The organism is Klebsiella sp. R445 (assembly GCF_051131755.1).
In the GTDB taxonomy this organism is placed as follows: domain Bacteria; phylum Pseudomonadota; class Gammaproteobacteria; order Enterobacterales; family Enterobacteriaceae; genus Klebsiella; species Klebsiella lignicola.
In genome coordinates, this window is the sequence record NZ_CP180446.1 from 4870138 (window position 1) to 4927808 (window position 57671).

The 57671-nt window shown below is 57.2% G+C and carries 48 protein-coding genes and 1 riboswitch (2 of these 49 only partly in view); of the genes, 30 read left to right on the plus strand and 18 right to left on the minus strand.

Annotated elements, in window-relative coordinates; translation table 11 throughout:
* Positions 1–942: the 3' portion of a glycoside hydrolase family 1 protein gene (locus ACMYSN_RS22975; RefSeq protein ID WP_462496284.1), read on the plus strand. It extends 453 nt beyond the left edge of the window; the window shows 942 of its 1395 coding nt (coding positions 454–1395); its start codon lies off the left edge, out of view; it ends in the stop codon at positions 940–942.
* A gap of 45 nt (positions 943–987) precedes the next feature.
* Here ACMYSN_RS22975 and ACMYSN_RS22980 read toward each other — a convergent pair whose 3' ends face one another.
* Positions 988–1722: a class I SAM-dependent methyltransferase gene (locus tag ACMYSN_RS22980; RefSeq protein ID WP_462496285.1), complete on the minus strand. Its 735-nt coding sequence runs from the start codon at positions 1720–1722 to the stop codon at positions 988–990.
* A gap of 123 nt (positions 1723–1845) precedes the next feature.
* Between ACMYSN_RS22980 and mdtQ the strand changes: the two genes are divergently transcribed.
* On the plus strand, positions 1846–3294 hold the full coding sequence (gene mdtQ / locus ACMYSN_RS22985) for a multidrug resistance outer membrane protein MdtQ (protein WP_462496286.1): 1449 nt from the start codon (positions 1846–1848) through the stop codon (positions 3292–3294).
* Positions 3295–3348: 54 nt separating this feature from the next.
* Here the strand turns inward: mdtQ and ACMYSN_RS22990 are convergent, their stop codons facing one another.
* Positions 3349–3918, minus strand: a complete 570-nt coding sequence (locus ACMYSN_RS22990; protein WP_462496287.1) for a DedA family protein — start codon at positions 3916–3918, stop codon at positions 3349–3351.
* Positions 3919–4147: 229 nt separating this feature from the next.
* Here ACMYSN_RS22990 and ACMYSN_RS22995 point away from each other — a divergent pair, with 229 nt between their 5' ends.
* Complete coding sequence (locus ACMYSN_RS22995) at positions 4148–4735, plus strand: Yip1 family protein (RefSeq protein WP_123755133.1); 588 nt, start codon at positions 4148–4150, stop codon at positions 4733–4735.
* Between the two features lie 220 nt (positions 4736–4955).
* On the plus strand, positions 4956–5906 hold the full coding sequence (gene pbpG, locus ACMYSN_RS23000) for a D-alanyl-D-alanine endopeptidase (RefSeq protein ID WP_462496288.1): 951 nt from the start codon (positions 4956–4958) through the stop codon (positions 5904–5906).
* A 40-nt stretch (positions 5907–5946) separates the two neighbouring features.
* On the opposite strand, the gene ACMYSN_RS23005 is transcribed toward pbpG, so the two are convergent.
* Together ACMYSN_RS23005 and dld are read right to left on the minus strand one after the other, a co-directional pair.
* Positions 5947–6501 (minus strand): GNAT family N-acetyltransferase, encoded by a 555-nt coding sequence (locus tag ACMYSN_RS23005; RefSeq protein WP_434639758.1) that lies wholly within the window; start codon positions 6499–6501, stop codon positions 5947–5949.
* Between the two features lie 92 nt (positions 6502–6593).
* Positions 6594–8333: a D-lactate dehydrogenase gene (dld, locus tag ACMYSN_RS23010; protein ID WP_462496289.1), complete on the minus strand. Its 1740-nt coding sequence runs from the start codon at positions 8331–8333 to the stop codon at positions 6594–6596.
* Between the two features lie 193 nt (positions 8334–8526).
* Here dld and bglX point away from each other — a divergent pair, with 193 nt between their 5' ends.
* The 5 genes from bglX (at position 8527) to ACMYSN_RS23035 (ending at position 14708) form a co-directional block, all read left to right on the plus strand.
* Entirely contained in the window at positions 8527–10824 is a 2298-nt protein-coding gene (gene bglX, locus ACMYSN_RS23015) for a beta-glucosidase (RefSeq protein WP_462496290.1), read from the plus strand.
* A 140-nt stretch (positions 10825–10964) separates the two neighbouring features.
* Positions 10965–11882: an ABC transporter substrate-binding protein gene (gene osmF, locus ACMYSN_RS23020; protein WP_462496291.1), complete on the plus strand. Its 918-nt coding sequence runs from the start codon at positions 10965–10967 to the stop codon at positions 11880–11882.
* Between the two features lie 7 nt (positions 11883–11889).
* Positions 11890–13047: an ABC transporter permease gene (locus tag ACMYSN_RS23025; RefSeq protein WP_462496292.1), complete on the plus strand. Its 1158-nt coding sequence runs from the start codon at positions 11890–11892 to the stop codon at positions 13045–13047.
* Positions 13040–13987 (plus strand): ABC transporter ATP-binding protein, encoded by a 948-nt coding sequence (locus tag ACMYSN_RS23030; RefSeq protein ID WP_174507857.1) that lies wholly within the window; start codon positions 13040–13042, stop codon positions 13985–13987. The genes ACMYSN_RS23025 and ACMYSN_RS23030 overlap by 8 nt, the downstream gene beginning before the upstream one ends.
* Positions 13971–14708 (plus strand): ABC transporter permease, encoded by a 738-nt coding sequence (locus ACMYSN_RS23035; RefSeq protein WP_123755522.1) that lies wholly within the window; start codon positions 13971–13973, stop codon positions 14706–14708. Before ACMYSN_RS23030 ends, ACMYSN_RS23035 begins: the two co-directional genes overlap by 17 nt.
* Here ACMYSN_RS23035 and ACMYSN_RS23040 read toward each other — a convergent pair.
* Entirely contained in the window at positions 14683–14796 is a 114-nt protein-coding gene (locus tag ACMYSN_RS23040) for a protein YohO (protein ID WP_071844955.1), read from the minus strand. The two genes, ACMYSN_RS23035 and ACMYSN_RS23040, sit on opposite strands and share 26 nt — an antisense overlap.
* 59 nt (positions 14797–14855) lie before the next feature.
* Positions 14856–15587, minus strand: coding sequence for a MerR family transcriptional regulator (locus ACMYSN_RS23045; RefSeq protein ID WP_462496293.1), 732 nt, complete (start codon positions 15585–15587; stop codon positions 14856–14858).
* Positions 15588–15796: 209 nt separating this feature from the next.
* Between ACMYSN_RS23045 and ACMYSN_RS23050 the strand changes: the two genes are divergently transcribed.
* The 3 genes from ACMYSN_RS23050 to ACMYSN_RS23060 are packed head-to-tail and all read left to right on the plus strand — an operon-like array spanning position 15797 to position 18719.
* Positions 15797–17485, plus strand: coding sequence for a LytS/YhcK type 5TM receptor domain-containing protein (locus tag ACMYSN_RS23050; protein WP_462496294.1), 1689 nt, complete (start codon positions 15797–15799; stop codon positions 17483–17485).
* Positions 17479–18198 carry a two-component system response regulator YehT gene (gene btsR / locus ACMYSN_RS23055; protein WP_462496295.1) on the plus strand — a complete coding sequence of 240 codons (720 nt, stop codon included), beginning with the start codon at positions 17479–17481 and terminating at the stop codon, positions 18196–18198. Before ACMYSN_RS23050 ends, btsR begins: the two co-directional genes overlap by 7 nt.
* A 53-nt stretch (positions 18199–18251) precedes the next feature.
* Positions 18252–18719 (plus strand): YehS family protein, encoded by a 468-nt coding sequence (locus ACMYSN_RS23060; RefSeq protein WP_123755123.1) that lies wholly within the window; start codon positions 18252–18254, stop codon positions 18717–18719.
* 83 nt (positions 18720–18802) lie between these two features.
* Here the strand turns inward: ACMYSN_RS23060 and metG are convergent, their stop codons facing one another.
* A complete protein-coding gene (gene metG / locus ACMYSN_RS23065) occupies positions 18803–20839 on the minus strand; it encodes a methionine--tRNA ligase (protein ID WP_462498315.1) in 2037 nt (678 codons plus the stop codon).
* A 152-nt stretch (positions 20840–20991) separates the two neighbouring features.
* Here metG and apbC point away from each other — a divergent pair, with 152 nt between their 5' ends.
* Positions 20992–22101 carry an iron-sulfur cluster carrier protein ApbC gene (gene apbC, locus ACMYSN_RS23070; RefSeq protein ID WP_123755122.1) on the plus strand — a complete coding sequence of 370 codons (1110 nt, stop codon included), beginning with the start codon at positions 20992–20994 and terminating at the stop codon, positions 22099–22101.
* A gap of 102 nt (positions 22102–22203) precedes the next feature.
* Here the strand turns inward: apbC and ACMYSN_RS23075 are convergent, their stop codons facing one another.
* Positions 22204–22518, minus strand: coding sequence for an RcnB family protein (locus ACMYSN_RS23075; RefSeq protein WP_462496296.1), 315 nt, complete (start codon positions 22516–22518; stop codon positions 22204–22206).
* 187 nt (positions 22519–22705) lie between these two features.
* Between ACMYSN_RS23075 and ACMYSN_RS23080 the strand changes: the two genes are divergently transcribed.
* Positions 22706–23605 carry a LysR family transcriptional regulator gene (locus ACMYSN_RS23080; protein WP_462496297.1) on the plus strand — a complete coding sequence of 300 codons (900 nt, stop codon included), beginning with the start codon at positions 22706–22708 and terminating at the stop codon, positions 23603–23605.
* A gap of 34 nt (positions 23606–23639) precedes the next feature.
* On the opposite strand, the gene ACMYSN_RS23085 is transcribed toward ACMYSN_RS23080, so the two are convergent.
* Entirely contained in the window at positions 23640–24983 is a 1344-nt protein-coding gene (locus tag ACMYSN_RS23085; protein ID WP_187042532.1) for an NCS2 family permease, read from the minus strand.
* Between the two features lie 2 nt (positions 24984–24985).
* Positions 24986–26797, minus strand: a complete 1812-nt coding sequence (locus tag ACMYSN_RS23090; protein ID WP_462496298.1) for an adenine deaminase — start codon at positions 26795–26797, stop codon at positions 24986–24988.
* Positions 26798–26921: 124 nt separating this feature from the next.
* Here ACMYSN_RS23090 and ACMYSN_RS23095 point away from each other — a divergent pair, with 124 nt between their 5' ends.
* Entirely contained in the window at positions 26922–27863 is a 942-nt protein-coding gene (locus ACMYSN_RS23095) for a LysR family transcriptional regulator (RefSeq protein WP_462496299.1), read from the plus strand.
* A gap of 79 nt (positions 27864–27942) precedes the next feature.
* Here the strand turns inward: ACMYSN_RS23095 and ACMYSN_RS23100 are convergent, their stop codons facing one another.
* Positions 27943–29919 carry an alkyl/aryl-sulfatase gene (locus tag ACMYSN_RS23100; protein ID WP_462496300.1) on the minus strand — a complete coding sequence of 659 codons (1977 nt, stop codon included), beginning with the start codon at positions 29917–29919 and terminating at the stop codon, positions 27943–27945.
* A 215-nt stretch (positions 29920–30134) separates the two neighbouring features.
* On the opposite strand from ACMYSN_RS23100, the gene ACMYSN_RS23105 reads away from it, so the two are divergent.
* Positions 30135–30770, plus strand: coding sequence for a helix-turn-helix domain-containing protein (locus tag ACMYSN_RS23105; RefSeq protein ID WP_462498316.1), 636 nt, complete (start codon positions 30135–30137; stop codon positions 30768–30770).
* 59 nt (positions 30771–30829) lie between these two features.
* On the opposite strand, the gene ACMYSN_RS23110 is transcribed toward ACMYSN_RS23105, so the two are convergent.
* The 4 genes from ACMYSN_RS23110 to ACMYSN_RS23125 all read right to left on the minus strand — a co-directional run bounded on the left by ACMYSN_RS23110 (position 30830) and on the right by ACMYSN_RS23125 (position 36497).
* Positions 30830–32161 (minus strand): exo-beta-N-acetylmuramidase NamZ family protein, encoded by a 1332-nt coding sequence (locus ACMYSN_RS23110; RefSeq protein ID WP_462496301.1) that lies wholly within the window; start codon positions 32159–32161, stop codon positions 30830–30832.
* A 35-nt stretch (positions 32162–32196) separates the two neighbouring features.
* Complete coding sequence (locus ACMYSN_RS23115) at positions 32197–33282, minus strand: hypothetical protein (RefSeq protein WP_462496302.1); 1086 nt, start codon at positions 33280–33282, stop codon at positions 32197–32199.
* Between the two features lie 18 nt (positions 33283–33300).
* A complete protein-coding gene (locus ACMYSN_RS23120; protein WP_462496303.1) occupies positions 33301–35172 on the minus strand; it encodes a glycoside hydrolase family 3 protein in 1872 nt (623 codons plus the stop codon).
* Positions 35173–35636: 464 nt separating this feature from the next.
* Positions 35637–36497, minus strand: a complete 861-nt coding sequence (locus tag ACMYSN_RS23125; protein ID WP_462496304.1) for an SIS domain-containing protein — start codon at positions 36495–36497, stop codon at positions 35637–35639.
* Between the two features lie 227 nt (positions 36498–36724).
* Between ACMYSN_RS23125 and murQ the strand changes: the two genes are divergently transcribed.
* The 8 genes from murQ to fbaB all read left to right on the plus strand — a co-directional run bounded on the left by murQ (position 36725) and on the right by fbaB (position 46947).
* A complete protein-coding gene (murQ, locus tag ACMYSN_RS23130; RefSeq protein WP_462496305.1) occupies positions 36725–37633 on the plus strand; it encodes an N-acetylmuramic acid 6-phosphate etherase in 909 nt (302 codons plus the stop codon).
* A gap of 2 nt (positions 37634–37635) precedes the next feature.
* Positions 37636–39087, plus strand: a complete 1452-nt coding sequence (gene murP / locus ACMYSN_RS23135) for a PTS N-acetylmuramic acid transporter subunit IIBC (RefSeq protein WP_462496306.1) — start codon at positions 37636–37638, stop codon at positions 39085–39087.
* Between the two features lie 386 nt (positions 39088–39473).
* Positions 39474–40601, plus strand: coding sequence for a pectate lyase family protein (locus tag ACMYSN_RS23140; protein ID WP_462496307.1), 1128 nt, complete (start codon positions 39474–39476; stop codon positions 40599–40601).
* Positions 40602–40829: 228 nt separating this feature from the next.
* The gene (yncE, locus tag ACMYSN_RS23145; RefSeq protein WP_462496308.1) at positions 40830–41888 is read left to right on the plus strand and encodes a YncE family protein; all 1059 of its coding nucleotides are present in this window, start codon (positions 40830–40832) and stop codon (positions 41886–41888) included.
* 29 nt (positions 41889–41917) lie between these two features.
* Complete coding sequence (locus ACMYSN_RS23150) at positions 41918–43897, plus strand: TonB-dependent receptor domain-containing protein (protein ID WP_462498317.1); 1980 nt, start codon at positions 41918–41920, stop codon at positions 43895–43897.
* A 91-nt stretch (positions 43898–43988) separates the two neighbouring features.
* A riboswitch (TPP riboswitch) is annotated at positions 43989–44085 on the plus strand.
* A 34-nt stretch (positions 44086–44119) separates the two neighbouring features.
* Positions 44120–44896 (plus strand): hydroxyethylthiazole kinase, encoded by a 777-nt coding sequence (thiM, locus tag ACMYSN_RS23155; RefSeq protein WP_462496309.1) that lies wholly within the window; start codon positions 44120–44122, stop codon positions 44894–44896.
* Entirely contained in the window at positions 44893–45693 is an 801-nt protein-coding gene (gene thiD / locus ACMYSN_RS23160; protein WP_462496310.1) for a hydroxymethylpyrimidine/phosphomethylpyrimidine kinase, read from the plus strand. The genes thiM and thiD overlap by 4 nt, the downstream gene beginning before the upstream one ends.
* A gap of 201 nt (positions 45694–45894) precedes the next feature.
* Entirely contained in the window at positions 45895–46947 is a 1053-nt protein-coding gene (gene fbaB / locus ACMYSN_RS23165; protein WP_123755520.1) for a class I fructose-bisphosphate aldolase, read from the plus strand.
* 40 nt (positions 46948–46987) lie between these two features.
* Here fbaB and ACMYSN_RS23170 read toward each other — a convergent pair whose 3' ends face one another.
* On the minus strand, positions 46988–48595 hold the full coding sequence (locus ACMYSN_RS23170) for an FGGY-family carbohydrate kinase (protein ID WP_462496311.1): 1608 nt from the start codon (positions 48593–48595) through the stop codon (positions 46988–46990).
* 31 nt (positions 48596–48626) lie between these two features.
* Positions 48627–49376, minus strand: a complete 750-nt coding sequence (locus tag ACMYSN_RS23175; protein WP_174507887.1) for an SDR family oxidoreductase — start codon at positions 49374–49376, stop codon at positions 48627–48629.
* 269 nt (positions 49377–49645) lie between these two features.
* Between ACMYSN_RS23175 and ACMYSN_RS23180 the strand changes: the two genes are divergently transcribed.
* Complete coding sequence (locus tag ACMYSN_RS23180) at positions 49646–50656, plus strand: LacI family DNA-binding transcriptional regulator (RefSeq protein WP_462496312.1); 1011 nt, start codon at positions 49646–49648, stop codon at positions 50654–50656.
* Between the two features lie 10 nt (positions 50657–50666).
* Here ACMYSN_RS23180 and ACMYSN_RS23185 read toward each other — a convergent pair whose 3' ends face one another.
* Positions 50667–51608, minus strand: a complete 942-nt coding sequence (locus ACMYSN_RS23185; protein WP_123755101.1) for a sugar-binding transcriptional regulator — start codon at positions 51606–51608, stop codon at positions 50667–50669.
* Positions 51609–51816: 208 nt separating this feature from the next.
* On the opposite strand from ACMYSN_RS23185, the gene dalD reads away from it, so the two are divergent.
* From dalD to ACMYSN_RS23210, 5 genes are all read left to right on the plus strand, one after another.
* Positions 51817–53184, plus strand: coding sequence for a mannitol dehydrogenase family protein (gene dalD, locus ACMYSN_RS23190; protein WP_462496313.1), 1368 nt, complete (start codon positions 51817–51819; stop codon positions 53182–53184).
* 9 nt (positions 53185–53193) lie between these two features.
* Positions 53194–54657, plus strand: a complete 1464-nt coding sequence (xylB, locus tag ACMYSN_RS23195; protein WP_462496314.1) for a xylulokinase — start codon at positions 53194–53196, stop codon at positions 54655–54657.
* Between the two features lie 69 nt (positions 54658–54726).
* The gene (locus tag ACMYSN_RS23200) at positions 54727–56004 is read left to right on the plus strand and encodes an RbtT/DalT/CsbX family MFS transporter (protein WP_462496315.1); all 1278 of its coding nucleotides are present in this window, start codon (positions 54727–54729) and stop codon (positions 56002–56004) included.
* Positions 56005–56058: 54 nt separating this feature from the next.
* The gene (locus tag ACMYSN_RS23205) at positions 56059–56721 is read left to right on the plus strand and encodes an HAD family hydrolase (protein ID WP_462498318.1); all 663 of its coding nucleotides are present in this window, start codon (positions 56059–56061) and stop codon (positions 56719–56721) included.
* A 319-nt stretch (positions 56722–57040) separates the two neighbouring features.
* Positions 57041–57671 carry the 5' portion of a mandelate racemase family protein gene (locus tag ACMYSN_RS23210; protein WP_426617530.1) on the plus strand. The gene runs 524 nt beyond the window's last position, so only the first 631 of its 1155 coding nucleotides appear in the window; it begins with the start codon at positions 57041–57043; the stop codon falls past the right edge of the window.

A 57671-nucleotide genomic window follows, 5' to 3' on the forward strand; every position in this document is an offset into this window, starting at 1 on the left:
TACGCCCGCACGGTGTTTGCCCGTTACAAAGACCAGGTCAAACTGTGGCTGACCTTTAACGAAATCAATATGTCGCTCCATGCGCCGATGACCGGCGTCGGCCTGCCGGAAGGCAGCAGCAAGGAAGCGGTTTATCAGGCGATCCACCATCAGCTGGTGGCGAGCGCCCTGGCGGTCAAAGCCTGCCATGAGATTGTCCCCGAGGGCAAAATCGGCAATATGCTGCTCGGCGGCTTAATGTACCCGTTAAGCTGTAAGCCGGAGGATGTGTTTGAAACCTTGCAGCAGAACCGCAGCTGGCAGTTCTTCGGCGATGTGCAGTGCCGCGGAAGCTATCCGGGCTATATGCTGCGCTATTTCCGCGACCAGGGGATGACGATTAACATCACCGATGCCGACCGTGAGGCCCTGAAATCCACCGTGGATTTCATCTCCTTTAGCTACTACATGACCGGCTGCGTCACCGCCGACGAAGAGCTGAATAAGAAAGCGCGCGGCAATATTCTCAGCATGGTGCCGAACCCGCATCTCGCCAGCTCCGAATGGGGCTGGCAGATTGACCCGCTGGGCCTGCGGACGCTGCTGAACGTGCTGTGGGATCGCTATCAAAAGCCGCTGTTTATTGTGGAGAATGGCCTCGGCGCGAAAGACAAAGTTGAGGCGGACGGTTCGATTCAGGACGATTACCGCATCAGCTACCTCAACGACCATCTGGTGCAGGCGCGGGAAGCGATCGACGATGGCGTGGAGCTGCTGGGCTTTACCAGTTGGGGGCCTATCGACCTGGTGAGCGCCTCGAAAGCGGAGATGTCCAAGCGCTACGGCTTTATCTATGTCGATCGCGACGACCAGGGGAACGGCACCCTGGCGCGGAGCAAAAAGAACAGCTTCTACTGGTACAAAGAAGTGATTGGCAGTCACGGTGCTAGCTTAAAAGGCTAAGCCTCGCCATCCGTTGCGGCCCGGAACTCCCGGGCCGCCGGGTGTTTATGCTGGTTTACGGGCGCGCAGCAGGAAGATCATAGGTCGCTCCTGCTCTTCCTCCAGTTCCGGCTGAGCGGCGATTTGCTCCGCCGTCGGTCCCCATTCATCAAGATGTTCAATGACAAAACCGGCGGCGACCAGCAGGTTTATCCAGCTGGCCAGCTTACGATGCTGTTTCTTCACGCCGTCGGCAAACCAGTTGCTGATGCGCTCCCCCTCCTGCTGATAGTGGTTGACCGGCCAGTTCTTTTGACCGACGTCGTCCATCTGCCAGCCCTGGCGCAGCGGGGCGGTGTATATTGGGTGTTCGGCGGAGAACAGCAGCGTACCACCCGGCGTCAGGGCCTGGTAAATCGTGGCGAACAGAGGCGCGACGTCAGGAAGGTAGTGCAGCGCCAGCGAGCTGTAGACCAGTTCGCAGCTGCCGGCGGGCAGAGTGAGGGTCTGCAGATCTTCGCAGCGGTAATCAATGTCGCCCGCCGTGCCCATGTCGCGAGCGCGGTCAAGCATGCGGCTGGAAATATCGATCCCGGTAATCTGTGTGGCGCCTTGTTCACGCGCCCAGCGGCAAAACCAGCCGTAGCCACAGCCAAGATCCACCACTCGCAGGCCAGCTAAAGCGGGCAGCATCTGCTGAATGGCAGGCCATTCCGGCGCGCCGTCGAGCCCTTTTTTCGAGCGGTCGAGAGTGGCATATCCTGCAAAAAAATCAGGATCATCATAAATATTCTGACTCATAATCACTCCATGAATTATTTGTGTATTTTTAATTACCCTGGTTTTTAGTCACACGCTTTACTAAACGGGCCAGTTTCAATTAACTTATTATAACCAACCTTTTTTTGTAATCTGACCTGTCTAATGAATCTAACGTTGAGAAAAAGCGTGTTGGCCGGGATTCCCCTGGTCATCGCTCTGGCTGGCTGCGCGCCGTCCCATGATATTGGCAATCCGCCGCAGCAGCAGACACCTGCCTCTCATGTGTCCATGGATCTCCCCGCCGCCGTTAAAAATGGCTGGCCGCAAAGTAACTGGTGGCAGGAATACCACGACCCGCAGTTGAACAGCCTTATCCAGCGTGCGCTGGCGAATGCCCCGGATATGCAGATTGCCGAGCAGCGCATCAAGCTGGCGGAAGCCCAGGCGCGCATGTCGCAAGCCAATCTTGGGCCAGAGATGGATTTTTCCGCCAACGTTGAACGACAGAAAATGTCGGCCGAAGGGCTGATGGGGCCGTTTGCCACCGATACCGACGGGAATACCGGTCCCTGGTACACCAACGGCACCTTTGGCCTGACCGCAGGCTGGGATCTGGACCTGTGGGGTAAAAACCGCGCGCTGGTGAAAGCGCGCATTGGTGAGGTCAAAGCGCAAATCGCCGAAGAGGCGCAAACCCGTGAGCTGCTGGCCAGCAGCGTGGCGCGACTTTACTGGCAGTGGCAGACCGAAGCGGCGGTGAAGAGCGTGCTGCAGCAGGTTAAAAGCGAACAAAACAATATTGTTAACGTCGACCAGGCGCTGTATCAGCGCGGGATCACCAACTCCGCTGAAGGTGCTGAAAACGACATTAATGTCAGCAAAACCGATCAGCAGTTGGCCGACGTTGCCGGCAGCATGAAAGAGATCGAAGCGCGTCTGATGGCCTTGACCAACAGTCAAAGCCAGTCGCTGAATCTGAAAGTGGCTAACCTCCCGGAAGTCAGCGCACAAATGCCGACGGAGCTGGGCTATGAACTGCTGGCGCGGCGCCCGGATCTGCAGGAGGCGCACTGGTATATCGAAGCTTCACTGAGCGAAGTGGATGCCGCCAAAGCGGCGTTCTATCCGGACATCAACCTGATGGCTTTCCTGCAACAGGATGCGCTGCACTTAAGCGATCTGTTCCGCCACTCTGCGCAGCAGATGGGGCTTTCCGCCGGACTGACGTTGCCTATCTTTGATAGCGGCAGGCTCAACGCCAACCTCGACATTGCCAGCGCGCAGAATAATTTGTCGGTGGCGAAGTACAACAAAGCGGTGGTTGATGCGGTCAATCAGGTGGCGAAGACCGCCAGCCAGGTAGAGACCCTGATGGAGAAGAACCAGCAGCAGCAGCAGGTTGAGAAAGACGCTCAGCGTACGGTGAACCTGGCGCAGGCGCGTATGGAGGCCGGTATCCTGGCGGGGTCGCGAGTCAGCTTAGCCAGACTCCCCGCGTTGCAGGAGCGAATTACGGCGCTGCGCCTGCATGGCCAGTGGCTGGATGCCAGCATTCAGCTGACCTCCGCGCTGGGCGGCGGCTATCACCAGACCCCACTAAAATCTAGCTAATACCACAGCTAACGCGGCCGGGGGAGACCCCGGTCGCTGTTTACGGGTTACCCGTTAGGGCTTCTTTTTCGCTTCCCGGCGGCGGAACCACCAGTGAGCGCCCGCCACCAGGACCACCACCAGAATCAGCCAGATCCCGTGCTTCAGATGGCCATCAAGATGATGCAGCCAGGGTCCTATCGCTTCGCCTCCCAGGTAACCCAGCGTGGTGAACAGCAGGGCCCAGACCAGCGCGCCGAGAATATTGAGCGGCAAAAAGACTTTGGGCGGCAGGCGGCTGGCACCGATCAATAGCGGGCCAATCACCCGAAAACCGTACATAAAACGGGTGCCAATCACGAACAGGTAAGGGCGGCGCTGAATCATGCGCTGCGCTTTGTGGATCCGCGCCTGGTGGCGTGAAAAACGCCGCAGCAGTCGACCGCCAAATCGCCTGCCCAGCAGGTACAGCAGCTGATCGCCAATCATCCCGCCCAGTGCGACCGAGAGAACCACCAGTGGAAATTTTAACAATCCCTGATGCGCCACGACGCCGCCCAACAGGGTGATAGTTTCACCCTCCGCCAGGCTGCCGACGATCAGCGCAGCGTAGCCATATTGGGAGATCAGGTTATTGATATCCATACACAGAAAAACTCCATCGTTGCTTTGGCTTCAGGCTGGATGGCGCTCGACCGCTTTCGGTCGGTCAGGCAGCACAAAGCAGGGAAGATCATTCTCATCAATCTGTTAATCATACACCCTGCGAGTTAAAACGCGGTGCAGTGCATTTTTATAGCTGTACACAAACTAATCTCTCAGAGTGAATTATACTTGGATCAGTGCTGTACGAAGCCGTGACAAGGGGGATGCTATGAACCATGTCTGGGGATTGTTCGCTCATCCTAATCAGGAAATGAGCGTCATCAAAAGCGAAAATGAGACTATTTCGCACCACTATACGCACCATGTGCTGGTGATGGCTGCGGTTCCGGTGATTTGCGCGTTTATTGGTACCACGCAACTTGGCTGGAATTTTGGCGACGGTAACGTGGTACAACTGTCGCTGTTGACGGGGCTGGCGCTGGCGGTGGTGTTCTATGCCGTAATGCTGGCTGGGGTGGCGGTGATGGGGAGGATCATCTGGTGGATGGCGAGAAGCTATCCGCAACGCCCGTCGCTTAAACGCTGTATGGTGTTCGCCGGGTACGTGGCGACGCCGCTGTTCATGAGCGGGCTGGTGGCGCTCTATCCGTTGGTCTGGCTGTGTGCGCTGGTGGGTACGGTGGCCCTGTTCTACACCGGTTACCTGCTGTACCTCGGTATTCCGACCTTCCTGAACATCAACAAAGAAGAGGGGCTGAGCTTTGCCAGCTCGACCCTGGCGATCGGGGTGCTGGTGCTCGAGGTGCTGCTGGCGATCACCGTGATCCTCTGGGGGTACGGTTACCGACTCTTCTAATCCTCGCTAACCACCGAATTGGCTGGTGAACGAGAAACGACCAGCGGCTGAATATATTGCCGACATAAATGGATTTTTATGTCGGCAATGCAGCATTTGCTCACGATTCTTATTAGTCAGATCCCGCCAGTGCACGGTATGATAGGTCCTGCCAGCGTCGCCCACATCCCGGCGCCGCAGCGTACGTTCATAACGTGCAAAAATACTTTCACGAATGATCATGATGCCGAAATTTCGAGTTTCTTTGCTCAGCCTGACCTTGCTCTTGGCTGTGCCTTTTGCGCCCCAGGCGATTGCAAAAACCCCCGCCGCCGCGACGGCCTTGCAGCCGGATATTGCCTCCGGTAGCGCGATGATCGTTGATCTTGCCAGCAAAAAAATTGTTTACCAGAGCCAGCCTGATTTGGTGCGACCGATTGCGTCCATTACCAAAGTGATGACGGCGATGGTGGTGCTGGATGCGCATCTGCCGTTAGACGAACTGCTGACCGTGGATATCAGCCATACGCCAGAGATGAAAGGTATCTATTCGCGCGTGCGCCTGAACAGCCAAATCAGCCGCCGCAATATGCTGCTGCTGGCGCTGATGTCCTCAGAAAACCGCGCCGCCGCGAGCCTTGCCCACCACTATCCTGGGGGCTACGATGCCTTTATCCGCGCCATGAACGCCAAGGCCCAGGCGCTGGGCATGACCCATACCCGTTATGTTGAGCCAACGGGGCTGTCGATCCATAACGTCTCGACCGCCCGTGACCTGACGAAACTGCTGATTGCGACCGAACAGTATCCGTTGATTGGTCAGCTGAGTACGACCAAAGAAGATACCGCGACATTCGCCCATCCGGCCTATACGCTGCCGTTTCGCAACACCAACCATCTGGTCTATCGCGACAACTGGAATATCCAGCTGACCAAAACCGGCTTTACCAACGCCGCGGGCCACTGCCTGGTGATGCGCACGGTGATTAATCAGCGCCCGGTGGCGCTGGTGGTTATGGATGCCTTCGGCAAATATACCCACTTTGCTGATGCCAGCCGCCTGCGTACGTGGGTTGAAACCGGGAAGGTGATGCCGGTACCGGCCTCCGCGCTGAGCTACAAAAAGCAGCGTGAAGCCCAGATGGCGGATGCGATGCTGAAAGGTGGCGCGCAGACGGCGCAAAACGATTAATGCCTCTACCCCCGGCCCGCATCAGCGGACGGGGGTTTTTTTATTCCGGTATGGTTAAATCGCCTTCACCCAGCTGGCGCTGCATGATCAAAGTATCGCGCCAGTCTCCCATCTTATAGCCCACGCTGCGCAACTGACCGGCCACGCTAAAGCCAAATTTTTTGTGAATCGCCAGCGAACCGGCATTGTTGTGACCATCGCCGATGATCGCCAGCATCTGCCGCCACGGACCCTGCTCGCACTTCTCAATCAGCTGCGCCAGCAGGGCGCTGCCGATCCCGCGCCCACCCATTCCCGATTCGACATAAATCGACTCTTCGAGGGTGTAGCGGTAGGCGGGGCGAGGGCGGTAAAACGTCGCATAGCAGTAGCCGACAATGGTGCCGCGCCACAGGGCTACCAGCCACGGCAGCCCGTTATCACGCACCGTCTTAATCCGCTTGCGCATTTCATCGACGGTGGGGGGAATATCTTCAAAGGATGCGCGTCCATTCAGTACGTGCCAGACGTACAGCGCTGCAATAGCGTGAGCGTCATCGGGCAGGGCTTCGCGGATCTCTAACTCAGCGCCGTGTAACATATCCGCTTCGGACATGAGGGGGACTCCTTAACCAGGTTTGCCGGAGAAGCGTTTCTCCGGCGTGCAGCGTAATACAGAATCCCGTTACGCGTCATCTGCGATGATGGCTATTCCGCGACGTTATTTTCGCTCTGCGGGCGTTCTCCCCAGTACTTCTGCTTGCTGGTTTTACCGAGGCCCGGGTTCATGCTGTTGGTCGGGTCATTCTGGCGGTAGAACTGTTTTAAGCTATCCGCGGCTTCATACAGGTGCCCGACGTTATGCTCGGCCGGGTACTGCGCCCCGCGCTGCTTCAGCAGCTCAAGCATCTGTTCTTTCAGCGCATGGGCATCGACGCCTTTTTTCACGATGTAATCCTGATGGAACACGTGGCACATAAAGTGGCCGTAATAGAGCTTGTAGACCAGCTGGCTGTCGATTTCCGGCGGCAGATGCTCAAACCATTCGCTGTCGTTGCGACGCAGGGCAATATCCAGCGCCAGAATATCTTCGACTTCATCAGCATGGACCGCCTGATAACGAATCGCGGCCCCTGCGGCGGCGAAGCGGTGAAGAAACGCCTTGCTGCCTTCTTCCGGGGTACAGACGAAGAAATCCCCTTCGGCCTGCTGGAAGTACCCTTTAAGCCAGGTCTGCGCCTCTTCGATGCCATCCCCGGCCATTTTCAACAGCAGGTGATGCTCGTATTTATCACGCCAGGTTTTCATGCGCTCCGGCAGGTGCGCCGGGAAAACGTGCCCCAGCTTCTGCATAAAGCGGTCGCTAAAGTGCGGCTTAAACAGCGACACTTTATCCAGCATGGCGTCGGCGCGGCCTTTCATGGTGAAGAAGAACGGCATCTTGTCGGTGCCGAGCTTGTCGATCATCAGGAAGGTGTCTTTACCGTAGCGCTCGGCAATATCATAGATATCGCGGTGCATGTATTCGCCCGCCACCGGCAAATGTTCAAACTCTGCCAGGATATGGCGGCGAATTTCGGTCAGTACCGCAGGGTCGTTGCTGCCGATGTAAAAGACCTGCTGGCGCTTTTCCGCCGGGAAGGTGTCGAGACGTGCGGCGAACACCGCCAGCTTGCCGGCGCAGCCGGACGATTCAAACAGGCGATCCGGGTCGGCGTTGTAGCGTGCCGGCGTGTCGGCATTGACATCGCGCACCCGGGTAACGTAATCGTGGTCATGGGCGTGGCGGCCATCGTGCAGCACGTCGCCATCGCTCACGCGGTCGTCGTCGAGACGGCTGAGGATCTGCTCCGGCGTGGTGCCCAGATCGATTCCCAGATGGTTCACCAGCCGCAGCTTGCCGTTTTCGTCAATCTGGGCAAACAGCGACATCTCGGTATAGGCCGGGCCGCGCTGCACCAGCGAGCCGCCGGAGTTATTGCAGATCCCGCCGATCACCGACGCGCCGATACAGGAAGATCCGATCACCGAGTGCGGCTCACGGCCCAGCGGTTTCAGCGCTTTTTCCAGCGAATAGAGCGTGGTGCCCGGGAAGGCCAGCACCTGTTCGCCTTTGTCCAGCAGATGCAGTTTATCGAGGCGCAGGGTGCTGATAATAACTATCTGGCGATCGTAATCGTTGCCGCTGGGGGTCGAGCCTTCGGTCAGCCCGGTGTTTGCCGCCTGCATGAGAATAATTTTATCGGCGTTAACGCAGGCGTTCAGCACCCGCCACAGTTCCAGCAGAGTTCCCGGAAAGACCACCGCCAGCGCATCGCCCTGGCCTGAGCGGAAACCTTTACGGTAGCGCTGGGTTTTGGCCGGATCGGTTAACAGGTGGGAAGTGCCGACCAGTCTTGCCAGTTCCGCCAGAAAATCATGATTATTCGAAGGTGTTGCAGATGACATGATCCACTCCTTGTGGTGGTAGCGAAAATATCGGGATTAAGCATAGCGCTTTGTATGACAATTTTGTGCAGGAATGTGTCGAATTTCAGAGAAGAACCTTAGCATTCTGCAGGCGTCTTGTTTATATATATGGCAAACTGCGGTTTTTATTATGTTTTGCCGTGATCCCGGCCTGAGAGAAAGCGAGATAACAATGAAATGGCTCTGTACGATTGGCGTCGCCGTTAGTCTGGCGCTGCAACCCGCTCTGGCGGATGAACTGTTCGGCAATCACCCCTTAACCCCGCAGGCGCGGGATGCCTTCGTGAGCGAACTGCTCAATAAAATGACCGTCGATGAAAAAATCGGCCAGCTCAGGCTGATCAGCGTCGGGCCGGATAACCCGAAAGAGGCGATCCGCGAGATGATTAAAGACGGCCAGGTCGGGGCTATTTTTAACACCGTCACCCGCTCGGATATCCGCATCATGCAGGATCAGGTCATGCAGCTCAGCCGCCTGAAGATCCCGCTGTTTTTCGCCTATGATGTGATACACGGCCAGCGCACCGTCTTCCCGATAAGCCTCGGTCTGGCCTCCTCATTTAACCTCGATGCGGTCAATACCGTAGGCCGTATTTCGGCCTATGAAGCCGCCGACGATGGCCTGAACATGACCTGGGCGCCGATGGTGGACGTCTCGCGCGATCCGCGCTGGGGCCGCGCCTCGGAAGGTTTCGGGGAAGATACCTATCTGACCACCATGATGGGCCAGGCGATGGTCGAGTCGATGCAGGGTAAAAGCCCGGCGGATCGCTACTCGGTGATGACCAGCGTGAAGCACTTCGCCGCCTATGGCGCGGTAGAGGGCGGGAAAGAGTACAACACCGTCGATATGAGCCCGCAGCGCCTGTTCAACGATTACATGCCGCCTTACAAAGCCGGGCTGGATGCCGGTAGCGGGGCGGTCATGGTGGCGCTGAACTCTCTGAACGGTACCCCGGCCACTTCCGACGCCTGGCTGCTGAAAGAGGTCCTGCGTGACGACTGGGGCTTCAAAGGCATCACCGTCTCCGATCACGGTGCCATCAAGGAGCTGATTAAACACGGCGTTGCTTCCGACCCGGAAGATGCGGTGCGGGTGGCCCTGAAGTCGGGCATCAACATGAGCATGAGCGACGAGTACTACAGTAAATACCTGCCGGGGCTGGTGAAATCCGGCAAAGTGACGATGGCGGAGCTGGATGACGCCACGCGCCACGTGCTGAACGTCAAATATGATATGGGGCTGTTTAACGACCCGTACAGCCACCTCGGGCCGAAAGATTCCGACCCGCAGGATACCAACGCCGAAAGCCGCCTGCATCGCAAAGAGGCTCGCGAAGTTGCCCGGCAAAGCCTGGTACTGCTGAAGAACCGCCTGGAGACGTTGCCGCTGGAAAAATCGGGCACCATTGCCGTGGTGGGACCGCTGGCAGACAGCAAGCGTGACATGATGGGCAGCTGGTCGGCGGCGGGCGTGGCGGATCAGTCGGTCACCGTGCTGAGCGGCATCAAAGATGCGCTGGGTGACAAAGGCAAGGTGGTTTATGCCCGCGGCGCCAACATCACCAACGATAGCGGCATTGTCGATTTCCTTAATCTGTACGAGAAAGCGGTGCAGGTTGACCCGCGCTCGCCGCAGGCGATGATTGACGAAGCGGTGGCCGCAGCGAAACAGTCCGACGTGGTGGTCGCGGTGGTCGGCGAGGCGCAGGGCATGGCCCACGAAGCCTCCAGCCGTACCGATATTAATCTGCCGCAGAGCCAGCGTGATTTAATCAGCGCGCTGAAGGCCACCGGAAAGCCGCTGGTGCTGGTGCTGATGAACGGTCGTCCGCTGGCGCTGGTCAAAGAAGACCAGCAGGCTGACGCGATGCTGGAAACCTGGTTTGCCGGGACCGAAGGCGGCAACGCCATTGCCGATGTGCTGTTCGGCGATGCCAACCCGTCGGGCAAACTGCCGATGTCGTTCCCGCGCTCGGTGGGACAGATTCCGGTGTACTACAGCCACCTCAATACCGGCCGTCCGTACAACGCCGACAAGCCAAATAAATACACCTCGCGCTACTTTGACGAGGCCAACGGCCCGCTGTATCCGTTCGGTTACGGCCTGAGCTACACCACCTTTAGCGTATCCGACGTGAAAATGTCGGCGCCGACCATGACACGTGACGGCAGCGTTACCGCCAGCGTGCAGGTGACGAACACCGGTAAACGCGAAGGGGCGACGGTCATTCAGCTCTATCTGCAGGACGTTACCGCCTCAATGAGTCGACCGGTGAAAATGCTGCGTGGCTTCCAGCGCGTGAACCTCAAACCGGGTGAGACGCAAACCGTCAGCTTCCCGATTGAGATTAATGCGCTGAAGTTCTGGAATCAGAAAATGAAATACGACGCCGAACCGGGCAAATTCAACGTCTTTATCGGCGTTGACTCCGCCCGAGTGAAGCAGAGCGAATTCGAATTACGCTAATCTGACCCTCCCGGTCATGCAGCCGGAACTCCCCTAAAAGGCCGATTAATCGGCCTTTTCTTTTTCGTTCAGCGGTCAAATAGGCTACGCTTTTCTCTTAAGCTTCTGAAAATGGAGCGCAAAATAATGAGGATGGCGGGATGGATATGGCAACGAAATGGCGCGCTGCGCTGGCGCTGGCCGCGCTGATAAGTCTGCCGCTTCAGGCGGCGGAGCCGGTCAAAGTGGGATCAAAAATCGATACGGAAGGGGCGCTGCTGGGCAATATTATTTTGCAGGTGCTGGAGAGCCACGGGGTGAAGACCGTCAATAAAGTGCAGCTCGGGACCACCCCGGTGGTGCGCGGGGCGATTACGGCGGGTGAACTCGACATTTATCCAGAATATACCGGTAACGGCGCCTTCTTCTTTAAGCAGGAGAACGATCCGGCGTGGAAAAACGCCCGGCAGGGCTACGAGAAGGTGAAAAAGCTCGATGCAGAGCAGAATAAGCTTATCTGGCTCACCCCGGCACCGGCGAACAACACCTGGACCATTGCCGTGCGTCAGGATCTGGCTGAAAAAAATAACCTCACGTCACTGGCGGATCTCAGCCGTTATCTGCACAGCGGCGGTACCTTCAAGCTGGCGGCCTCCGCCGAATTTATCGAGCGTCCCGATGCGCTCCCGGCCTTTGAAAAAGCCTATGGTTTCTCGCTCAATCAGGACCAGCTGCTGTCGCTGGCGGGCGGCGATACCGCGGTGACCATCAAAGCGGCGGCGCAGCAAACCTCCGGCGTCAATGCGGCGATGGCCTACGGGACCGACGGCCCGGTTGCTGCACTGGGGTTACAAACCCTCAGCGATCCGCAGGGCGTACAGCCGATTTACGCTCCGACTCCGGTGGTCCGCGAGGCGGTGCTGAAAGCCTATCCGCAGATTGCCGAATGGCTGCAGCCGGTGTTTGCCAGCCTCGATGAAAAAACGCTGCAACAGCTGAATGCCAGCATTGCCGTAGAAGGGCGGGACGCCAAAAAAGTGGCCGCCGATTATCTGCAGCAAAAAGGGCTGTTGAAGTAGATCCCGGGTGGCTATTCGTTGTTATAACCGTGTCGTGCTGCTGCTGGCCTGCGTCCTGCTGCTGGCGGTGGCTTTGCCGTTCGTCAACTATGCGCCTAATCGCCTGTTATCCGGAGAGGGGCGCTGGCTATGGCAGGATTGCCGCTGGCTGATGGCGCTGCAGGTCGGCGGGGCGCTGTTGCTGATGCTCCTCTGCTGGCGGGCGGGCCGTGGACCGCTGCTGCTGACCTTGCTGGTGGCCGACGCGCTGCTGCCGCTCCAGCTGTGGGGTGCCGGGCAGGTGGCGACCCAGCTGGCGCAGGAGGGCTCTGCGCTGGCGCGTACCTCGCCGGGCAGCGGCCTGTGGCTGGCGCTGGCGCTCTGCCTGCTCATTGCCAGCGACGCCATCCGCCGCCTGACTTCCCGGGCGCTCTGGCGCTGGCTGCTCAATGCCCAGATCTGGCTGATCCCCTGTGTGCTGCTGACCACCGGTGCGCTGGATCAGCTATCGCTGCTGAAAGAGTACGTCAACCGCCAGGATGTTTTCGATGCGGCGCTGTACCAGCACGTGACGCTGCTGTTTGGCACGCTGCTGCCGGGGTTACTGATCGGTTTGCCGATGGGCATCGCCATCTGGCGCCGACCCCGCTGGCAGGCGCCGGTGTTTACCTTCCTCAATATTATTCAGACCGTGCCCTCCGTGGCGCTGTTTGGCCTGCTGATCGCGCCGTTGGCCGGTCTTGCACATCACTTTCCCTGGCTCGCGGCGCGGGGTATTTCCGGTACCGGAATGGCACCAGCGCTGATTGCGCTGGTGCTGTATGCCCTGCTGCCGTTGGTGCGTGGAGTGGTCACCGGCCTGCAGCAGGTGCCACGCGACGCGCTGGAGAGCGCGGTGGCGATGGGGATGAGCCGCGGCCAGTGCTTCAGGTCAGTACAGCTGCCGCTGGCGTTGCCGGTGCTGTTGCGCAGCCTGCGCGTGGTGAGCGTGCAAACCGTCGGTATGGCGGTAGTGGCGGCGCTGATTGGCGCCGGCGGGTTCGGCACCCTGGTGTTCCAGGGGCTGTTGAGCAGCGCCCTGGATCTGGTGCTGCTGGGGGTGATCCCGACCATTGCCCTTGCGGTGGTGGTCGATGCGCTGTTTGCGCTGTGGGGCGCGTTACTGAAAGGAGAGGCAGATGATTGAATTTGACGGGGTCAGCAAATCCTTCGCCGGGCAGCCGGCGGTAAAAAATCTCAACTTGCATCTGCGTGAAGGCGCCTTCTCGGTCCTGATTGGTACTTCCGGATCCGGTAAATCCACTACGTTGAAAATGATCAACCGGCTGGTCGAGCATGACAGCGGCAGTCTGCGCTTTGCCGGGCAGGATATTCGCCAGCAGCCGGTGCTGGCGCTGCGCCGACGGATGGGCTACGCCATTCAGTCGATCGGCCTGTTTCCTCACTGGACGGTGGCGCAGAACATCGCCACCGTCCCGCAACTGCAAAAGTGGTCGCGGCAGCAGATCGCCGCGCGGGTCGATGAGCTGATGGCGCTGCTGGGGCTGGACCCGGCGTTGGGTGCACGTTACCCACACCAGCTCTCCGGCGGCCAGCAGCAGCGGGTTGGGGTGGCGCGGGCGCTGGCTGCCAATCCTGACGTCCTGCTGATGGACGAGCCATTTGGCGCCCTCGACCCTGTGACCCGCGACGCGCTCCAGCAGGAGATGATCCGCATTCACCGGCTGCTGGGGCGGACCATCGTCCTCGTGACCCACGATGTGGATGAAGCGCTGCGGCTGGCGGACCATCTGGTATTAATGGACGGCGGCGAAGTGGTGCAGCAGGGCGAACCGCTGCAGATGCTGCTGAATCCGCAAAACGCCTTTGTGGAGACGTTTTTTGGCCACAGCGAGCTGGGCGTCCGGCTGCTGGCGTTGCGCGGCGTCGGGGAGTATCTGCGCCGCGATGAGCGGCTGGCCGGGGATACGCTGCAGGTGACGATGACGCTGCGCGAAGCGCTTTCGCAGTTTATTACCCATCGCTGTGAGGTGCTGCCGGTAGTGGATGAACAGGGACAAGCCTGCGGGACGCTGCATTTTGCCGACCTGCTCGGCAAGGAGGTGCGTCATCCGCCTGCTTCGTGATCCGCTGCTGTGGCTGCTGGCGCTGTTTATCGCCATTTTGCTGCTGCTGCCCTACAGCGCGCCACTCTTCAGCGCCCTGTTTCCCGAACTGCCGCGCCCGGTCTATCAGCAGCAGAGCTTTCTGTCGCTGACGTGGGCCCATTGCTGGCTGGTGGCGCTTTCGAGCCTGGCGGCGACGGTGGTGGGCGTCGGGGCTGGCGTAGCGGTGACGCGTCCCGCTGGGCGTGAATTTCGCCCGCTGGTGGAGACGATAGCGGCGATGGGGCAAACTTTTCCGCCGGTGGCGGTGCTGGCGATTGCGGTGCCGGTTATGGGATTTGGCTGGCAGCCGGCGTTGATTGCGCTGGCGCTGTACGGCGTGCTGCCGGTATTGCAGGGGACGCTGGCCGGGTTAAGCGCCGTGCCCCCGGGTGCGGTGGCGGTCGCTCAGGGAATGGGGATGACCGGCTGGCAGCGGCTTATCAAGGTCGAGCTGCCGCTGGCCGCGCCGGTGATGCTGGCCGGTATCCGGACCTCGACCATCGTTAATATCGGCACGGCAACTATCGCCTCAACGGTCGGGGCGAATACGCTCGGAACGCCGATTGTCATCGGCCTTAGCGGGTTCAACACCGCTTATGTACTGCAAGGTGCGCTGCTGGTGGCGCTGGCGGCGATCGTCGTCGACCGCGGATTTGAACGGCTGAACCGCTGGATCAGCCGACACCGCCACGAACAATAAACGAGTAACCGGCAAGCATCACGCCGCTGATCCCGCCGATGGCCATGAATAAGAATAGGGTAATGACCGCGATTTTCGCTGGCTTCATAATAGGCTCCTGATGTTAACGGAGGGATTATACGGTGAAGCTCAGGTGTTAATAAAACATTAATTGCTATTTAGCCAGATAACGTGACCCTGCTGCTGCCAGGCCTGCAGCTGATCCTGCTGCGCCTGGGTCGGGCTCTCGCCGCACAACACCAGCAGGGTGCTGTCGGGAAACAGTTCAGGGCGAATCTGCGGCAGCGAGTGCGGCACAACGTCGACCCTCCAGCCCTGTTCACTGGCAATCCAGCCCTCCAGCCACATCCGGGTGGTATCGTCGATATTCCAGCCGAGCACCAGCGCATGGCTGCCGGCGTGTTTGTAGGCGCTGGCGAGGCTGTGTGCAATATGGTTGATCAGCACGCCGTCAAGGATGCTGCGCAGGGCGGTGAGGGTGGGCTGAGGGCTGAGCAGACGATGGCGCAAAGGAATAAACAATTGGTTAACCAGCGTCTGGGCGGAGTAGTTGTGGCTGCGCTCTTTAATCCACAGCCGTAAGCGGTGATAGCTGCCGTCGTGCAGATAGCCCAGCAGGATCTCCTGCTGTTCCCGCCAGCCATCCTCCTCTTGATGATCGTTATTGTTGAGCAGGGTTTTGACTTTGCCCACCTGAACGCCCGCGTCAATCCAGCGTTGAATTTCGCGGATGCGGTCAATTTCCTGTTCATTAAACAGACGGTGGCCGCCGTCGGTGCGCTGAGGCTTCAGCAGTCCATAGCGCCGCTGCCAGGCGCGTAACGTCACGGGGTTGATGTCGCAGAGCTGAGCCACTTCACCAATCGTATAAAGCGCCATAAATCCCTCCCGCAGTTGCTTCCCTTATAACTGTAGAAGCTGTTTGCCGAAGACGATATGTTTGTTCATTTTTTGTTCATGTAGTGAGGGGCGGGCGGCTAAGAAGTGTGATCCTGACCATGATTTTTCATTTTCCTCGGTGGCTTCAAAGAAAGTTTTAACCCGGCGGTGTATGTTACGCGCTTTCAAGTGAAGTGTGGTCTGTGGGTATGTACGAGTTCGATCTGGTGTTGCTGCTGCTTCAGCAGATGTGCGTGTTTTTGGTCATCGCGTGGTTGATGAGCAAGACGCGGCTGTTCATTCCGCTGATGCAGGTCACCGTCCGCCTGCCGCATAAGCTGCTGTGCTACGTCACTTTCTCCATTTTCTGCATTTTGGGGACCTATTTTGGTCTGCATATCGAAGACTCCATTGCCAATACGCGCGCCATCGGTGCGGTCATGGGCGGCCTGCTCGGCGGCCCGGTCGTCGGCGGCCTGGTGGGCCTGACTGGCGGGCTGCATCGTTACTCCCTTGGTGGGATGACGGCGCTGAGCTGTATGGTCTCCACCATCGTGGAGGGGCTGCTGGGTGGTCTGGTCCACAGCGTGCTGGTCAAACGTGGCCGTTCAGATAAAGTGTTCAGCCCGCTCACCGCCGGCGCGATCACCTTCTTCGCCGAGATGGTGCAGATGCTGATTATCTTGCTGATCGCCCGTCCCTTCGACAATGCGCTGCATCTGGTGCAAAGCATCGCCGCGCCGATGATGGTCACCAACACGGTCGGCGCCGCGCTGTTTATGCGTATCCTGCTGGATAAGCGGGCGATGTTTGAGAAATACACTTCGGCTTTCTCTGCCACCGCGCTGAAGGTCGCGGCCTCGACGGAGGGGATCCTGCGTCAGGGGTTTAACGAAGAGAACAGCATGAAGGTCGCGCAGGTGCTGATCCAGGAGCTGGATATTGGCGCGGTGGCCATCACTGACCGCGACAAGCTGCTCGCGTTTACCGGCATTGGCGACGATCACCATCTGCCCGGTAAGCCGATCTCGTCATCCTATACTCAAAAGGCTATCGATAGCGGCGAGGTGGTCTACGCCGACGGCAACGAGGTCCCGTATCGCTGCTCGATTCACCCCAACTGCAAGCTGGGCTCGACGCTGGTGATCCCGCTGTGCGGCGAAAATCAGCGGGTCATCGGCACCATCAAATTATATGAAGCGAAAAACCGCCTGTTCAGCTCCATCAACCGTACGTTGGGAGAAGGGATTGCCCAGCTGCTGTCGGCACAAATTCTGGCCGGGCAGTATGAGCGGCAGAAGGCGCTGCTGACGCAGTCGGAGATAAAACTGCTGCACGCGCAGGTGAACCCCCATTTTCTGTTTAATGCCTTAAACACCCTGAAGGCGGTGATCCGCCGCGACAGCGATCAGGCCGGGCAGCTGGTGCAGTATCTGTCGACCTTCTTCCGTAAAAACCTCAAGAGGCCTTCGGAGGTTGTGACCCTGGCTGATGAAATTGAACATGTGAACGCCTATCTGCAAATTGAAAAGGCGCGCTTCCAGACCAACCTGCAGATTCAGATGCTGGTACCCGAGACGCTGGCCCACCATCAGCTACCGGCGTTTACGCTGCAGCCGATCGTAGAAAACGCCATTAAGCACGGTACGTCGCAGCATCTTGGGGTCGGGGAAATTACCATTCGCGCCAGCCAGAACGACCGCTGGCTGCAACTTGATATCGAAGATAATGCCGGACTGTACCAGGACAATCCCAACGCCAGCGGGCTGGGTATGAGTCTGGTGGACAGACGTTTACGGGCGCGCTTCGGCGCCGACTGCGGCATTACCGTCACCTGTGAAGCGGAGCGTTTCACCCGCGTCACGCTGCGACTGCCTCTGGAGGAGAACGCGTGTTAAAAGTGTTGATAGTTGATGATGAGCCGCTGGCACGTGAGAACCTGCGCGTATTGCTGGAATCCGCCGGTGATATTGAGATTGTCGGCGAGTGCGGCAATGCCGTAGAAGCCATCGGTGCGGTGCACAAGCTGCGCCCGGACGTGCTGTTTCTCGACATCCAGATGCCGCGGATCAGCGGTCTGGAAATGGTCGGGATGCTGGACCCGGAGCACCGGCCTTACATCGTGTTTCTCACCGCCTTTGACGAGTACGCGGTGAAAGCCTTTGAAGAGCACGCGTTTGATTATCTGCTCAAACCCATCGAGGCGCCGCGGCTGGAGAAGACCCTGGCCCGTCTGCGCCAGGAGCGCAGCCTGCAGGATATCTCGCTGCTCGACGATACCCAACAGGCGTTGAAGTACATCCCCTGCACCGGCCACAGCCGCATCTGGCTGCTGCAAATGGAAGATGTGGCGTTCGTCAGCAGCCGGATGAGCGGAATCTACGTCACCGACCGCGAAGGGAAAGAGGGCTTCACCGAGCTGACCTTGCGAACTCTGGAGAACCGCACGCCGCTGCTGCGCTGCCACCGCCAGTATCTGGTGAACATGGTGCACCTGAAGGAGATTCGTCTGGAGGAGAACGGCCAGGCGGAACTGCTGATGCGGGCCGGGCAAACGGTGCCGGTGAGCCGCCGCTACTTAAAAAATCTGAAAGAGGCGATTGGGCTGTAATACGCCTGAATCGTGATAGACTTAGCGCCAGCATTTTTCATCATGAAGGCATTATGATCAGTAACGATATCTTACGTAGCCTGCGCTACATCCTGAAAAGCAATAATAACGACCTGGTGCGTATTTTTGCGCTGGGCGATTCCGTCGTCAGCGCAGAGCAGCTGGTCCCGTGGCTGAAAAAGGAAGAAGAAGATGGCTTCCAGCGCTGCCCGGACATTATGTTGTCGATTTTCCTCAACGGCCTGATTTATGACAAACGCGGCAAAGATGAGTCGGCACCGCCGCTGGCGGTTGAGCGCCGGGTGAATAACAATGTGGTGCTGAAAAAGCTGCGCATCGCGTTTTCGCTGAAGACCGATGACATCCTCGCCATTCTGACCCAGCAGAAGTTCCGCGTTTCGATGCCAGAAATTACCGCCATGATGCGCGCGCCGGAGCATAAAAACTTCCGCGAGTGCGGCGACCAGTTCCTGCGCTATTTCCTGCGCGGCCTGGCCGAACGCGTCCACGCCAAACCTTGAGTTTCTCTTGCTGAGTTGTCCCGACCTGCGACAGTAACGATGGATAAAAAAAAGCGCTGCCGGAGCAGCGCTTGTTGCGGAGATTATTTTACCTGTTGACCAGGTTTGGCGCCGCTGTCCGGGCTTAACAGGAAGATATCCTTGTCGCCAGGGCCTGCCGCCATCACCATCCCTTCAGAGATGCCGAAACGCATTTTACGCGGCGCCAGGTTGGCAACCATCACCGTCAGGCGACCAATCAGCACCTGCGGATCCGGGTAAGCGCTACGAATGCCGGAGAAGACATTGCGTTTCTCGCCGCCCAGGTCGAGGCTCAGGCGCAGCAGTTTATCGGAACCGTCGACAAATTCGGCGTTTTCAATCAGCGCGATACGCATATCGACTTTGGCGAAATCGTCAAAGGTGATGGTTTCCTGAATCGGGTCGTCAGCCAGCGGGCCGGTAACCGGTGCGCTGTTCAGCGCTTTCACTTCTTCTTTAGAGGCTTCCACCAGGGCTTCAACCTGCTTTATGTCAATGCGGTTGTACAACGCTTTGAAGGTGTTCACCTTGTGCGACAGCAGCGGCTGCTGGATAGCATCCCAGCTCAGTTCACAGTTGAGGAACGCTTCAACGCGCTCGGACAGGGTCGGCAGTACCGGTTTCAGCCAGGTCATCAGTACACGGAACAGGTTGATGCCCATTGAGCAGATGGCCTGCAGGTCGGCATCGCGGCCTTCCTGTTTCGCCACCACCCACGGAGCCTGCTCGTCAACATAGCGGTTCGCCACGTCGGCCAGCGCCATGATCTCGCGGATGGCTTTACCAAATTCACGGCTTTCCCACGCTTCGCCAATGGTCTGCGCGGCGTCGGTGAAGGTTTTGTACAGCGCCGGATCGGCCAGTTCAGCCGACAGCACGCCGTCAAAACGCTTGTTGATAAAGCCGGCGTTGCGCGATGCCAGGTTCACCACCTTGTTGACGATATCGGCATTGACGCGCTGGACGAAGTCTTCCAGGTTCAGGTCGATATCATCGATGCGTGAAGAGAGCTTCGCGGTGTAGTAGTAGCGCAGGCTATCGGCATCGAAGTGGTTCAGCCAGGTGCTGGCTTTGATAAAGGTACCGCGCGATTTGGACATCTTCGCACCGTTCACCGTCACGTAGCCGTGCACAAACAGGTTGGTGGGTTTACGGAAATTGCTGCCTTCCAGCATCGCTGGCCAGAACAGGCTGTGGAAGTAGACGATGTCTTTGCCGATGAAGTGATACAGCTCGGCACTGGAGTCTTTCTTCCAGTATTCGTCGAAGCTTGTGGTGTCGCCGCGCTTGTCGCACAGGTTTTTGAATGAACCCATGTAGCCGATCGGCGCATCCAGCCAGACGTAGAAATATTTGCCTGGCGCAGCTGGAATTTCGAAGCCAAAGTACGGCGCATCGCGGGAGATATCCCACTGCTGCAGGCCAGACTCGAACCACTCCTGCATCTTGTTAGCAACCTGCTCCTGCAACGCACCGCTGCGGGTCCACGCCTGCAGCATCTCGCTGAAGGACGGCAGGTCGAAGAAGAAGTGCTCGGAGTCACGCATTTCCGGGGTTGCACCGGAGACCACGGATTTCGGGTCGATCAGCTCGGTCGGGCTGTAGGTCGCGCCGCAGACTTCGCAGTTATCGCCATATTGATCCGGTGATTTGCACTTCGGACAGGTGCCTTTGACGAAACGGTCCGGCAGGAACATGCCTTTTTCCGGATCGTAGAGCTGAGAGATGGTGCGGTTTTTGATAAAACCGTTCTCTTTCAGGCGACCGTAGATAAGCTCTGACAGCTCACGGTTCTCGTCGCTGTGCGTCGAGTGGTAGTTGTCGTAGCTAATGTTGAAGCCAGCAAAATCGGTCTGATGCTCCTGACTCATTTCGTCAATCATCTGCTCCGGAGAAACGCCAAGCTGCTGGGCTTTCAGCATAATCGGCGTGCCGTGGGCGTCATCGGCGCAGATAAAATTGACCTCGTTGCCGCGCATTCGCTGGTAACGGACCCAGACATCAGCCTGGATGTGCTCCAGCATGTGGCCGAGGTGGATAGAGCCGTTGGCGTACGGCAGTGCGCACGTTACCAGAATTTTCTTCGCGACTTGAGTCATAGTGGGCATTACATCTTCTGTTGTAAAAAGGGCTTCTGATATTACCAAAAGGGTAATGGGTGCGCCATAAATGGCTGACCATATATGGATAATCCTCAGCTGTGGTAAACTCAGCCATACTGAAAGCAGCTCATAACAACAAAGGAGTCGGGATGAATTCACAATCCCAGGCCAAATCCCCCGAACGTCTGCGTGCGATGGTCGCCGGAACGTTGGCTAATTTCCAGCACCCCACTTTGAAGCATAACCTCACCGCGCTGAAGGCACTGCACCACGTTGCCTGGCTCGACGATACCGTGCATATCGAGATTCAAATGCCGTTCGTCTGGCACAGTGCTTTTGAGGATTTAAAAGAGCAATGCAGTGCCGATCTGCTGCGCATCACCGGCGCCCAGGCGATCGACTGGAAGCTGACGCACAGCATTGCCACGTTGAAGCGGGTAAAAAACCAGCCGGGTATCAACGGCGTTAAAAATATTATCGCCGTCAGCTCCGGTAAAGGTGGGGTCGGTAAATCTTCCACGGCGGTCAACCTCGCGCTGGCGCTGGCTGCGGAAGGGGCGAAGGTCGGGATCCTCGATGCCGATATCTATGGCCCGTCGATTCCTAACATGCTCGGGGCGGAAGATCAGCGTCCTACTTCGCCTGACGGCACTCACATGGCGCCGATCATGCGCTTTGGCCTTGCCACCAACTCCATCGGCTACCTGGTGACCGACGATAACGCCATGGTGTGGCGCGGGCCGATGGCCAGCAAAGCTCTGCTGCAAATGCTGCAGGAGACAATGTGGCCGGATCTCGACTATCTGGTGCTGGATATGCCGCCAGGCACCGGCGACATTCAGCTGACCCTGGCGCAGAATATTCCGGTGACCGGGGCGGTTGTGGTCACCACGCCGCAGGATATTGCGCTGATCGATGCGAAGAAAGGCATCGTGATGTTCGAGAAGGTAGAAGTGCCGGTATTAGGCATCGTGGAAAACATGAGCATGCATATTTGCAGCAACTGTGGGCACCATGAGGCTATCTTCGGCACCGGCGGTGCCGAGAAACTGGCAGAGAAATACCATACTCAGCTGCTGGCCCAGCTGCCGCTGCATATCAACCTGCGCGAAGACCTCGACAACGGCACCCCGACCGTCGTGGCCCGTCCGGAAAGCGAGTTCACCGACATCTACCGTCAGCTGGCGGGAAGAGTGGCGGCACAGCTCTACTGGCAAGGGGAAGTCATTCCCAGCGAGATTGCCTTTCGCGCGGTGTAACGCCGGCGGATAAGACAACGCCCTGTCCTTCTCTGTGCCAGCGCTGGCAGGAAAAGGGCAGGGCGTTTTCGTTGGCGTCATCGGTGACGATGCGCTCAGCCATCAATGCTGATAGAAAATCTCGCCGTCATAAATTTTGACGATTTTCCCTTCGGTATCGGTGATCAGCACGTAGCTGCCGCCCATATAGGTGTAGTGGGTGCCGGCATCCGGCGCAGGCAGGTTACGCTGCTGCCACTGCTTGATGTGGTATTCCGGAGTGAGATACAGCGGTGGTACGGTGTCTCCGACGCGAAACTGGGTGAAGTCTGCGGTGAAACCATCAAGTTCATATTTTTGCGGGCCGCTGGACGCCGCCCATACGGTGCTGGTGCTGGCCAACAGGACGCCCAGAAGCATCATTTTTGTCTTGCGCATATTTTCCTCATTATTATCCTGGATTACCCTGGACACAAAATCGCAGCCTCGTATCATTCCTGAAGCATGGCGGGGATGGCAAGCGTTGGTTGCGTTAAATATGTAAGAAAACGATGGGCAGGGTGCCTGATTGGGCGAATCGCGCCCGTTTTGAGAACAATCCGGAGATCTGGATTCGGGAGTGTCTATGTTCAGACTGGAAGATCTGACGTTATTTGTTCGGGCGGCGGCTTTAGGCAGTTTCAGCGACGCCGCGCGGGAGGTCGGGCAGCAGCCGGCGCAGGTCAGCGCGGCGATTAAGCGCCTGGAGACCATGCTCAATATTCGCCTGTTTGCGCGCTCCACCCGCAGCTTGCGCCTCACCCCGGAAGGGGAGACCTGGCTGCCCTATGCCATCCAGATGCTCGATACGCTTCATGCCGGGCTACAAAAAATTCAGGTGCCGGATGATGAAGTGCGCGGCACCTTGCAAATCGCGGTGCCCTCCGACCTTGGGCGCAATCTGCTGCTGACCGTCTTTCGGGCGTTTCGCCAGCGTCACCCGGCGCTGAAGCTGCGGATCCTCTTTTCCGATCACCGCACCGATGTGTTTAAAGACCCGGTGGATGTCGCCTTTCGCTACGGCGACAACGACGATGCTTCATTTATTTCACTGCCCGTCGCGCCGGAAAACCGCCGGGTGCTGGTGGCCTCTCCGGCGTGGATTGCCGAACATGGCGAGCCGCAAACGCCCCAGGCGCTGGCACAGCACAATGCGCTGCTGTACGTGCTGCGCGGGCGGCAATTCGATCGGTGGCCGGTCAGCCTTAACGGCGTGGTGGAGCATATCCAGGTTTCCGGCGCCATCGTCAGCGACGATGCCGAGGTGATCCGCCGGCTGGCGATTGCCGGCGAGGGCTTTGCCTATAAGTCGGCGCTGGATGTCAGAGACGATATTCGCGCCGGGCGTCTGCAGGTGCTGTTACCGCACTACCAGGGCGACCTGGTGCCGCTGAATATGATTTGCCCGCACCGCAAGCAACTCTCCGCCGCGGTGCGTTTACTGTATGAAGAGGTGAAAGCGCACTGCGAAGCGGGGCAGGGCTAATCTGCACACGATGAAAGATTAGCCCCATCTTCGCTTAGTGGCGTACCAGGGTGGCGAAGTAGTAGACCAGCGGAATGGCGAGGATCCACAGTCCCAGCGGGATTTCCCGCCATTTGCCGGCAACGGTTTTAATCATGATGTAGAACAGCAGCCCGCCGGCAATCCCGGTGCCGAAGCTGTTAGCGATCAGGGTGATCATCACCATCATCAATACCGGCAGTCCGTCGGTGAAATTAGCCAGATCGACTTTGCGCAGGCCGCTGAACATATTCAGACCAATCAGGATTAGCGCCGGGGCGGTGGCCTCTTTGGGGATCATCAGGGCCACCGGGGTGAACAGCAGCATCAGCAAAAACATCACCGCTGCCGCCAGCGCCGTTAACCCGGTTTTACCGCCGGCTTCTGCCGCCGCTGACGACTCAATCAGCGCGGTTGCCGCCGGAATACCCAGCCATGGGCCGATGGCAGCAGCGATCGAATCGACCATAAACGGCCGGTTGATCTGCGGCATATTGCCTTCGTCATCCAGCAGCCCCGCTTCGCCGCCGACCGCCAGGGTGGTCCCCATGGTGGAGAAAAATTCGGAGGCGAAAAAGACGAACAGGAACGGCAGGAAGGCGATATTCAGCGCTCCCAGCATATCGATATGGCCCAGCACCGGCGCCAGCGAGTGCGGCATATCGATAAAGCTGGCCGGTAAGCGGGTTACGCCGGCAGGAATGCCGATAAGCGTAGCAAACAGGATTGCCCACAGAATGGCCCCCGGAATGCGTCGTGCCTGCAGGGCGATAGCGAGAAACAGGCCGCACAGCGCCACCAGCGCGCCGGGGGAGAGAAAATCACCCAGCATCAGGGCGTTGGTTTTGGCGTTTGCCAGCACCAGGCCTGCGTTGCGAAAACCAAGCACCGCCACAAACAGGCCGATCGAGGCCGTCAGCCCCAGTTTTATCGACTGCGGCACCGAGCGGGTCACCACTTCGCGCAGGCCGAATGTGGTGAGCAGGAAGAACAGGATCCCAGACCAGCAGGCAATACCGAGACCGATTTGCCAGCCGATACCCTCACTGCCGGCCAGCGTCACGCCCACCAGCACCGAGCCGCCGATGCCCGGACCAACGATAAATGGCAGGTTGGCGTAAAAGGCCATCAGCAACGTTCCGGCGACGAACACCAGAATCGTCCCGGTGGTGGCGGCACCTTTGTCCATACCGCCCACCGCCAGCAGGCCGGGGATCACCACCAGCAGATAGGCGGCGGCAAGAAAACCGGTCACCCCGGCGAGACATTCGGTACGTAGCGTGCTGCCGCGGGAGCGCAGGGCAAAACGCCGCTCCAGCCAGCTTCCCTGCGCGGAGGTATGCAGTGTGTTGTCGGCCATGTTCAGGCTCCCCGATGATTATTGTTGTGATCGGTTGGGACCGGGGTTTCCCGGCATGCTATCAGCGGTTCGACGATCTGGCGGGTGGTGCCATCGGTCAACCCTAAATCGGTCAAATGTGGTCCGGCATTACAGGCGAGGCAGGTTCCTTCAATAGCCTTAAATACCCGGTATGGCGGCTCCCAGTCGGCGATTTCCGCGCTGAGGTCGCGTAATTCACGGAACTGCTGTGCCAGCTCGGCGGCCGGCAGGTCGGACAGCATGCCGGCAATCGGCATCGCCACGTGGGCCAGAATGGCGCCTTGCTGAGCGAGCGCCATTCCGCCGCCGGAGGCAATCAGCTGATTAGCAGCCAGGGCCATGTCCGCAGGATGACGTCCCAGCACCACGAGGTTATGGGAGTCGTGGGAGTAGCTGGTGGCGATGGCGCCGCGCAGCTCACCCCAGCCTTCGAGCAGGGCGATTTGCGGCGTAGCCTGGTGACGTCCGTGGCGGTGCTTCACCCAGATCAGGCTGAAGCCTTCCGGGAGCTGGACTTCACCGTCGCGAACCTGTACCTCAACCTCTCCCCATTGGGTAAAGCGCGCGCCGCGGATATGCCGCAGACGGGCCACTCCGTGCATGATGCCGGGCACCCGCAGCACAAAATCAGCAGCCTGCAGCGGCGCCAGCTGCAGCGTATCACGCGGCGGCAAGACGCCAGCAGCAGCCGGGATCGGCTGGAGGATCGCGCCGTCACGGGCAATCGACTTCCCGGCCACAAAGACCTCACGGGCCTGTAGTGTTTCGAGGTTGTCAAAGACCACCAGATCGGCGCGGCGACCGGCGGCAATCAGCCCCAAATCGTTGCGTTGCAGGCGAATCGCGGCGTTGAGGGTAGCGAAGCGCAGGACGTCGGTAGCGGCCAGACCGTGGCTAATCAGCAGGTTGAGCAGGGCGATAATCCCGCCTTTTTCCAGCAGCATATCCGGCGGCACATCATCAGTGCAGACGGTGATCTGCGAGGAGAGATGCGGGAGGGTTTTCAGGGCCTTCACAATATCCGGCAGCAGATACGGATGGGAGCCGCGCAGCTCCAGAGTCAATCCGGCGCGCAGCTTTTCCAGTGCATCTTCCGCTGAGGTCAGTTCATGATCGGAGGTCACCCCGGCGGCAAGGTAGGCCTGCAGGTCGGCGCCGCTCAGACCACGGGCGTGGCCTTCAATCAGCTTGCCGCTGTCGAGACCGGCCTGGACAATCTCCAGCATCCGCGCGCTGCCGTTGAGCACCCCGTGCATGTCCATCACTTCCGCCACGCCGCAGACTTCCGGCCATGCCAGCATGGTGGTCATCTCGGCGCCGGCGAAATCCGCCCCTGACATTTCCAGTCCTGGGGTCGATGGCACGCTGGAAGGGGCGGCAACCATCACCTGCAGCGGCAGATGGCGGCTGGCGGCAACGGCATAGCGAACCCCCTCCACGCCGAGGACGTTGGCCAGCTCATGGGGATCCCAGAAGACCGCCGTGGTCCCTTGCGCAAGGACGATTTCGGCGTAGCGCTCGGGCGGCAGATGGGAGCTTTCAAGGTGGACGTGGGTATCGATCAGCCCCGGCGAAAGGTAGGCGCCTTCCAGCGACTGGCAGTGGTGCGCGTCCGTCCGGCTGCCGCGCGGATGCACGCTGGCGATCATCTCGCCAACGATGCCGACATCGGCGGCGCGGACTTCGCCGGTGACCATATCGACGATATGCCCGTCGGTCAGTAACAGGTCAAACGGTGTTTCGCCTCTGGCGGCCTGGACGGCACGGCGGCGGTTTTCTGCATTGCTGGACATAACAACTCCGGCACAAGGATAATGGCGCTACTCTAGGCGCACGGCAAACGTTTGCCCAGATGAATAAATTTATCACCCGATAAGCTCGGGTTATTCTGCCTGACTACCCTTAGCGAAGAACACCATGACCGAACCATGGCAGCGCCTGCCCGCGCTTTCCCTCAAGCAGCTACAGTACTTTGTCACCCTGGCGGAACTGCGTCATTTCACCGATACCGCCAACCGCCTGGCCATCAGCCAGCCGGCACTGAGCAGCGCGCTGCGTCAGGTTGAAACGGTGCTCGGCGGCAAGCTGGTGAACCGGACCGCCTCTGCGGTGACCCTGACCGAACTGGGGGCGGCGATTTTGCCCCACGCCCGCCGTGTGCTGAGCGTGGCCCAGCTGGCGTTTCAGGATATGCAGCAGATCGTGGCGGCCGGCGGCGATGGCACCGTGCGGATTGGCCTGGTGCCTTCGGTGAGTTCGCTGCTGTTTCCACTGCTGCCGCAGCTGCTGGCACAAACCTTTCCCCGGCTGCGGGTCGAGTTCCACGACCAGACCAACGATGCGCTGGTGCGGGAGCTGCAAAGCGGCAAGATTGACTTTGGCATTGGCGCTATCGACAGTTCGCTTCCCGCAGAGTTACAGGTCTACCCGCTGCGGGAAGATCCGTTTGTGGCGGTGCTGCACTGCGACGACCCGCTGGCGGCGCAGCCGCATTTACCATGGAAACTGCTGGCCGGGCGCGATATTGCGGTGTTCTCGAAGGGCAATATCCAACGTCTGGTCGGTGCGCTGGCAGAGAGCCATCGCCTGACCCTGAATACCCGGTATCAGGTGGACTATATCGAAACCCTGTATGGCCTGGTGCGCTCGCGCCTGGCGATTGCCATTCTGCCGGAGCTCTATACCACCCATTTACAGGACCCGGCGTTGCAGATAGCGCAGCTCCAGCAGCCGGCACTGGCGCGCACCGTGGCGTTAATGCGCGGGCCGCAGCCGCTGCCGTCGTTAATTGAAGAGTGTTTTTTACTGTTGCTGAGTTCGCTGCGCGAATCGGCGGCGCGCCTCAGGGCAGAGGGGTAAACCGGGCGTTCAGTATCTTACAGGCAAAAAAATACCCCACAGCCACAGGCTGCGGGGTAGGGTAAGTCACTGAATAAACTTACGGAGTAACGATGTTGAACCAGAACTCAAACTTGTCCATATAGCTCAGCATTTCGTCCAGCTTCGCGGCATTACCGGTAATGGTCACGTCACCATTATCGACAGCCTGCTTCAGCGTTTCCTGCTTCAGGATGATCTTGTTCAGCGCATCGCGGCTTAGCGTGATGTTGGCATCCGCGTCTTTCGCTTCAACGTTAGCAGTGTGGTTCAGTACGCCGTTTTCCAGTTCCAGCTTGTACTTGCCGCCGTCTTTGCCAAGGTCAATGTTGAAGGTCGCTTTAGCATTGCCTGCTTTCTCGCCGTTGATATGCACGCCCAGGTAATCGAAGAACATTTCCGGGGTCATTGCACGCACGGTATCCGGGCTGGCGGTGTTTGGCGTCGGCAGTTGCTGTACGCCGTTACGCAGTTCCTGAGCACCGGTCAGGTAGAAGTTACGCCACGTGCCCGCTTCGGCCTGGTAACCCAGCTGCTCCAGCGCATCCGCTTCCAGGTTACGTGCTTCCTGGTTTTTCGGGTCAGCAAAGACCACTTTGCTGGTGACCTGCGCAACCCAACGGTAATTACCCTGGCTGTAATCTTCTTTGGCTTTCTTCAGCACGTTGCTCGCGCCGCCCATGTAATCAACAAACTTCTTCGCCGCTTCTTCTGGCGCCAGTTCGTCGAGGGTTGCCGGGTTGCCATCGAACCAGCCGAGATAGAACACGTAGGTGGCTTTCACGTCGTGGCTGACGGAACCGTAGTAACCGCGACTTGCCCACTGTTTTTCCAGTGACGGTGGCAGCTTGAAGTTCGCGGCGATCTCATCACGGGTCAGGCCTTTGTTGGCCAGGCGCAGCGTCTGGTCATTGATAAAGCGATACATGTCGCGCTGACCTTTCATCAGCTTAACAATGTTTTCGTTACCCCAGGTCGGCCAGTGGTGCTGAGCGATAATGACTTCGGCATCGCTGCCCCAACGCTCGATGGCGGCGTTGATATATTTCGACCATGCCAGCGGATCGCGGATTTTCGCGCCACGCAGAGAGTAGGTGTTGTGCAGCGTATGGGTTACGTCTTCTGCAGCTTCAATCAGTTTCTTCTCTTTGATGTACCACAGCATTTCTGACGGCGCTTCAGAGCCCGGCGCCATCATAAAGTCGTAGGTCAGGCCATCGATAACTTCTTCTTGCCCGGTATGGGTAATGTAGTCCGTTGGCTGCAGCAGGGTAACCGTACCCGCAGAGGTGGTGGTCCCCAGACCCGCACCGACCTGGCCTTTCGCGTCAGGCTTCAGCAGGTTACCGTACATGTAGCTGGCGCGACGGCTCATGGCGTTACCGGCCATAATGTTTTCAGACACGGCTTCTTTCATGAATCCGTCCGGGGCGTAGATTTTCACTTTGCCCGATTTCACGTCTGCTTCATCAACCACACCACGGATACCGCCGTAGTGGTCTACGTGGCTGTGGGTGAACAGCACCGCAACGACCGGTTTTTTACCACGGTTTTTGTAGTACAGGTCCAGGGCTTCTTTCGCCGGCTCTGCAGACAATAACGGGTCAATAATGGTGATGCCTTTATCGCCTTCAACAATGGTCATGTTGGAGAGATCGAGGTTACGAATCTGATAAACACCGTCGGTGACTTTATACAGGCCGCTGATATTGATCAGCTGAGACTGACGCCACAGGCTTGGGTTAACGGTCGCAGGGGCTTTTTCGCCTTCTTTAATGAAGTCGTACTTCGCCGGATCCCAGATAACGTTACCTTGTGCGCCTTTGATCACTTCTTGTGGCAGCGCGGCAACGAAACCTTTGTGCGCATTTTCAAAGTCAGTTTTGTCGGCAAACGGCAACTTATTATAAAGCGCGTTATTTGCCTGTTGAGTGGCTTCTGTTGCATCTTTCGGCATAACCTGCGCGAAAGCGGAAACAGAAAGAGAAGTTAAAACACCGGCCAGTGCCAGATGTTTGGCGATCTGATTTAATTTCATTGAAGGGCCTCTTGGATAATTTTGTCATGTTCAACAAATAATGATGAAGTGACAAAAGCAAATCTGGAGTAACTGTTGAGCATTGTAAGGTAATTAAATTAGTGCGATAGTCCCAAATGGGACTGGCCGTTGATCAGGATATGTTCACGGTGAATAGACAGTGCGTTCACTGCTATACTTCAGTTGTTGGTACAGGGGACAGAAAGGGGAATGGTGTGAATTTTCAGGACGTACATAGCTATTATCAAGGACTTAAAATAGACACCTATCTGGCGGAAATAACCGAAGAAGGCGAAGCGCTGTCCGTTGCCCTAAATAAAAAATTAGTATTAAAGCCCGAATGTATCTATTTTTGCATTAAAGGTTCTTTGGCCATGGTGATGCCCGATAATGGACTCATGATTGGTAATACGATTGAACATATGCCGGTGGGGTTGCTGGAAAGATATTGTCCTCTGGCGAAGTTTGAATATATTGCGGTGGCGCCAGCGGATGTTATAAAAATATCCTACGAGGCGTTTGATCGTATTTTTATGAAAAACGATCCGCAGCGTATTCAGGAGCTGACGACCATTCTGCTGTATATGACTATATTTACCATCGACCTGCATAACGAACGTCGGCAGCTGACCAGCTACCAGACGATCCGGCCGATGCTGTTTCGTTACCTGTATCGCCAGAACGCTCATAAGGGCGAAACCGAGGGGCTGGCGCTGTTTATCATCCGCCGGACTAACCTGTCGCGAACCCACGTTTTCCGGGTGCTGGCCGAGCTGAAAGCCGGGGGCTACATCACCATGGAGAGAGGCAGGCTGGTTTCCATTGACCGACCGCTGCCGGAAGATTATTAAAAAAAGGGGGGCAGCCGCGCTGCCACCCAAACGTCATCGGAAAAAAGAGGCGACTCTTATTATGGGTAAAGCGTATATTTTTTACGCAGCTGCAAATAGCGTTCGATGCCTGGCTGCCACTGCCCCTCGATAAAATCGACCGTTTGATCAACCGATAGCTTTTTGTCGTGGGCTTCCTGCAACAGCGCTGGCAGCTTGCCGGTACCGGTCAGTTTGGCCAGCCACAGCGGACGAATTAAAAAGAACGTTTCCTGATAGTCGAGATACTGCGCCTCCTGCGCCGCAGGGATCACCATCTCATAGCCGGCGGCTTTAAACTTAAACCACCACTCCACCAGATAACGGATCGTCGGTTTCAGCTGGCGAATGTCGGTGGTGGTCAATCGCTCCCCGCACACCGTTTTCCCGGCCTGCGGCCAGCCGGTTTTGTGCTGGCTGATATCCACCGGATAGCAGGTGTTGACGTAAAACTGACGCGTCGGAAAACCCAACTGCTCGAAAGGATGGTCGGAGCCTCTGCCCATATTGACGCTGGTGGCTTCGAACAGCCCCAGAGAAGGGTAAAGCTGGATAGCCAGATCGCTGCGCAGGTTTGGCGATGGCCGCACGGGCAGCGAATAAGGGGTGTCATGGGTATAGTTGGCCATGGCGATCACCGTCAGGTCTGCGGCGGGCAGCTGGTACGCCTTGTTGCCAAAGGCCTGCCAGCTGGCGTCGTTGAAGTTCGTCAGCCATCCTTCGCCGACGATCAGGCGGGCAAATTCGCCGGAAGTCAGCCCGTGGACCATCGGCACGGGGTGCATACCGATTCCGGAGATATATTTTTCCTCCAGAATCGGGCCATACACATGGGCGCCGAGAGGGTTGGGGCGGTCAAAGACGATCATCTGCTTACCGTATTTCTGCAGACTTTCCAGCATATGGTGCAGGGAGAGGGTGTAGGTAAAGTAACGCACGCCGACATCCTGCAGATCGTAGATAACGACGTCGACATTTGCTAACTGCGCAGCGGTGGGATGGGCGCGAGCCCGCCCGTCGGCATCGCGGCCATATAACGACACGATCGGCAGGCCGCTGCGCTGGTCGCGATGATCCTCATCACCCAGCCCGGCATCGGCGTTGCCGCGGATCCCGTGTTCGACCGAGAACAGCGCGGTCACGGTGAAGCCGTACTTAGCTTGCTCGGCAAGCAATTTGTCGATGGTGTGCTGGCCCTGTTTGTTGATTGAGCTTTGGTTCACCATCAGGCCGATGCGCTTGTTTTTAAGCAGCGGCCCGTAGCGTTGTTCCTGATCGACGCCGAGCACAATGCTGGATTCAGCGCTGGCATGGCCAGCGCTGAGAGCAAACGACGCGCACAGGAATAATACCGCCTGCAGCAGGTGTTTCATTCCTTGTTTCCCTCAATTAAGCAATCAATTATGCGTCAGAAGTTATGGCGTAATTCCACGGCCCAGAACCAGAAGTTGTTGCTGACTTTGTCGCCGTTGGTCCAGGTTTTCTCCGGACGATAGTAGGTGTCGACGAACAGCGACGTCTGTTTGGTAAACGGATAGATCGCCTGGAAACCATAACGGCTGCGGTCTTTTTCCTTATATACCGTCTCCTGGTTTTTGGAGTCGCGGAAGCTTTGCGTCCCTTTGGTTAGCGCCTGGCGGGTGTACGGCATTAACAGGAAGCCATTATCGAACTTGTATCGGTAGATAGCCCACAGGAAATGTTCCTTGTTATATAAGGTATTGACCAGTTGCTCATCGATATACAGATAGTTTAGCCACAGGGAGTTTTTCTGGTTAAACGTCAGGTTCGCGCCAGCGAAATGCTCATTGATCTGGCTCCAGTCGCGCTTATCGACGCCGTAATCGCCTTTCGCCCGCGCGTAATCGAGCTTGCGGTCAATCAGGCGGAAGGAGAGGCTGGCGTTAAAGCTCAGGCTGTCAGAATATTTGTACCAGGCCTGCGGGCGGATCCAGATCTCATGTCGCTCCTCGCCCTTGCGGATATCCCCTTTGTATTCTGGTGCGGCCAGCGCCGGGTTACTGATCGAAGGATAGTGCCAGTTGTCATTCCGATAGCCGAGGCGCAGTTTGGTGTTGCCGCTTTTCCCCGCCAGCGTAAAGGGGAAGGTTCTGGTGACCCCCGCCTGCCAGCGCGTACGGTCATATTCCGGGGTACTGTCCAGATAGGTTTTCAAAAACTGCACGTCATACATCCATAATGAGTCATTCTGGTAAATAAACGCCCCGATATAAGGCGAGGTCGCTACGCTGCCGCGAATATGTTTCCAGCGATCGTCACTGTCTATTTCCTGCTCGGTGCCAATATAGGTATCAACATGCCAGATTTGTTGGTGAATTTTATCCTGGGCATCTTTCTTTTCTTTTTCTACCTGTTGAATGCGTTTATTCAGTTTAATAATTTCTTGATCATAATCCGTTACCGATTCATCAGCCAGCACCGGCGCAGCCATGAATAGCGCAGAGGAAATAACTAACCCTGTTAATGTTTTCATATTGTACCTTCAGAGATATTAAAATGCTGTTAATCCGTAACCGCGTGGATACAGCACGTTCTTATTATCGGGAGTTTTAATATCGACCGGCAGTTTACCGCGCGGCGTAGCCAGAATATCTTTTTTGCCAGCGGGGCCCTGGAACAGCGTTCTTAAGCCACTGCGAATATTGGTTTCGAGACTGTTGCGAACGTTATTGGTGACATCAAATCCGGTGATACCATAAATCGCGATATTGGCTTTGACGTCTGATAAATAAGCAATGTCATACGGGTTGCGGGTTGCAATCACCACCAACGGGATATTTTTGTGGTTGGCGACGTCGATGATGCGCTGGGCGTTGGCCGGGTTGAGCTTAAGGTTATAGGTGGCCAGAATAATAAACTGCTGACCCTGTATCTGCTGCTCAATCTCCGCCGTGGTTAGGCTCTGCTGATCCAGCTTAACGACCTGGTCATTGAGGTTGAAAGAGACCTTCAACTCATCGGCAATTTGCGTCAGGTGCTTTTTAATGAGTTCATTACGCGGGCGTTCATCAGAAAACACCATGATGTTGTTGTGGGCCTTCAGCGGGTAAGGCAGAACCCCGTCGTTTTTGATAAGGGTGATAGCCTGCTCTGAAATGACGTTCTCCAGATCTTTATGCTTGCGGGAAGCAACGATGGTTTCAGCCGTCGCGGCGTCACGCGGTGCGGCGGAAATACGCTTATTCAGCTTGGTATAAATGACGCGTTTGGCGGAGTCCTCAATACGCTTGCTGAGCACCGGGTCTTTTTGTGCTTCGGTTTTCAACCAGGCGTACAGGGCGCCGAGCTGTTCAATGCTGGCGTTGTCTTTGATCCCGATGGGCATCAGCACGATGTCGTTGCCGGCCAAAATGGCCTGTTTGATAGACCAGTGGCGATCAAAGTTGCCGGTAATGGCGCCCATATCCATCGCATCGGTGAGGATCAGGCCATTAAACTTCAGCTGGTGGCGTAGGGTATCGGTGAGGATGGCTTTGGATAATGTCGCCGGAGTCCCGATTTTCTCGCCGTTAATATTGGTCAGCAGGGTGCTGTCGAGCGCCGGCACAACCACGTGGGCGGTCATGATGGCATCGGTCTGCGGCATCACGTCGACGAAGGGCTGCAGTTCGGTTTTTTGCCACGACGCTTTATCGGTATTCACGCTGGGGAGCGCAAAATGGGTATCCGAGGCCACGTTACCGTGCCCTGGGAAATGCTTTAGCGAGGTGAGAACCGGGTACTGGTGAATACCGTCGATATAACTACGGGCTAATTTGCCGACCAGCAGCGGATCGTCAGAATAGGAACGAACACCGATGACCGGGTTATTTTGGTTGTTATTGACGTCGACCACCGGGCCGAAGTTAAAGTTAAACCCCAGACTGGTTAATTCGTAGCCGTGAATATTCCCGGCCTGTCGGGCTAAATCAGGTACGCCGGTGGCGCCGAGCGCCATATTGCCCGGCATCTCGGTGCCGACCCGCAGACGTGTAACGTATCCACCTTCCTGGTCGGTACTAATAAACAGCGGTAAATGGCTGCTGGCACTTTGCAGCTCATTAATCAGCGCCACGGTTTGCGGCGTATCAATCAGGTTTTCACGGAACAGGATCACCGAGCCTAAATGATAGTCAGCGATCATTTTACCGATACTGGCATTCATCGCAATAAAGGGACTTTTGCTCTCGCTATTATTTTCATCCCACGAACGAATATCCACCATCAGCATTTGCCCGAGCTTTTCTTCAAAGCTCATGGTGCTGATAAGATGCTCCGTCGCATTATCAGGTGCAAGCCACATCTCTTTTAGTTGCGCGTCCGGAATAACCGTCGCATGGCTCCCAAGGCTAATTAAAAAAATGGCCGGTATTATTTTTTTCATAAGATGACTCCGCTATATCAATTTCCGGCGATTGTACATTTCGAACCACCCAATAAAGTGATAATTATCACAGTTGATCGATTCCTGTTTGCTATGGGGCAAGGAATAATGGCTGGCTTTTATATCGGGGTTTTATCTTGTTGCTTGAGTGAACAGGGGGCTGAGAAAGGAATAGTCATTTATTAATGAGAATATATCTGGTGGTTTATTTGGAATTTTCAGACTCTTTGCCTGGTAATGATTAAGCTATAAGTTTAGTTGTAATAAAAATAAGGGCATGAAAATATTAATCTGTAATATTAACCTCTACGTTAAGTGTCCAGCATTAAGTGTCGTGTTGAATATTATCTCTACGGATTCAGCAAAAAAAGCGCAAGCGTCCACAGGCAACCGTTGGCACAGTATCAGAGCACCGTATAAGTCGCTTATGAGTAGGTTTTAGCGGGAACCTGGTGGTTCCGGGATTATTCGTCGAGGTTGTTGATTGTCATGCTCGCATTGAGTACCAGAGGTTTAGCCACCGCTTCGCGATGCTGCATTAACGCCAGGAAGATCAAATCCGTCAGGGTATTTTGCGCGGTCCGCGAGGAAATCGACGAACTGCGCCACTCGTTTTCATCAGAAATACTTTCCAGCACGTAGTCGGCTATTTTGGCCAGTGGATTGCCCTTGTCGCCGGTGATGGCGATCACCGTGGCGCCCTGGGCTTTTGCCATGCAGGCGGCGGTCTGCATATCCTTGCGGCGGCCGCTGAAGGAGATCACGATTTGCACGTCTTTGGCGCTCAACGCCTGAGCGGTGGCGAGCTGGACGTGAAGGTCGGCCTCTGCCTGGCTCAGGATGCCAATCTTCTGCAGTTTGAAGCTTAGGTCTTTAGCCGTCAGGCCCGATCCCCAGATACCGACGATCTGCACGCGTTGCGCAGTATCGATAATGCTGACAACCTGTTGAAAAACAGCAAAGTTTATCCTATTTGTCGTCTCCATAATGGCGGCGGTTTTTTCCTGCGCAAGCTTTTGCGCGACCACCATCAGCGAGTCTTCCGATGAGATAGCGTTATGCAACGCTTTATGCGGATAGGACTTGAAGAGGTTGTTTCTTCCTAGCTCTTCGCTGATCGCCAGCTTAAGGGCCGGGAAGCCTTTCATGCCGATTTTCTGGCTGAATTTGACGATGGCAGACTGGCTGACCCCGGCATCTTCGGCAAAGCGAGAAGAGGACATACTCAATACGGATTCCGGATTATCCAGAATATATTTTGCGATTTTTTGCTGGTTTTCCGCCAGCCTGGGTAGCAGCCAGGTGATTTCATTAAGCACTGACATCCACGTTATCTCCACGGTATGTAATAGATTATTCCATTCATTGTGCCTTACATTCCTTAAGTTTATTTATCTGAAATTATTAATAATTAATTTTTATGCGACGTTATTTTTTCTCGTTTATTCCTCGGGCAGGTCCGGGCGAGAATAGATTTGTCGTGATGATTATCACATTTGCAGAATAAATAATTCCTTAACATTGTCGCAATTTTTAACCTAATGGAAGCCCCATGAAGATTAATTTAAGCAAGATGGTGACGGAAAGCCGCAACCCGGCCAGTTCGCAAATTGATACACTCCCCACGCTGGACATGCTGGCGGTGATTAACCGCGAAGACAAAAAAGTCCCGCTGGCGGTAGAGGCGGTCATGCCGGGTATCGCAAAGGTGGTGGATGCGGTGGTTGAGGCATTTGCCAGCGGCGGCCGATTGATTTATTGCGGTGCTGGTACCTCTGGCCGCCTGGGGATCCTCGATGCCAGTGAATGTCCGCCGACCTACGGCACGCCCCGCGAGCAGGTGGTCGGGCTGATCGCCGGCGGCCATACCGCGATTTTGCAGGCGGTGGAAAATGCTGAAGATAACCTGACGCTGGCGGCAGAGGATCTCCGCGCGCTCGAAGTTAACGCCAGGGATGTGCTGGTCGGCATCGCCGCCAGCGGGCGCACGCCCTACGTGCTGGGGGCAATGGCCTACGCCCATAGCGTTGGGGCGACGGTAGCTGCTATTTCCTGCAACCCCAACAGTGAAATGAGCCGGCTGGCGGATATCGCAATAGAACCGTTGGTCGGCCCGGAAGTGGTGACCGGTTCGTCGCGAATGAAAGCGGGCACGGCGCAGAAGCTGGTCCTGAACATGATCACCACCGGCGCGATGATCCGCAGCGGAAAAGTCTACGGCAATTTGATGGTCGATGTGGAAGCCACCAACGCCAAACTGCTCCAGCGCCAGGTCAATATCGTTGTCGAAGCAACGGAATGCAGTCCGGCCGTGGCCGAAGAGGCGCTGAATCGGTGTCAACGCCACTGCAAAACCGCCATTGTGATGATCCTGAGCGGCCTGTCAGCGTCGGAGGCCGGTGAACTATTACAGCAAAGTCAGGGATTTATCCGTCAGGCACTGGAAGGGATACAGGTATAACGATGGCGAAAATAACCGTTTCGATGATAGAGCAAATTTTACAGCTGACGGGCGGCAGTCAAAATATCATAACCTGCGGTAACTGCATGACCCGGCTGCGTCTGACCTTAAAAGACCGTCAGCATATTCAGCTGGAGGCGTTGAAGAAGCTCCCCGGCGTGATGGGCGTGGTTAACGGCGACGATCAGCTGCAGGTCATCCTTGGTCCAGGCAAAGCGCAGACCGCCAGCGAGATGATGAACGCCCTGCTGGCAGCGCAGCCGCAGCAGGGAAGGGCCGGTACTGAGCATCCCGATTTGCGCACCGTGGCCAGCGACCACAAGCAGCAGATGAAGGCCAGACAAAATAGCGCGGTGCACAATTTCCTGACCCGCTTTGCCACCATCTTTACTCCGCTGATCCCAGGCTTTATTGCCGCAGGCCTGTTGCTGGGCATCGCTACGTTGCTGCAACAAACGCTGATCGTCGAAGGGGTCGCGGCCGCTGACTGGTTAAAGGGGCTGATTGCTTACATGAAAGTGTTCAGCATCGGCCTGTTTACCTTCCTCAGCATTCTGATTGGCTATAACACTCAGAAGGCTTTTGGCGGTACCGGGGTAAACGGGGCGATTATCGCTTCGCTGTTTATTTTGCGCTATGTACCCGAAGGGACGAGCGGCTACTACGCCGGCATGAGCGATTTCTTTGGCCTGGTAATCGACCCCCGCGGCAATATTATTGGCGTGCTGCTGGCCTGTATTTCTGGTGCGTGGATCGAAAAGCAGGTGCGCCGGTTTATTCCCGACAATCTGGATATGATCCTCACGTCATCGATCACCTTGCTGCTAACCGCTGCCCTGACTTTTGTGGTGATTATGCCGGTTGGCGGCGAGCTGTTTAAGGGCATGTCCTGGCTCTTTATGCACCTCAACGGTAACCCGTTCGGCACCGCGATTCTGGCCGGACTGTTCCTGATCGCCGTGGTGTTTGGTATCCATCAGGGTTTTGTACCGGTGTACTTTGCTCTGATGGATGTCCAGGGCTTTAACTCGCTGTTCCCGATCCTTGCAATGGCCGGGGCCGGGCAGGTGGGGGCATCGCTCGCGCTGTTCGTCCGCTCGCCAAAAGGATCCCTTCTGCGCACCCAGATTAAGGGCGCCATCTTCCCGGGCCTGCTGGGGATCGGCGAGCCGCTGATTTACGGCGTCACGTTACCTCGCCTGAAGCCGTTCGTGACGGCCTGCCTGGGGGGCGCGGTCGGTGGATTCTTCGTTGGCCTGGTGGCCTGGATGGGGCTGCCGATCGGCTTGAATACGGTGTTCGGCCCGTCGGGACTGGTCTCTATTCCGTTGATGACGTCGGCCAAAGGCATTTTCCCCGGCATGCTGGTGTATGTCGCCGGGATTGTCATTTCCTACCTCGCCGGCTTTATTTTGACGTTGTTTTTCGGCAGCAAGAATGTTGATTTAAGCTGATACCCGACACCATATAGCCCTGTCTCAGGGCTATTTTTTTAGCCGCCAGAAACACCCAGTTGCTATGTTTTCCATGTGTTACCGCCATTCCGTCGATCGCCGACGAACGGTAAATATGATCTACCTCCCTTTAATGCAAAATCGCACTTGAAGTTTTCATATATGCAGATTAATCTCATTCTGTAATTTTAAAGTGAAACATCATTTCATTTATGTTGTTGTAAATGGTGGTGGCTTGTAATACCTGGCTATTTATACTCTGTGGGATATGCCATTTGTTGTTGACATATTTTTATAAACTGGATCTCATTAATATTAAGTCATCACTATGATGTTAATGTTTGTTGAATAACAGCCGTTTTATAAAATACAAAAGGAGATTTGTAATGACAACAATCAATAATGTGCCTCCGCATAAATCCTGGCATGGTACGCCGCTGGGATGGGCCACCGAAGCCGGGGGAACGACCGGCGGGGGAACGTCGCCGGGGCATGCTTACTATGTCAGGAATATCACCGAACTGAGGGAGGCGATTGCGGCATCAGGTGACCAGCCGAAATGGATTTGGGTCGGCGGGCTAATTGATGCCAGCGGGGGTGTTCCCTACACCGACCGCCAGGACCAGTCAAAACGCGGCCGCATTTTTCTCGGCAGTAACACCACCCTGATTGGTATCGACAGCAATGCACAACTCATTGAATGTGCTTTGTTTGTTCAGGATGTCAGCAATGTGATTATCCACAACCTGCATATTGAAAACCCGGTGGATGTTGAGCCGCAATTCGAAGAGGGCGACGGCTGGAATGCCGAGTGGGATGGCCTCAGTATCGTCCGCGCTCACCACGTCTGGGTCAGCAATGTGACCTTCACCGATGGCCGTTTTACCATGGATAACTACAAGACCGTGGATGGCTGGAAATACGTTCAACACGACGGCGCGTTAGATATTAAACGGGCCTCTGATTATATTACGATCTCCCATTGCCATTTCACCTTACATGACAAAACTATTCTGATTGGTCATAGCGACAGTAATACAGAGGAAGATGCTGGTAAACTCCGGGTCACCTTCTATAACAATCTGTTTACCCGCATAGTGCAGCGTACTCCGCGGGTACGTTTTGGCAATATTCATCTTTTTAATAACGTATTTGATAATAGTATTAGCGATCCCATCTATAAATATCAATACAGCTTTGGCGTGGGCAAAGATTCAAGAACCCGCTCAGAATTTAATATTTTCCGGGTGCAAGGCGTCAGCGACTCCTGCAAAATGTATAAAGCATTTGGCGGCGAGTATCTGAGCGATAAAGGTTCGACATTTAATAGCGAACCGCCGGATCAACCAGGCCCCCCGGAAGTGCCTCCACCGGCATTAAATCCCTGCGGATTTAACACCGAGCATTTCGCTCCCCCGTATCACTATTCCCCGCATCAGCATTTAACCCCCGAGGTTGAAGAGGGGATCATCGCCAACGCCGGTTGCGGGCTGGATTACCGTGAGCTGGTTTAAACACTAGGTGAGGAGGGCAGCGCACCGTGGGTGCGCTGTACTTGCCCCGTCACCGCGAAACGACGTCATTTGAGAAGCGCCACCCTCGCGGGTTCGAGCGCGTTAAAACAGCTGCCGCTTCGATTACAACACAAAAAATGGTAGGAAATACGAAGGAATATGCGATTGCAAATAATATTCATTTTCATTATCGTTTGCATTCCGTAAACTACTGTAAAGAAATATTACATGTCTACAGCATCTGTAAAGAAAGCCGCGCTCTGCACGCTGGCTATTGCCGTTTCTCTTCATACTCTCTGCGCATCTGCAAAGGAGTTCAGTGAGAAGGTCTTTCGCTCGCAGCCCCTGGGACACGGGGTTTATGAGCTAGCCTACGACAAGCAGCAGCAGACGATTTATGCCGCCTCGGCACCCTCTTTTGAGAAAGATAAAACCGCTGGTGTGGTGTTCCGACTGGCGGCCGATTCTTTGCAGATTAAGGATAAAATCGCCACCGAGCGCCGCACCTTCGCGCTCTCGCTGGATGAAGAAAATCATATTCTCTATCTGGGCAATGCGCTGGACGGCTCGGTGATGCTGCTGGACACGCTCACGGGCAAGGTGATCAAAACCATTCAGTTGAGCGACGATTCTGATCCTGAGAAAAAGGCCCACGTTCGCGAAGTAGTGCTCGATAAGCATAACCAGCGCCTGTATGTCTCCGGGATCGGGCGTAAAGACAAAGGGTTACTCTGGGTCGTTGATACCCGTAAACAGCAGTTGCTGGAGACTATCGGGAAAATCGAACCGGTGGGATTTGCGGTGGATGCCACGGGTGAGAAGGTTTATGTGGTCACCGGCCACGGCGAGCTGGTTACCCTTGATGGCAAAACCTCGACGCTGCTCTCCCGCGTGAAGGTCGATCCGGCCGAGACCAATCACTACTTCCTCAATATCGCGCTGAATAGCGCCGCAGGCGTGGGCTATATCGCCGATACCAATACCCGCGACCTGCTGGTGGTGGACCTGCGCTCCGGCAAGCTGCTGCATCGCATTGCCACGCCGAACTCCATTGCCGTGCTGTATAACGCCGCGCGCGATGAAATCTATGTGACCCATCGTAACGAACGCTCGATTAGCGTGATTGATGCCAAAACCAACCGCGTCAAACACACCATCAAAACGGCGGCCATGCCGAACAGCCTGGTGCTTTCTGCCGATGCCAGAACGCTCTATGCCAGCGTCAAACAAGACGAAAAATCCGACCAGGCTGACTACGTTCTCAAGATTGATCTCACTACATTTTAAGGGCTTTTTTTGTGACGACTAAGACACGCATGGCCGTGGCGATTGCGCTCGCCATTGCCAACCTGCCGGCAGTGGTTTATGCAGCAGACAGCACCCCGGTCAACGAAGAACAAATGGTGGTGACCGCCACCGGCTTTACTCAGGAGCGACGCGAAGCGCCAGCCACTATCTCGGTGCTTGATGAGAAAGCGCTGAATACCCGTTCAAACCAGAACGTGACGGAAGCCATCCGCGAAATGCCAGGGGTGCTGGTCGGCAACGGCCACGGTAGCCTGGCAACCGGTGATGTGCAGATGCGCGGGATGGACTCTACCTATACCTCGTTTATGGTGAACGGTATTAAGCAGTCGACCCGCGAATCCCGGCCTTACGGACACCATATCGGTACTGAGGCGGCCTTTATGCCGCCGCTGGCCGCCATCGAACGGGTTGAAGTCATTCGTGGACCGATGTCCTCGCTGTATGGATCTGACTCTATCGGCGGCGTGGTCAACGTCATTACCAAAAAAGCGTACAACATCGATAAATGGACGGGGGTACTGGAGGATAATTACTTCCTGCAGGAGAAAAGCGAATACGGCAACACCAACCAGAGCAACGTTTTCTTGATGGGACCGGTGGTGCCGGGCAAACTCGGGGTAAGCGTGGCGGCGGATTATCTTGACCGTCGCGATGATGATAGCCCGGCTAAGCAGCGTTTTGTGAAGCACGAGGCGGGGAATCTGGATGCGACGATTTCCATGTCGCCCACCGATACCCAACTGTGGGATCTGAACGCCACCAAAGGCAATCAGGAGAAAACCCATAACGATAAGCAGTGGTACTGGGGTTTTGACCGCGATGCGGCCTCGCTTTCGCAGCACGCCTGGTACGGCGATGACCTGCTGGAGGTCAAAAACTTCATCAGCTACGAGAAAGCGCGCACGGAATATCGTGTGCCGGGCATGGATTCACAATTTATTAAACAGAATAACTTCGAAGCCAACAGCGCGAACACCTTTACCCTGGGCGATCACAAGCTGACGTTAGGTATTAACTTTACCCGCAACGAGCTGAATGACACCTTTGGTATAGAAGACAAGGAGGCGCCCGGCGTGACGCCGGTCAGCAAGATCACCCGTCACGGCTGGGCGGTCTTTGCAGAAGATGCCTGGATGATGGTGCCGGATTTCACCCTGACCACCTCGGCGCGTCTGGATCATGACAGCTATTTTGGCTACCACGTCACTCCTAAGCTGTACGGTAACTGGACCCTGAATGAAACCTGGGCGCTGAAAGGCGGCGTGTCCGCCGGGTATAAGAAGCCGGATCTGCGCGAGAACAACGCCGGTTTTACCAGCGTCTACGGCGCGTATCCTTACTCCGAAATCGGCATTGGTAATGATGACCTGAAGCCGGAGCAGAGCATCAACACCGAGCTGGGGGTGTACTGGCAGCAGGACGCGCTGGCGCTGGATGCCACGATTTTCCACACCAAATTCAAAGACAAAATCAGCGATCACACCATCTGTACGGCATCTGCGACCCAGAAGTGTCAGTACAATGGCTACACCGCGGACACCGTGTCGCAATACATTAACGTCGGTGATGCGGAGATCTACGGTCTGGAGCTGAACGGCGACTGGCAGGCCACCGCCGCGCTGAAAGCCAACGCGAACTATACCTACACCCACAGCGAACAGAAGAGCGGTGAGTATAAAGGGTACGCGCTGAGCGATTTCCCGAGCAGCATGGCCAACGTGTCGCTGACCTGGAATACGACCAACGATCTTGAGCTGTGGACCCGGGCAAGCTGGCGCAGCAACTCGCCGGATATCGGCAAGTCCACCTCCACCGAGGCCTACGCGCTGGTGGATCTCGGCGCTCGGTATCACCTGAATAAGCACGTCACCCTGATGAGCGGTATCTACAATCTGTTTGATGTGAACCCGATTTACAGCACCTCCTACCGACAGACCGCGATGCTGGAAGGGCGCCGCTACAATTTTGGCGGCCGCATCGAGTTCTGAGCATAAGGCAGGGGTTGTGTCTTTGGCTGGTGGCTGGCATGATCCACAACAGGGATTAACGAGCCGTTAATCCCAACTTATTGATTTTGATTTAAATGACTCGGGGTGCCCTTCTTTGTGAAGGCTGAGATAAACCCGTAGTACCTGATCTGGATAATGCCAGCGTAGGGAAGTCAGAGACCACAAGGTCGTTGCTTCTACGTCGCCTGGCTGGAGCACACGATGCAAACTGAGCCACTCAATCTCGCGCATATCGCGCACCTGCAACATCTGTTTCGCCGCCATTCCCCCCTTGTGCACTGCATGACCAACGATGTGGTACAGACCTTTACCGCCAACGTTCTGCTGGCGATCGGCGCCTCGCCGGCAATGGTTATTGACCCGCAAGAAGCGGCGCAGTTTGCTGCTATCGCCGATGGACTGCTGATTAACGTCGGCACCTTAACCGTCGACCGTGCGGAAGCCATGCGCGGCGCGGTGCTCAGTGCGCAAAGCGCCGGTAAACCCTGGACACTGGATCCGGTGGCGGTTGGAGCATTAACCCTGCGCAGCACCTTCTGCCATGAACTGCTGAGCCTGCAACCGGCGGCCATTCGCGGCAACGCCTCGGAAATTATGGCGCTGGCCGGCATGAGCGGCGGCGGGCGCGGCGTGGACACCACCGATACCGCCGCCGCGGCGCTGCCGGCGGCCCAGGCGCTGGCCCGACAGATCAATACCATTGTGGCAGTGACCGGTGAAGTGGATTACATCACCGACGGACAGCGCACACGCACGGTCAGCGGCGGCGATGTGCTGATGACCCGGGTGGTGGGCACCGGCTGCGCGCTCTCCGCCGTAGTGGCCGCCAGTACCGCCATGCCAGGCGACCGCCTCGAGAACGTTGCCGCCGCCTGCGGCCTGATGAAACAGGCCGGTGGCCTGGCGGCTCACGGCAGAGGACCGGGCAGTTTTACCCCGGCATTTCTTGATGCGTTATACGGGGAGCTGCAGGGATGAAACGGATTAATGCACTGACTATCGCCGGTACCGACCCCAGCGGCGGCGCCGGGATCCAGGCCGATCTGAAAACGTTCTCTGCGCTGGGGGCCTATGGCTGCTCGGTGATCACCGCGCTGGTGGCGCAAAACACCCGCGGCGTGCAGTCGGTCTATCGTATCGAACCTGACTTTGTTGCCGCCCAGTTGGATTCCGTGTTCAGCGACGTGCGCATCGATACCACCAAAATTGGCATGCTGGCGGAAACGGATATCGTGGAGGCGGTGGCGGAGCGCCTGGCCCGCTATCAGATCGACAACGTGGTGCTGGATACGGTGATGCTGGCGAAAAGCGGCGATCCGCTGCTCAGCGCCTCTGCGGTGGAGACGTTACGCAAGCGCCTGTTGCCGCACGTGTCGTTGATTACCCCTAATCTGCCGGAGGCGGCGGCGCTGCTGGATGCCCCCCATGCGCAAAATGAGAAAGAGATGCTGGAGCAGGGGCGGGCGCTGCTGGCGATGGGCTGCGGCGCGGTACTGATGAAAGGCGGCCATCTCGATAACGCCGAAAGCCCGGACTGGCTGTTTACCCGCGACGGCGAACAGCGCTTCACCGCGCCGCGGGTGCAGACCAAAAATACCCACGGTACCGGCTGTACGCTCTCCGCGGCGCTGGCCGCACTGCGCCCACGCTATGCCGACTGGGGGCAGACGGTGGCGGAAGCTAAAGGCTGGCTCTCTGCGGCGCTGGCGCAGGCCGATTCGCTGGAAGTGGGCCACGGCATCGGGCCGGTGCACCATTTCCACGCGTGGTGGTAAATCGGATAACGCTCCCCGCTGGCTGAGGGATGTCGACACCATTATCTGTGCCAGCGAGTCCCGATTCCAGCCGGTTAAAACCGCTGAAAAATGCGATCCCGGCTGGAAAATATGCTAAGTCGGTACCAGGCTTAACCTGCCCAAATACTTGGGTCAGGAAAAGACATGCCGGCTGCGGCCGGCGCTAACGGGAGCATAGCTATGACTGATATTACGCAGTTGCTTGGTAAAGATGCCGACAGCCTTTTACAGCACCGTTGTATGACCATTCCAGCTGACCAGCTTTATCTGCCGGGGTCAGATTATGTCGACCGGGTGATGGTAGATAACAACCGTCCGCCGGCGGTGCTGCGTAATATGCAAACCCTCTACAACACCGGGCGCCTGGCAGGGACCGGATACCTCTCCATCCTGCCGGTTGACCAGGGCGTGGAACACTCGGCAGGCGCCTCGTTTGCCGCCAACCCGCTCTACTTTGATCCGAAAAATATCGTCGAACTGGCTATTGAAGCTGGTTGCAACTGCGTGGCGTCCACCTATGGCGTGCTGGCCTCGGTTTCGCGCCGCTACGCGCACCGCATTCCCTTCCTGGTGAAGCTTAACCACAACGAAACCCTCAGCTACCCGAACACCTTTGACCAGACGCTGTACGCCAGCGTGGAGCAGGCATTCAACATGGGGGCGGTGGCGGTCGGGGCGACGATCTATTTCGGTTCCGAGGAGTCGCGTCGCCAGATTGAAGAGATCTCGGCGGCCTTTGAACGCGCGCATGAGCTGGGCCTGGTGACCGTGCTGTGGGCCTATCTGCGTAACCCGGCGTTCAAAAAAGACGGCGTCGATTATCATGTCTCGGCCGATTTAACCGGTCAGGCGAACCATCTGGCGGCCACCATTGGCGCCGATATCGTGAAGCAGAAAATGGCCGAAAATAACGGCGGCTATAAAGCGGTTAACTTTGGTTATACCGACGATCGCGTGTACAGCAAACTGACCTCGGAAAACCCGATCGACCTGGTGCGCTATCAGCTGGCGAACTGCTATATGGGCCGTGCCGGGTTAATCAACTCCGGCGGCGCGGCGGGGGGCGAAACAGACCTCTCGGATGCCGTGCGTACCGCGGTCATCAACAAGCGTGCTGGCGGGATGGGGCTGATCCTCGGTCGTAAAGCGTTTAAAAAGTCGATGAGCGACGGCGTGAAGCTGATTAATGCGGTGCAGGATGTCTATCTGGACGGCAAAGTGACCATTGCCTGAGTACTGGCCCCTCTCCATGAGAGGGGCCTCACTTCAAGACCTACTGGCGCAGCAAGCGGGCTGCCTGCTGCAGCGCCAGATAGGCTTCATAGCGGCGTTGATGCAGTGCCTGATACGACGTCGTGCAACGGTAGGTTTTATCCACCCGGGTAAACTGCTTCATGGCCTCCGGCAGCGACGCCGACACCCGACCGGCGACGGCGCCAAGAATAGCTGAGCCTAACAGCACCGGTTCGCTGCACTCGGTACTCACGATGTTGATACCGCAGGCATCGGCCAGCAACTGACGGACCAGCGGATGCTGCCCGGCACCGCCGCTGATGACGATGTTTTCACAGTGAATGCCGCACGCCTGCTGGGCGTCAAGGATCTGCCGCAGCCCGTAGCCAATCCCGCATAACCCCGCGACATACAGCGCCAGCAGATTATCCAGATCCTGCTCCATGCCTAATCCCGCGACCACTGCTCTGGCCTCCGGGTCCGCCAGTGGCGCGCGGTTACCCAGAAACTCCGGTACCACCAGCAGCCCGGCGGCGAGGTCGGCCGCCGCGGAGGCACTGCTCACCTGAGCCAGAACCCGATCGGCGAGATACACCGGTAGCGCCACCCCAGCCTGCTGAGCCAGTTCGCTGGCCTGCGCGGCCGCTGGGTGAAAACGCAGCAGCTGGTCGATCGCGGCGCCTGCCGCACTCTGGCCACCTTCGCTCAGCCACAAACCGGGTACCATCGCGGAGTAGTACGGTCCCCAGACGCCGGGCACGAAAACGGCTTTGGCGGTGCTGGCCATGGTGCAGGAAGAGGTGCCGAACACGTAGGCCATATTGCTGACCGCGCCATCGAGCACCCCGACGGTGCCGATGCCGCCCGCATGGGCGTCAATCATCCCGGCCGCCACGGGCGTGCCGACCGGCAGACCCATCTCCCGGGCCGCCTCGGCGCTGAGTCCCTGGCCGCAGGGGGTGCCCGGATCGACAATGCGTTGGCCGATACGCGCAAAGTCGTCGTCCGCCAGATCGTCGAGGCCAATCTGGCGGAAGTAGTCGGCATCCCAGCGCTGTTCATGCGCCAGATAGGTCCATTTGCAGGTGACGGTACACATTGAACGGGCCAGATCGCCGGTGGCGCGCCAGGTCAGGTAATCCGCCAGGTCGAAGAAGTGTTGCGCCTGCTGATAGGTCTGCGGCCGGTTCTCCTTCAGCCACAGAATTTTCGGCGTTTCCATCTCCGGTGAGATAGTGCCGCCGACGTACTGCAGCACCGCGTGTCCGGTGGCGTTAATCTTTTCGGCCTGGGCCGTGGCGCGATGATCCATCCAGACGATGATATCGTGCTGAGGATCGTCCCCAGGCCCCACCGCCAGCGAGGCGCCATGTTCGCCGACCACCACCAACGAGCAGGTGGCGTCGAAACCAATCCCGGCGACGGACTGCGGGGCGGCGCCGGAGCGGGCCAGCGCGCTGTGAATGCAACTGCAGACCGCCTGCCAGATTTCGCGGCTGGATTGTTCCACCACGTTACCCGCGCTGCGAAACAGGGTGATCCCCTGGGTTGCATGGGCGAGAAGGGTGCCATTAAGGTCAAAGACACCGGCGCGCACGCTGGCGGAGCCGACATCGACGCCAATAATGGTTTGTTTATCGTCGTTCATAGAGCCATCCTTAAGCCTGGCGGGTTAATGTTCAGAGATCCACGCTGTTAGGCAGGATGACCAGATCGCGAACGGTGACGTTTTTCGAGCGGGTCACCATAAACAGCACCGATTCGGCCACTTCAATGGGCTGCATCAGGCTGCCATTCGCCAGCGCCTCTTCCATTTTTTCTTTTGGCCAGTCATCGAGCAAGGCGGTTACCACCGGGCCCGGCAAGACGGCCCCGACCCGCACGCCATGCTGCGACACCTGGCGACGGGTGGTGTGCACAAAGGCCTGCACGGCAAATTTGGAGGCGGTGTAAATCGGTTCCCAGATAACCGGCACCACTCCGGCGATGGAGCTGGTAAAGATAATATCGCCGGATTTCTGCGCGATCATATGCGGCAGGACGCTGCGCACGCAGCGGAAGGCGGCGTTGGTATTGAGATGCAGGACACGATCCCAGACGTCCGGGTCGCCTTCCGCCACCGGCCCGCCGATATAGGCGCCGGCGTTGGCGTGGAAAATATCCAGCCCGCCGGCGAGATCCAGAATGCCCGCCAGCAGGTTGTCGACCTGCGCGCCCTGCATCAGATCAACCTGGAGCGCAAAGGCATTTTCGCCAAGTTCAGCCACAATCTTATTCAGCTTTTCGCCTTCGCGGTCGATCAGCACGACTTTGGCGCCCGCCGCGAGCAGGGTGGTGGCGCAGGCGAGACCGATGCCGGAAGCGGCGCCGGTGACCGCAGCGACTTTACCGTTGAGAGAAGTATTCATAGAGGATACAGAGTGGTTCATTTTATAATCCTTCTTTGAGTCTGTTTAGGTCAATCTGTCGGGTCATCGCCAGGCGTGGGGCCTGCGTTGATATCGTGCGTGAAATATTGTTAACGTAATGAATCTAAACGCTATTTATTGGTATATGCTGAAGTGTTAGCAATCAGTGACGCAATACGGTATGGAGTATAGTGGTAGCTCAATCGATGAAGCCAATGTAGCGCCAGCTTCATCGATTGAGCAAGTGGGGAAATTAACAGCGAAATGAATTTGTGACGTAAGTTGGGAAAATGAAAAAAATCACTATCTACGATCTGGCGGAATTATCCGGCGTGTCGGCAAGCGCGGTGAGCGCGATCCTCAATGGCAACTGGAAAAAGCGCCGCATCAGCGCAAAGCTGGCGGAAAAGGTCACGCAGATCGCCCAGGAGCAGGGCTATGCGATAAACCGTCAGGCGAGCATGCTGCGTAGCAAAAAATCGAATGTGATTGGCATGATCGTTCCCAAATACGATAACCGTTACTTCGGCTCGGTGGTGGAAAGCTTCGAAGAGATGGCGCGTGAGCGCGGCCTGCTGCCGATTATCACCTGTACCCGCCGCCGTCCGGAGCTGGAAATTGAAGCGGTCAAAGCGATGCTCTCCTGGCAGGTCGACTGGGTGGTGGCGACCGGGGCAACCAACCCGGACACTATCACCGAACTGTGCCAGCAGGCGGGGGTGCCCACCGTCAATCTCGATCTGCCGGGCACGCTGGCTCCGTCGGTTATCTCCGATAACTACGCCGGGGCCAGAGCGCTGACGGATAAAATCCTCGATAACAGCCTGAGGCGTCACGGTACCCTGGCGCCGCTGACTTTCGTCGGCGGACGCAGCAGCGACCACAACACCCTTGAACGTCTGCGCGGTTTCCGCGATGCACATCGGCAGCGAGGGATCGAGGTGCCGGAAGAGAATGTGCTCGCGCCCGGTTACTCAAAGGGCAAAGTGGAAGCCTGCATGCAGGCCCGCTTCGGCGCCGGGGAGGCGCACCTGCAGGGCTTTTTCGTCAACTCGACGATCTCGCTTGAAGGGGTGGTCAGATGGCTGGCGCAGCGGGGGCTAACCGGCACCGAACAGCCGCCGATGGGCTGTTTTGACTGGGACCCGTTTGTCTTCCTGCTGGGCCACGATATCGATATGGTGCAGCAGAATGTGCAGGCGATGCTGGAGGCGGTGTTTAGCCTTATCGACGCCGACGACGCCAGCAAACGGCTGATTGAAATCCCGCCGCTGCTGATCGACAGTCGCGAACATCTCTGAGCGCCTGCCGCTAGCGGGTCAGCAACCAGCGCGCGGTGTGCTCATCGGTAACCAGGCCGTTGATCCAGCCGCCTTTCAGCGCCGCGAGGATCGCCGGGCGCTTGTACTCGCCGCAGGCAACCGCGATGCGCGGGCACTGATTCTGGCGAATATCGTAGCTGGTGATCATCCGGTTGATATCGCTCGCCACCACGCCGCCTTCGGCATCGATAAAGCGGCCAAGGATCTCGCCGATGCCTCCCTGGGCCGTCAGCTCGTCCAGCTGCGCCTGGTTGATAAAACCGTCTTTAAAGATCGGACTGTTGGTGCCCAGCGGGCCGATCCCGACGAAAATCACGTCCGCCTGCTGCGCCACCCCTGAAACGTTGCGGAACAGGCGGCTGGTGCACCACATCTCATGTTCATCCACCGTTTGCGCATAGCGCGGCGCGGGCCATTGATAGTATTTAGCCTGAATTTTACGCGCCAGCAGCAGAGGAACATCATCGTAGTAGTTACACTGCCCGTCGGCATCCATGGCGCTGATTAGCGCCACGCAACGGGTATTCAGGCTGTCAAAGTCGATGCGCTGCATGGTTTTTTTCAGCGTCAGCCCGGAGCCGATGCCGATAATTTTCGCTTTATCGTCCTGCAGATAGCGGGCCATCAGCTGATAGCAGCCGAAGGAGACGCTCTCCAGAGTGCTCTCTTCGCTCCAGGCGGGGACGATATTGCAGGCGATCAGCTGATATTTTTCCTGTAGCAGCTGCGCATAGTCGAGGCAGTTCGCCACCGGGTGGTGGAGGCCAATGGAGACGATGCCCTCTTCTTTGGCGGCGGCGATCATGCGCTGGACCACCGGCCTTGAGGTGCCCAGCTGGCTGGCTATCTCGCTTTGATTGAGCCCGGCAATGTAGTACATCCATGCCGCGCGGACCTTCTGATCCAGCCTGATGTCATCTTCTTTACCCATGATCCCCTGCCTTAAGCCTGTCCAGCCGGCGTGATTGCCGGTAAACCCTTATCACCGCATTTTCGCTGCGGTTTTATAAACAGGCAAGCTTTTGCTCTGATTTGGTCATTTGTAATTTTAATGGTCAATTGATCTTTTGTGATCTATCGCTCTTAATTAGGTCTAATGATCATCTACAGTGGCCGCATACACTCAAGGAGATCAGCATATGAATCAGCAATACACGTGGCTTCACATCGGTCTGGGTTCTTTTCATCGTGCGCATCAGGCGTGGTATCTCCATCGTCTGATTGCCGGGGGCGATCGGCGCTGGCATATCGCTGCCGGGAATATCCGGCAGGATGCCGAGCAGGTGGTGCAGGCGCTGGCGGCGCAAAACGGGCGCTATGTGCTGGAAACTGTCAGCCCGGACGGGGAGCGCGAATACGAAGAGATCACCTCGATTCAAAAACTGCTGCCGTGGCAGGCTGACCTGCAACCGCTGATTGCCGAAGGGGCGCAGCCGCAGACCAAAGTCATTGCCTTCACCGTGACCGAAGGTGGGTACTACCTGAACACCAGCCATAAGCTGGAAACCAGCAACCCGGATCTCCAGTCCGACCTGCAGGGCGGCTGCGCCACCATTTATGGCACCATTGCGCGCATTCTGGAAAAGCGGATGGCCGACAATGCCGGACCGCTGACGCTGCTCAACTGCGATAACGTGCGCCACAACGGCGAACGTTTTCATGACGGGCTGGTGGAGTTCCTGCAGTTAACCGGCAAGCAGGCGGTGATTGCGTGGCTGGCGGAGAATGCGACCTGCCCGAACACCATGGTTGACCGCATCACGCCGCGCCCGGCGGCGGATCTGCCGGCGCGCATTAAAGCGCAAACCGGCATCGACGATCGTGCGCCGGTGATGGGCGAAACCTTTATTCAGTGGGTGGTTGAAGATAATTTCCGCGATGTGCGTCCGGACCTTGAAGCTGTCGGCGTGGAGATGGTCGCGTCGGTCATTCCTTACGAAGAGGCGAAAATCCGCATTCTGAACGCCTCCCACAGCTGCATCGCGTGGGCCGGAACCTTGATCGGCCAGCGCTATATCCATGAGAGCACCCTGACCGATTTTATCTACGCCATCGCCGACCGCTACGTCACCGAAGATGTGATCCCGTGCCTGGGAGATAACGGGATCGACCTGGCGACTTACCGCGATGTAGTGCTTAAGCGCTTTACCAACCCGTACATCCAGGACACCAACCAGCGGGTGGCGGCGGATGGCTTCTCGAAAATTCCGGCGATGATCGCCCCGACGTTACAGGAATGCTACCAGCGCGGCGCTCGCCCGGAGGCCACCGCCATGCTGCCGGCGCTGTTCTTCGTGTTTATGGAGCAGTGGCACAAAGGCACTCTGCCTTACGAGTACCAGGACGGCATTCTTGATGCTCAGGCGGTGCACGAGATGTTCGAATCCAGCGACCCCATTGCCTGCTATGCCAAAGACCGGGCGCTGTTTGGCTCCCTGTGCGAGCGGGATGATTTCCTGGTCCTGCTGCGCGAGAAAGTGGCGGCAGTCTATTCACTGATGCAATAGGAGCGCGCGATGTATTTAGGAATCGATCTCGGAACGTCGGAAGTCAAAGCGCTGGTCATTGATGAGAACAATGATGTTGTTGCCAGCCATAGCGCGCCGCTGAGCATTCAGCGGCCCCATCAGCATTGGTCAGAGCAGGCGCCGCAGGCCTGGTGGGAGGCGACGGAATACCTGATTGCTACGCTGCGGGAGAAATGCGCCGGCCACTGGTCAGCAATTAAGGCCATCGGCCTCTCCGGGCAGATGCATGGCGCAGTGCTGCTGGATAGCCGCGGGGAGGTGATCCGCCCGGCGATTTTGTGGAACGACACCCGCTGCGCGCAGGAGTGCCGCGAGCTTGAGGAGATGGCACCCGAACTGCATCAGGTGGCCGGGAACCTGGCGATGCCGGGCTTCACCGCACCGAAACTGCTGTGGGTACGCCGTCACGAGCCGGAAAACTTTCAGCGCACGGCCACAGTGATGCTGCCGAAGGACTATCTGCGCTACAAAATGAGCGGGCAAAAAATTTCTGATATGTCCGATGCCGCCGGGACGCTGTGGCTGGACGTGGCGAAACGCGACTGGTCCGATGGACTGCTGGATAAGTGCGGCCTGTCGCGAAGCCATATGCCGGCGCTGGTCGAAGGCTGTGAGGTTTCCGCCACGCTCGACCCGCAGGTAGCGGCGCGCTGGGGATTAAATGCTTCGGTGGTGGTGGCCGGCGGCGGGGGCGATAACGCAGTCAGCGCCATTGGCGTTGGTGCGGTTTCGCCGGGAGATGCGTTTATCTCCCTCGGCACCTCCGGGGTGCTGTTTGTGGTTACCGACGCCTACCGTCCGGCGCCCCAGTCGGCGGTGCATGCTTTCTGCCATGTGCTGCCCAACCTGTGGCATCAGATGAGCGTGATGCTCAGCGCCGCCAGCTGCCTGCAGTGGTTCTGCCGCTTAACCAGCACCACCGAAGTGGCGCTGCTGGAGGAGATCGCCCAGCTCAGCGAGGCGGAAAAGGCCAACGCGCCGATGTTCCTGCCCTATCTCTCCGGGGAGCGCACGCCGCATAACGATCCTGACGCGCGAGGGATGTTTTGGGGGATGACGCACGCCAGCCTGCGTGCCCAGCTGGGCTACGCGGTGCTGGAAGGGGTGAGTTTCGGCATTAACGATGGTTTGCAGGTGCTGAAAGAGAGCGGCACGCAAATTACACAGTGCTCGCTGGTGGGCGGCGGCGCCCGCAGTCCCTTCTGGGCGCAGCTGCTGGCCGATATCCTCAACATGCCGGTGGTCACCCACAAAGGCGGTGAAACCGGCGGCGCGCTGGGGGCGGCGAGGCTGGCCTGTCTGGCAGTCGGTAAACCGCTGGCCGAGGTGTGCGAAAAGCCGGAGGTCTACCAGACATGGCGCGCCGCGCCCGAGCGTCACCACGCGCTGATGCAGCGCTATGCACAGTTTAAATCGTTATATCTGACCGACCTGAATTATAGACATCATTGATTTTAATAATAAAAACCCTCCGGTGCTTTCACCGGAGTTGCTTCTCTGCACCCTAAAAACGAGGTCATTATGTCCGTGAATAACAACCAGTGGTTCGGTTTGCCGCTGAATCTGATATGGGGATACATCGCTATCGCCGTGTTCATGACCGGCGACGGGTTTGAACTGGCTTTCCTGTCACACTACATCAAGGAGCTGGGCTTTACGCCGGCCCAGGCCTCCTTCGCCTTTACGCTGTATGGCCTTGCCGCCGCGTTATCGGCGTGGATCTCGGGTGTGGTCGCCGAAATTATCACCCCGCAAAAAACGATGCTGATTGGCTTCGTGTTGTGGTGCGCGTTCCATGTGCTGTTCCTGGTATTCGGCCTCGGGCATGCCAACTATCCGCTGATCCTGTTGTTCTACGGCATTCGTGGCTTTGCCTATCCGCTGTTCCTCTACTCTTTTATCGTCGCCATCATCCATAACGTGAAGAGCGAAGGCGCCAGTTCGGCGTTGGGCTGGTTCTGGGCGGTCTATTCCATCGGGATTGGCGTGTTCGGCAGCTATATTCCGAGCTTTACGATCCCGCATATTGGTGAACTGGGTACGTTATGGCTGGCGCTGGTGTTCTGCGTGACCGGCGGCATCGTCGCCCTGGTATCGCTGCGCCACATTGAGACGCCGCGGCATATGCAAAATCTCACCACCCGCGAGAAGTTTGCCGAGCTTGGCCGCGCGGCGACGCTGCTCTATACCAACCGCAATATTTTGCTCTCCAGTATGGTGCGGATCATCAACACCCTGTCGCTGTTTGGTTTTGCGGTAATTATGCCGCTGATGTTTGTTGATGAGCTGGGCTTTACCACCTCAGAGTGGCTCCAGGTGTGGGCGGCGTTCTTCTTCACCACTATTTTCTCCAACGTGCTGTGGGGGATCCTCGGTGAAAAACTGGGCTGGATCCGGGTGGTGCGCTGGTTTGGCTGTATCGGGATGGCGCTGTCGAGCCTGGCGTTTTACTACATTCCGCAGCACTTCGGGCATAACTTCGCGATGGCGTTGATACCGGCGATTGCGCTGGGGATTTTTGTGGCGGCGTTTGTACCGATGGCGGCGGTATTCCCGGCGCTGGAGCCGAAGCACAAAGGGGCGGCCATCTCGGTTTATAACCTGTCGGCAGGGCTGTCCAACTTCCTGGCACCGGCCATTGCGGTAGTGTTACTGCCATACTTCAGCACCATCGGCGTGGTGGTGGCCTACACCGCACTGTACGTGCTGGCCTTTTTCCTCTGCGCGTTTATCCGCGTTGAGCAGCCGGGCTTTACCATTGAGCCGGACTCTGCCGCCAGGCGCGCCGAGTTTTCCTGATTGTCGTTACCGGGTGGATATGGCGGTCATATCCGCCCGGTCAGAAGAGAGAAGATAAGCATGAAAGCGGTTATTTTTGACATGGATGGCGTCATTATTGATTCAGAAGCGCTGTGGCGCCGGGCGCAAAGGGAGGCGCTGGCCAGCCTGGGCGCCACGGTCAGCGAGAGCGAATGCGAAGCCCTGACCAAGGGCAAACGGCTGGATGACATTGCCCGGGTGTGGTGTCAGCACTGCCGGCTGGCGCTAACTCCTGACCAGCTGGAGCCGCTCATTTTAGGCCGCATCACCGGACTGATCGCCGCAGAAGGCCAGGCGATGCGCGGCGTTAACGAGGTCTTCGCCTATGCGCGCCAGCAGGGTTACCGCATTGCGCTGGCGACCTCGTCGTCACATCAGGTGATTTCTGCGGTACTGGATAAGCTGTCCCTGCGGCCGTACTTTGACGTGATTTCCAGCGCCGATGACGATGAGTGGGGAAAACCGCATCCGGCGGTCTACCTGTCAACTCTGCGCAGACTCGGCCTGAGCGCCGGACAGTGCCTGGTGTTTGAAGACAGCTATCATGGTTTTTGTGCCGCGCAGGCGGCAGGTATTCCAACGGTGGTTGTGGCGCCGGATTGCCAGAATCCGCGCTTTAACGGCGCCGTGGCCCGTCATCATTCGTTAACCGAGTGGCTGCAGCGGCAATCTGAACCGGTGCTGGCCGCAGGATAACGACCCTTCTGGTGAGCGCAGCATCCCTGGCGATGTAAACGGTCTGTTCGTCCCATCGTACTGCGCTCACCGCTCTCAAACTCCCTGTCGACCGCCATCACATTTCGCCCCTCTTTTGTGAAAACAATCACGCTTTGTCGTGCCAATGCCCAAATTTCTGCCGTTGCTTAGCGGAATTTGTCCGAGGAAGTGTTACAAAATTGTGCTTAGATTAGTAATTGAAACGCTTTTTCAATTAAACGAGCCCGTTTTTCCGGATTTACTCTGTTGCGCCCATTTCAGGTGAATGCGTTCAGGTGCTCTGTACTAAGGACTAATAATGAAAATTGAATCTGTAAACGTGACCGTTTTTGAGTATCCCACCCGTCGGGTCTCCGACAGCGCCGGGCACTCTCATCCCGGGGCGGAGAGCATGGCGAAAATGGCCATGCTGACCATTACTGCCGATGACGGCAGCCAGGGCTTCTCCTTCTCGCCGCCGGAAATCGTGCGGCCGTTTGTGGTGAATACCTTCTTTCGCAAAGTGCTGGTGGGGCAGGACCCCTTTAACCGTGAGCGCATCTGGCAGGATCTCAACCACTGGCAGCGCGGCAGCGCGCATCAGCTGACGGAACGTGCGTTGTCGTTTATCGAGCAGGCGCTGTGGGATCTGATTGGCCGCAAACTCAATATGCCGGTCTATAAGCTGCTTGGCGGCTATCGCGATAAGGTACCGGCCTACGGCAGCACCATGTGCGGCGACGATCTGCCTGGCGGGCTCTCCACGCCGCAGGAGTACGCGGCCTTCGCGGAAAAACTGGTCGCCCGTGGTTACAAAGCCATCAAGCTGCATACCTGGATGCCGCCGGTCTCCTTTGCGCCGAACCCGAAAATGGATATCAAAGCCTGCGCGGCGGTGCGGGAAGCGGTGGGGCCAGACATTGATTTAATGATCGACGGCTACCACTGGT

Bases quoted from the DNA above. Each gene is read 5' to 3' on its own strand.
- ACMYSN_RS22980 (WP_462496285.1), bottom strand. From the start codon at position 1,722: ATGAGTCAGAATATTTATGATGATCCTGATTTTTTTGCAGGATATGCC.
- mdtQ (WP_462496286.1), top strand. From the start codon at position 1,846: ATGAATCTAACGTTGAGAAAAAGCGTGTTGGCCGGGATTCCCCTGGTC.
- ACMYSN_RS22990 (WP_462496287.1), bottom strand. From the start codon at position 3,918: ATGGATATCAATAACCTGATCTCCCAATATGGCTACGCTGCGCTGATC.
- ACMYSN_RS22995 (WP_123755133.1), top strand. From the start codon at position 4,148: ATGAACCATGTCTGGGGATTGTTCGCTCATCCTAATCAGGAAATGAGC.
- pbpG (WP_462496288.1), top strand. From the start codon at position 4,956: ATGATGCCGAAATTTCGAGTTTCTTTGCTCAGCCTGACCTTGCTCTTG.
- ACMYSN_RS23005 (WP_434639758.1), bottom strand. From the start codon at position 6,501: ATGTCCGAAGCGGATATGTTACACGGCGCTGAGTTAGAGATCCGCGAA.
- dld (WP_462496289.1), bottom strand. From the start codon at position 8,333: ATGTCATCTGCAACACCTTCGAATAATCATGATTTTCTGGCGGAACTG.
- bglX (WP_462496290.1), top strand. From the start codon at position 8,527: ATGAAATGGCTCTGTACGATTGGCGTCGCCGTTAGTCTGGCGCTGCAA.
- osmF (WP_462496291.1), top strand. From the start codon at position 10,965: ATGGATATGGCAACGAAATGGCGCGCTGCGCTGGCGCTGGCCGCGCTG.
- ACMYSN_RS23030 (WP_174507857.1), top strand. From the start codon at position 13,040: ATGATTGAATTTGACGGGGTCAGCAAATCCTTCGCCGGGCAGCCGGCG.
- ACMYSN_RS23040 (WP_071844955.1), bottom strand. From the start codon at position 14,796: ATGAAGCCAGCGAAAATCGCGGTCATTACCCTATTCTTATTCATGGCC.
- ACMYSN_RS23045 (WP_462496293.1), bottom strand. From the start codon at position 15,587: ATGGCGCTTTATACGATTGGTGAAGTGGCTCAGCTCTGCGACATCAAC.
- ACMYSN_RS23050 (WP_462496294.1), top strand. From the start codon at position 15,797: ATGTACGAGTTCGATCTGGTGTTGCTGCTGCTTCAGCAGATGTGCGTG.
- ACMYSN_RS23060 (WP_123755123.1), top strand. From the start codon at position 18,252: ATGATCAGTAACGATATCTTACGTAGCCTGCGCTACATCCTGAAAAGC.
- metG (WP_462498315.1), bottom strand. From the start codon at position 20,839: ATGACTCAAGTCGCGAAGAAAATTCTGGTAACGTGCGCACTGCCGTAC.
- apbC (WP_123755122.1), top strand. From the start codon at position 20,992: ATGAATTCACAATCCCAGGCCAAATCCCCCGAACGTCTGCGTGCGATG.
- ACMYSN_RS23075 (WP_462496296.1), bottom strand. From the start codon at position 22,518: ATGCGCAAGACAAAAATGATGCTTCTGGGCGTCCTGTTGGCCAGCACC.
- ACMYSN_RS23080 (WP_462496297.1), top strand. From the start codon at position 22,706: ATGTTCAGACTGGAAGATCTGACGTTATTTGTTCGGGCGGCGGCTTTA.
- ACMYSN_RS23085 (WP_187042532.1), bottom strand. From the start codon at position 24,983: ATGGCCGACAACACACTGCATACCTCCGCGCAGGGAAGCTGGCTGGAG.
- ACMYSN_RS23090 (WP_462496298.1), bottom strand. From the start codon at position 26,797: ATGTCCAGCAATGCAGAAAACCGCCGCCGTGCCGTCCAGGCCGCCAGA.
- ACMYSN_RS23095 (WP_462496299.1), top strand. From the start codon at position 26,922: ATGACCGAACCATGGCAGCGCCTGCCCGCGCTTTCCCTCAAGCAGCTA.
- ACMYSN_RS23100 (WP_462496300.1), bottom strand. From the start codon at position 29,919: ATGAAATTAAATCAGATCGCCAAACATCTGGCACTGGCCGGTGTTTTA.
- ACMYSN_RS23110 (WP_462496301.1), bottom strand. From the start codon at position 32,161: ATGAAACACCTGCTGCAGGCGGTATTATTCCTGTGCGCGTCGTTTGCT.
- ACMYSN_RS23115 (WP_462496302.1), bottom strand. From the start codon at position 33,282: ATGAAAACATTAACAGGGTTAGTTATTTCCTCTGCGCTATTCATGGCT.
- ACMYSN_RS23120 (WP_462496303.1), bottom strand. From the start codon at position 35,172: ATGAAAAAAATAATACCGGCCATTTTTTTAATTAGCCTTGGGAGCCAT.
- ACMYSN_RS23125 (WP_462496304.1), bottom strand. From the start codon at position 36,497: ATGTCAGTGCTTAATGAAATCACCTGGCTGCTACCCAGGCTGGCGGAA.
- murQ (WP_462496305.1), top strand. From the start codon at position 36,725: ATGAAGATTAATTTAAGCAAGATGGTGACGGAAAGCCGCAACCCGGCC.
- murP (WP_462496306.1), top strand. From the start codon at position 37,636: ATGGCGAAAATAACCGTTTCGATGATAGAGCAAATTTTACAGCTGACG.
- ACMYSN_RS23140 (WP_462496307.1), top strand. From the start codon at position 39,474: ATGACAACAATCAATAATGTGCCTCCGCATAAATCCTGGCATGGTACG.
- yncE (WP_462496308.1), top strand. From the start codon at position 40,830: ATGTCTACAGCATCTGTAAAGAAAGCCGCGCTCTGCACGCTGGCTATT.
- ACMYSN_RS23150 (WP_462498317.1), top strand. From the start codon at position 41,918: ATGGCCGTGGCGATTGCGCTCGCCATTGCCAACCTGCCGGCAGTGGTT.
- thiM (WP_462496309.1), top strand. From the start codon at position 44,120: ATGCAAACTGAGCCACTCAATCTCGCGCATATCGCGCACCTGCAACAT.
- thiD (WP_462496310.1), top strand. From the start codon at position 44,893: ATGAAACGGATTAATGCACTGACTATCGCCGGTACCGACCCCAGCGGC.
- fbaB (WP_123755520.1), top strand. From the start codon at position 45,895: ATGACTGATATTACGCAGTTGCTTGGTAAAGATGCCGACAGCCTTTTA.
- ACMYSN_RS23170 (WP_462496311.1), bottom strand. From the start codon at position 48,595: ATGAACGACGATAAACAAACCATTATTGGCGTCGATGTCGGCTCCGCC.
- ACMYSN_RS23175 (WP_174507887.1), bottom strand. From the start codon at position 49,376: ATGAACCACTCTGTATCCTCTATGAATACTTCTCTCAACGGTAAAGTC.
- ACMYSN_RS23180 (WP_462496312.1), top strand. From the start codon at position 49,646: ATGAAAAAAATCACTATCTACGATCTGGCGGAATTATCCGGCGTGTCG.
- ACMYSN_RS23185 (WP_123755101.1), bottom strand. From the start codon at position 51,608: ATGGGTAAAGAAGATGACATCAGGCTGGATCAGAAGGTCCGCGCGGCA.
- dalD (WP_462496313.1), top strand. From the start codon at position 51,817: ATGAATCAGCAATACACGTGGCTTCACATCGGTCTGGGTTCTTTTCAT.
- xylB (WP_462496314.1), top strand. From the start codon at position 53,194: ATGTATTTAGGAATCGATCTCGGAACGTCGGAAGTCAAAGCGCTGGTC.
- ACMYSN_RS23200 (WP_462496315.1), top strand. From the start codon at position 54,727: ATGTCCGTGAATAACAACCAGTGGTTCGGTTTGCCGCTGAATCTGATA.